This window comes from Mesorhizobium sp. WSM3224 (genome assembly GCF_000427725.1).
Lineage (GTDB): Bacteria > Pseudomonadota > Alphaproteobacteria > Rhizobiales > Rhizobiaceae > Mesorhizobium.
This window is the reverse complement of sequence record NZ_KE386577.1, coordinates 78,770-133,787: the sequence shown is the minus strand read 5'-3', so window position 1 is coordinate 133,787 and position 55,018 is coordinate 78,770. Positions and strand designations below refer to the sequence as shown.

Below are 55,018 nucleotides of genomic sequence, written 5' to 3'. Positions count from 1 at the left end.
TGCGCGGCACAGCTCTTGCAGCGCGTTGGCACGACTGTGCGTTTTCATGGTAAACGGTTGGTAAACATGGGTCCCGTTGTGCTTGTTCTTTACGCTTTTGCGGTCGGTCTCACCGCTTGCGGGCTGGTCGGGTCGGCCATGGAACTGCTGTCCGGCCGACGCTTGGCCTTTGCCGAACCCTATGTTTCGCCGGTCCATATCGTGCGTTCGCTCGCCGCAACGGCTTGCGCCGGGCCGTTCATGCTCACCAACGAGGCCTTGGCCGCCCGGCGCGAGGGCCGCATCGGCACGATGGCGCTATTGTCCTGCGGTTGCACGGCCATTGCCTGGGCGCTGGCCCTAGGCGTCGTGCTCATCGCCATTGCATCCTGGGCGACCGCCAACTTAGGGTCTTTCGAATTCTCTGGTTGAGACGATTCGGAGGCGAAAATGCCGATCTATGCGATCGATGGGAAGGCGCCCGGGTTCGAGGACGCCGATACGAACTGGATTGCACCCGACGCCACGCTGATCGGCAATATCAGGATCGGCCGCCACGCCGGCTTCTGGTTCGGCGTCGTCATCCGCGGCGATGGCGAGCTCATTACGATCGGCGCCGACACCAATGTGCAGGAGCATACAATCATGCACACCGATCCGGGCTTTCCGCTGACCATCGGCGAGGGTTGCACGATCGGCCACAGGGCGCTGCTGCATGGCTGCACGATCGGCGACAACAGCCTGATCGGCATGGGCGCCATCGTGCTGAACGGCGCCAGGATCGGCAACAACTCGCTGGTGGGCGCGGGCGCCCTGGTGACGGAAAACAAGGTTTTTCCGGACAATTCGCTGATCGTCGGCTCGCCCGCCAAGGTGATAAGGACGCTCGACGACCCGGCGATCGAGCGCCTGCGCGTCTCGGCCTCCCACTATGTAGCCAACGCCAAACGCTTCAAGGCCAAGCTGAAGGCAGTGTAGTGGCGGCGAGCCGCTTCGCGCACCGTTAAACGTGGCGGTTGTTCATCGCTTCACGCAGCAGGGAAGCGCCGGCTTCGAAGCCTGCCTGCTCCGCGCCTTCCAGTGCCGTTTCGTAGTCGTCGATACGGGTCCTCAGCGTCGGGTCCGCGCCTGACAGGAGCAGCAGGCGGATCGCTTCAACGTCACGCCGGGCTACCGCATAGTGAAGCGGCGTCCAGTCGTTCACACCGCGCATATCAGGGTTGGCGCCATGCGCGAGCAGGATATGGATGACGTCCAGCCGGTCCGGCCGGTCCGTCGACAATGCGGCAATGATCGAGGGAAACCCGGCGTGATCCTCATAATTCGGGCTCGACCCGGCACCGAGCAAGGCGGTGACGAACGCGGCCGGGCTCCAATAGATGGCATATTCCAGCGGATGGCCGAGGCCGAGCTCGAACGGCATCTTCTCGCCGAACCAGCGCGCCGAGCCGCCGAGCGCTTTGCCAAGGGTCTCGAAATCACCTGCTTTGAAGGCGTCGTCGATCGCCTTGAACAGCTTGGCGCGCTCGCAGCGGTCTTCAGGGATCTCTAACACGATGGCTTACTCGGATCTGCCTCTCCCTTTCTTCTCGGCGGGCTTGACCCGTATCCGCATGGACCCGCCTTTGGGATTTTCGATGTCGAAGGCGGCCGTTTTCCTTACCAGATCGCTCAGTTTGCTGAAGCCGTAGGTACGCGGGTCGAAATCGGAAAAGAGATTTGAGAGCTGCTTGCCGAAAGTGCCCAGGAGCACCCAGCCATCCTCGCTCTCCATCTGGCCGATGACCTTCTTCAGAATGGGCGTAGCGGCCTTCGGCGCCTGAAGCGGCTTCGTCGCCGGAACGGCGTCTTGAGCATTCCCCACGCTATGGAGAAGGTTCTCGGTATAGACGAAACGGCGACATGCCTGCCGGAAGCTCTCCGGGGTCTTTTGCTCCCCAAATCCGAACACGTCGACGCCTTGCTCGCGTATCCGCGCAGCAAGGCGAGTGAAGTCGCTGTCGGAAGAAACCAGGCAGAAACCGTCGAAGCGGCCGCTATGAAGCAAATCCATCGCGTCGATCACCAGTGTGATATCCGAGGCGTTCTTGCCGGTGATGTAGGCGAACTGCTGCTGCGGAATGATCGCGTGCTTCGACAGAACCTCTGCCCAGCCCTTCGACCGGGCGTTCGAGAAATCACCATAGATGCGCCGAACGCTTGCCTCGCCGATTTTCGCGATCTCCTCGAACAGTCCGTCGGCAATCTTCGCGGAGGCGTTGTCGGCGTCGATGAGAACCGCAAGGCGAGGTGATCGGGGTTCGGTCGGCATGCAGAACGTCCCAAGGCTGGCGCGCGATGGAGTTTCGGACCGGACAAAACCGGAAACGAGTTTCACGCTTTCTATGTTGTAGCAGAAGGCGCCCCAAACAGGCCACCGTAACGGTATCGCCAGAAATAGCGGAGCCGGCCCCGGGGACGGGGGCCGGCTCCTAAAACCCGGTCGTTGGGGACGGGGAGGGTGGGGACTCGACCGGGTTTTCTCGTTAAGCGCGCCGCATCATTGCGCCGCGCTTGACCGCTTCGTGCATGTCCTTGCCCAAAACCGCTGTGCGCTGTCGGGCGACATGCTCTTGCGTCCTAGCGGACGCTGGCGACGGCGTCGTCGCGGCCGTCGTTGATGGTGACCCAAACACCCGAATTCTCGGTCGATTGACGCTTGAGATAGGTGTAGACCGTGTCGTTCCAGGCGAGCACCTTCGGCTCGAGATTGTCGAGGATGAATTCGCCGAGGCTGGTGCGCACGGTCAGCACGGCATGGCCGTCGCCATTCGGCTGGCGCACCACCGTCATCAGCAAATTCCCCGCCGGGACGCCCACGGCCATCAGCGCGCGGCGCTTCTCCAGCGCATAGTCTTCGCAATCGCCAACGCCGTTGTCGGGATAGGCCCAGTATTCCTCGACACCGTAGATCTCCATGTCGGTGCGCGGCTTGACGCGGGTGTTGACCGAATTGTTGACGTTGACGATGGTCGCCCAAAGCTTGCGCGTCAGTTCGACCGGCAGGCCCTTCGGCGTCCGCTCGTTGCATTCGACCGGAATGCGCTGGCAGAAATCATAGTGACCGACCGGCTGGGTGGTGCGGCCACCCGTATGCATGAAAGCCGGTCCCGCGCTTGCCGTTCCCCACGCGGAAAGCTGCATCGCCATTGCCAAGAGCAACAGCTTGCCCCTCGTCATTTTCATTATGGTAGTCTCCCCGTTTGAGAAGACTGTGCCACGATGGGATTTATTTGAGGCAAAAACCCGAAGTAGACATTGAGTAAAACGCCAGTAGAATAAACATAAAATTTGAACTATCGCGATCCCGGATTATTCAGATTTTGCCCATCTCGCATCAGATCCTGATGGCGCGCCAATGCATGTTGCCTAGATGTACGCAGCGGTTCTGGGACAACGACATGTATCGAAACAAGACCTAAAGCGCGTCGCCTGAATCCGCTTCTGCGCGACGCGCTTCAGGCGGTCTGCGTCCGGTCCGCCAAAAGAGCGAGGCAACAAAAAAAACCGGCCGTTATCGGCCGGTTCGCTCTGCGCTTGCCGTGCGGTCGCGTCAGGACCGCGGCGCGTTGAATTCTTGATCCAGGGTTTCCGGCCGCTGGATGACGGCGAACTCTATGGCGACGCCGTCCTCGAAATGGCGCACCACCTGGCCGCGCATGGTTCCGAGCATGACCTGGATGCCGATCGCCGGCTTGACGTCGATCTCGACCGCTGCGCCGGAAAGCGACAGGTCGATGATGCGGCACTGATACTGGCGCCCGTCGGTGAGCTGCAGGACGCTCATCGGATTGCGTGGCGCCACACGCTCATGGCGACGATCCTCCGGCAGGTCGAGTTCATGCTTGTTGGCAAGCCAGGTCAGCTGCGCGGCAAGCTTGTCCTTCTTGCGATCGGAGGCGATGACGGTCATGGCGAAGCCGTCCTGCGAAGTGCGCGTCACGACGCCTTCGACACGGCCGATATGGTCGATATAGGCGATTACCTTCTCGCCCGGCATGCCGATGCGGTCAGTGCGCAGCGCAACATTGCCAGGTGACATGTCGATCACCTGGCACGGATGCTCGGTGCGGTCTTCCAGCATGAAGCGTCCGTAAATCTTGACCCGGACACGCTGAAAGTTGCGCCGCTCAGCTCGTGACGGTGCATATTCTACCGCCGCTGACCTCATGACCGCCTGCACCTCGTTGGCATTCCGCGCGACGATGCGAGGAATTTCATCCCAAAACTACAGCGAAGCAGGTTAACAAACGGGAAAAATCGGCCACGAAAGCCTAAGCCCCAAGGCTGGTAGAAGACAGAAAAACCAACGCGGGCGACGCAGAAACCGGACGCGGCGGAGCTTATTCGTGACGCCCGCCGTCGAGGACGACGAGATGGCGGATGCGGCGCACACGGCCGAGTGCCGAAATGGTTTCCGGGGGATCGAATTCGGACGGAACGAGCGAGGGCACCTCGATCGCCGGCCGGTTCTTCAGGAACACCGGCTCCTTCTCGGGATCTATCACCCGGATCGTGTCGATGAGCGCATCGGCGAGCGGGTCGGCGCCCAACCAGAACGGTTTATCGGCGGTGCTGATGACGCCGAGGCAGCGCGGATTCGCGGCGCCCCCGTCCAGTGGCAGCGCCAGAAGCTCGAATTTGTTGGAACGGCCGTTGCGGCTGAAACCCTCGTAAGTCATGAGCAGGACCGATTTCTGATCGAAGACGCCCTGCATGAGCCGCGACACCAGCCGCTGGTCCTTCTCGCGCCAGAGCGAAGGAAAGGAGAAGCCTTTGAGCTCGCGCCCGTAATAGGCGCAGAGCCTTGTGCCGGCCAGCCGGAACACCGCTTCGCCACGGGTGTCGCGCTCGAGGATGAAGGTGTCGGCCAAAAGCGATTTGATGTCCGCCGGCTCCACTTCCGATCGCTTCGGAGCAAGGCGACCATCACGCAGCTGGTTCCAATATTGGAACAGCGCGATCGATCCTTTTTCTTTCATTTCCATTCCGCTCCGCACAATCTGTCTTTTGATGTCCCATCGGCGAACAGACAGGGTGCCCTCCGATGACCTTCATGCGGTGCGGAGCAGGATGCGTGCCAGCATCGTTAACGTTTGTTCACCCTTCGGGGTCGTTAAGGTTAACAAGTGGTTTACATTGCGCGCCACGGAGGCGTGTGGCACACCAAAACCACTCCAAAACGGTCGTTTCAGCAGCGATCGGCAGCACTTTCAGTCAAGGGTTTATGGGGAGCAGGGGGCTCGACCGGCCGTTCAGGGAAATCCTGAACGGCCTTCTTTTTGATTCGCGCCTGTTCTGATTCGCCTTTTTTGCTCGGGAGCTGTGGCGATTGGCTGTTTGTGATTCGAGCGGCCGTGATCTACATGCTCGCCGAACCAGAGTCCCAGACCTGCAAAGGCGCATGAGCGAACCTGTAAGCCCCGCTGAAACCGAACCGAGGCCGGAAGAGGCGCCCGAGCCGCCTCGTCGCGAGCCGGTGTTCAATCTGCCGCCTGCGGTGCTGGCGGTGATCGGCATATGCGTGGCGGTCCATCTGGTGCGCGTCTATCTGCTCACCGATGACCAGGACTTCGCCCTGCTCGTTCGGGCAGCGTTCGTCCCCATTCGCTATTCCGGCCGATACGACCTTGATTTCTATTCCTTTTCCAGCCCTTTCACCTACGCGTTCCTGCATGGCGGCGTGGCTCATCTGTTGATCAACATGGTGTGGCTTGCCGCGTTTGGTTCGCCTTTGGCCAACCGATTTGGCACGCTTCGTTTCGCATTGTTCTTCGCGGTAACAGGCCTCGCCTCGGTCGCACTCTTCTGGGCGCTCCATCCGCTTGGCGAGATGCCGCTGGTCGGCGCGTCGGGCGCGATCTCCGGCATGATGGGAGCGGCGGCGCGCTTTGGTTTTCGGGTCGACCGCTCGACCGGCAAGGCAGCTTTCGCCGGCGAGCCACTGCCGATCGCGGCGGTGTTGCGCTCGCGCGGTGTCATGACATTTCTGGGCGTCTGGATGGTCATAAATCTGGCTACAGGCTTGCTCGGCTTCGCGCCGGGCATCGACGGCCAGATCGCCTGGGAAGCTCATATCGGCGGCTTCGTCGCCGGCTTTTTCGGACTGCGTTTTTTCGATCGTCCATCGCCTGCGGTCTGAGACCCGCTTCCACTTGAAATGCAACCAATCACGGCGCACCATGTTGCCATGCATGTCGCTCAAAAGCGCGAAGCGGTTTTGGGAGAACGACTTGCATCAAAACATAAGCTTAAAGCGCGCTTCGACGCGCTTTAAGCCACCTGGTGCCTTCGCAAGGGCGCCGGGGCGCAAAAGCCGGTCGGGGCGGGGAGCCGGCGTCAACGGCAGTGGAGGACGCCATGACGGTTAAGGCAATTCTTGAAAGCAAGGGCCATGACGTGTTCACGCTCGGGCCCAATGAAAAACTGAGCGAGGCCATTCGCATGCTGGCCGAGCACAGGATCGGCGCGCTCGTCATCACCAACGGCGATCGCAAGATCGTCGGCATTCTCTCGGAGCGCGACATCGTGCGGGTGGTGGCCAAGGAGGGCGCAGCAGCGCTCGACATCGCCGTGCGTTCGGCGATGACGCCGAAGGTGAAGATCTGCAACGAAAACCATACCGTCAACGAGGTCATGGAGATCATGACGAAAGGCCGCTTCCGCCATCTGCCGGTGGAAAAGGGCGGCCAGTTGGACGGCATCGTTTCCATAGGTGACGTGGTCAAGCGCCGCATCGAGGATGTCGAGCGCGAGGCCGAGGAGATCAGGGCCTATATCGCCACCGCCTAGCGGGCGGGAAGGAACTGCAGGCGGGCAGCCGGCGGCATGTAAGCGCAAGCTGCCCGGGGCCTGCGCGCGGCTTTGCGCTTGTTTCGCCGGGCGGTTTGGACTAGCGAGTGACTTTCACTTTTGACGTGAAAATCACGTTTCCAATCCGTAGGCCTCCATGAGCATCATCGACACCCGCACCCCCGACGCAAAACGGCTGATTCCCGGCGCCACCGGCGACTGGGAGATCATCATCGGGCTCGAAGTGCATGCGCAAGTGATCTCGGAAGCCAAGCTGTTCTCCGGCGCCTCGACGTCGTTCGGCGCGGCGCCCAACGGCAATGTCAGCCTCGTCGACGCGGCGATGCCCGGCATGCTGCCGGTCATCAACGAGGAATGCGTCAAGCAGGCAATCCGCACCGGGCTGGGATTGAAGGCCGCGATCAACCACAAGTCGGTCTTCGACCGGAAGAACTATTTCTATCCGGATCTGCCGCAGGGTTATCAGATCTCGCAGTTCAAGCAACCGATCGTCGGCGAGGGCAAGGTTATCGTCTCCGTCGGCCCCGACCGCCAGGGCGAGTTCGAGGACATCGAGGTCGGCATCGAGCGCCTGCATCTGGAACAGGATGCCGGCAAGTCGATGCATGACCAGAACCCGACCATGTCCTATGTCGATCTCAACCGCTCCGGCGTCGCGCTGATGGAGATCGTCTCCAAGCCCGACATCCGCTCGGCCGATGAAGCCAAGGCCTATGTGACGAAGCTGCGCTCGATCATGCGCTATCTCGGCACCTGCGACGGCAACATGGACGAGGGCTCGCTGCGCGCCGACGTCAACGTCTCTGTGCGCCGTCCGGGTGGCGAATTCGGCACGCGCTGCGAGATCAAGAACATGAACTCGATCCGCTTCATCGGCCAGGCCATTGACTATGAGGCGCGTCGGCAGATCGCCATCCTGGAAGACGGCGGCGCCATCAACCAGGAGACGCGCCTGTTCGACGCCGTCAAGGGCGAGACGCGCTCGATGCGCTCAAAGGAAGAAGCGCACGATTACCGCTATTTCCCGGACCCCGACCTTCTGCCGCTGGAGTTCGATCAGGCCTATGTCGATGCGTTGGCGAAGGACCTGCCGGAACTGCCCGACGACAAGAAGGCGCGGCTGGTCGACACGCTCGGTCTTTCAGCCTACGACGCCTCCGTCCTGGTGTCGGAAAAGCCGGTTGCCGACTATTTTGAGAAGGTGGCGGCTGGGCGCGATGGCAAGCTCGCCGCCAATTGGGTCATCAACGATCTGCTGGGTCAGTTGAACAAGGCCGGAAAAGGCATTGAAAATGCTCCGGTTTCGCCTGAGCAGCTGGGCTCTGTGCTCGACCTGATCAAGGAAGGCACCATTTCCGGCAAGATCGCCAAGGATCTGTTCGAGATCGTCTGGAACGAGGGCGGCGATCCGCGCGCGCTCGTCGAGAGCCGCGGCATGAAGCAGGTCACCGACACTGGCGCCATCGAAAAGGCGGTCGATGAGGTGATCGCCTCCAACCCGGACAAGGCCGAGCAGGCGCGCGCCAAGCCGAGCATGGCCGGCTGGTTCGTCGGCCAGGTGATGAAGGCGACCGGCGGCAAGGCCAACCCGCAGGCGGTCAACGACCTCGTCAAGGCCAAGCTCGGCATCGAATAGGGTGATGTTCGTCCGCACCGCCAGCGAGCGTGACCTGGGCGCCATCCGGGCGCTGCTGGTCGAGACCTGGCACGCGACCTATGATGCCATCTACGGCGTCGAGCGGGTCACGGCTATCACCGACGACTGGCATTCGATCGCCTCGCTCAAGGCGCGGCTGGCGCGGCCGAATTCCGAGTTCCTGGTCGCCGACGATGGCAAGCGGCTCGGCGGCATGGCTTTCGCCGCCGCCACGACCGACCCCAAGATCGTCCTCCTGAACCAGCTCTACGTGCATCCGACCTGCCAGCGGCAGGGGATCGGCCAGTCGCTGCTCGATGAGGTCGAGGCCAGCTTTCCGGAGATGCGCACGCTGCGCCTCGAGGTCGAGCAAGCGAATGCCGCGGCGATCGCCTTCTACGAGGCGAACGGGTTCCGGCCGGCAGGTAGGACAGCGGATTGCGGCAGCAATTCGGGATTGCCCGCGCTCATCCTGGAGAAGCGGCTCGGCTAGGGCATTCCTTATTCATCGCGCGGTTTTGATTTGATCAGGCCGATCCGCGCGATCAAGGCTGCTCCTCGCCGGCGTCGCCACCCTCCATAAGGCAGAGGCGGCGCGACGGCGCGGGGATTGCATGCCGAGCTTGCCGGAACTGATGCCGACCGAAGTGTCGGACGAGACTTTTGGCGGCGTGACCTATCACGTCGCCGGTGAACTGGTGCCGGTGCTGTCGGTCGATGTGACCAACATGCCGGTCTATTTCGAACACCACATCCTCTTGTGGAAGAACACGACGATCACCATCGTCCTGAAGTCGCTGAAGGGCGCGCTGAAGCGAATGATTGCCGGCATGCAGATATTCGTCACCGAGGCGTCCGGGCCGGGCGTCATCGCCTTCAGCCGTGACGGGCCGGGCCATATCGTGCCGATCCATCTGCGGCGCGGCGAGGAGATCCAGGTGCGCGAGCACCAGTTCCTGGCCGCGACCGCCAGCGTCGACTACACCTTCGAGCGGGTGCGCGGCCTGGGAACGATGCTGTTTGGCCAGAGCGGTTTCTTCATCGACCGCTTCCGTGGCGAGACCGGCGACGGCATCGTCTGGCTGCACGGCTACGGCAATGTCTTCGAAAAGCTGCTTGCGCCCGGCGAGACCATCGACATCGAGCCCGGCGGCTGGCTGTTCAAGGACGCTTCGGTGAAGATGGATACCAGGATCGACAGGCTTTCCAGCGGCTTCTTCGGCGCCAACATGAATTTCGTCGTCAATCGCTTCACCGGGCCGGGCCGTGTCGGCATCCAGTCGATGTATCTGCATATGCCGTCGGAAGAGTAGGCGTCACGCGATCATGTAAAGCGCAGCGGCGGCGATCTGGCCGGCGCAAATGAAGATGACGCCGTGGCGCGCAGCGACACACGTGCCGGGATATCGCCCGGTCAGCTTGCGGGGATCTCCACATTGTCGATCAGTCTCGTCGTGCCGAGCCAGGCTGCCGCGAGCAGGCGGCCGTCGCGATGCCGCTGCCAGGGTCCGAGCGTGACGCTCGCGCGGGCGGCGACATAGTCGATCTTTTGGAAGCCCGCAGAGACAAGGGCATTGGCGGCGGCATCCATGGCACCGGCTTCATCAGCCTTGGCCGTAAGTGACGCCGCCGTCTGCCGCAGGATCACGTTGAACTTGCGTGCGATGTCGAGCTCGGCCTCGCCGAGATAGGCATTGCGCGACGACATGGCGAGGCCATGGGCGTCGCGCACCGTTGGCGCGCCGATGATCTCGACGGGCAGGTCGAGATCACGGCAGAGCTGTCTGACGACGCAAAGCTGCTGGTAATCCTTCTCGCCGAACACGGCGCAATCGGGCGCCGCCTGCAGGAAGAGCTTGGCCACCACGGTCGCGACGCCGTCGAAGAAATTCGGCCTGAAATCAGTCTCGAGGCCGCGGGAGGGGCCGCCCACCGAGATCTTCGTGGCGAATCCGGCGGGGTACATTTCACCCACGCCCGGCGTGAAGGCGAGATGGGCGCCCGCATCCCGCAACCGGTCGAGGTCCCGCGCCAGCTGGCGCGGGTATTTGTCGAGGTCTTCCGCCGGCGCGAACTGGGTCGGATTGACGAAGATCGAGACGACGCAGCGCTCGGCCCGTTCGAGCGCGATCCTGACCAGCGAGATATGGCCGTCATGCAGCGCGCCCATGGTCGGCACCATGGCGACCCTGAGACCGGCTCGCCGCCAGTCCCGGACCTGCGAGCGAAGGGCGGTGACGCTGTCTACGACGATTGGCTCGTTCATGTCTTGTCCTTGCGGGGTGTGGTCGTAAAGACATGGTCGTGGCTGGGAAAGGCGCGGCTGCGCACCTCTGCGGCATAACGCGCCGCCGCATCCGATATCACACCGCGCAAGTCCGCATATTGCTTGACGAATTTCGGCACGCGGTCGACGGTCATGCCGACCATGTCGTCGATCACCAGGATCTGGCCGTCGCAGTCGGCGCTGGCGCCGATACCGATGGTCGGTATGGAAATATGACGGGTCAGCTTCGCGGCCACGGCCTCCATCGTGCCCTCGATGACGACCGAGAAGGCGCCGGCCTTTTCAACCGCCTCGGCATCGCGGAACAGGGCAGCGATATTGTCCTTTGTCCGGCCCTTGATCTTGTAGCCGCCGTCCTTCTCTACCGACTGCGGCTGCAGCCCGATATGGCCCATGACCGGTATTCCTTCGGCGAAGATCGCCGCGATCTGGGCGGCCATGCCGACGCCGCCCTCGAGCTTCACGGCCTGGCAGCCTGTTTCCTCGACGATGCGCCTTGCCGACGCCACGGCCTGCGCCGGCGAAGCCTCATAGCTGCCGGCCGGCATGTCGACCACGACGCAGGCCTTGGCCGAGCCGCGCATCACGGCCTGGCCATGCGCGATCATCATCTCCAGCGAGGCGCCGAGCGTCGTGGCGTGCCCGTGCAGGACCATGGCGACGCTGTCGCCGACCAGGAGCAGGTCGACATGCGGATCGAGCAGGCGGGCGACAGGATAGGTGTAGGCGGTGAGGCAGACGATCGGCACGCCGCCCTTGCGGCGGCGAATGTCTTCGGCGCTGATCCGGCTGTCGGCGGACGAATCCCGGGTCAATCGTCACCTCCCTCAGGCGCGCCCGAAACGGGCGGCCGAGCTTTAGAAAGACAGGCCGCGCTTGGCAAGCCGCGCTGTGGCTGGGCAGCACGGCTGCATCGATTTAGCGCACGAAGCATTACGCTTGGGGCATGGCAAAACTCTTGCCTTCGCGGTGGCGTGACGCCATAAGCAGGGAAGGGCGCAGCCGCTGCCGCCGCGAGGATTTGGATGAAAACTTTCCTGCTGCAGTTTTTCACCTGGTGGAACAGCCAGACGCTCGGCACCCGCTTCCACACCTGGCGCTTCGGCAAGCGGGTCGGCGAGGACGAGGCCGGCAACGTCTATTACGAGGGCGGCATCGATTCGGAAGGCCGCACCCGCCGCTGGGTCATCTATCGCGACTATTCGGAAGCCTCGAATATCCCGCCGGGTTGGCATGGCTGGATTCACCACCGCGTCGACACAGCTCCATCGAGCGAGAGCTACAAGGCTCGCGAGTGGCAGAAGCAGCATCGGCCGAACCTGACTGGAACGCCCGGCGCCTATCGTCCGCAGGGTTCCATCCTGACCAACCAGCACCGCCCGCAGGTAACCGGCGACTACGACGCCTGGACGCCCGGTTCGTAAACGCGTCTTTCGGTCCTTTGTCGCCACAATTGGCGTTTAGCTGCTTGCTGATATCGCAGCCATGATTAGCCTTGGGCGATTGAGAGAATCACCCGGGCGCAACCACCGGTATCCTTGCATGAGTTATTTCGGCCGAATCTCGACGGGATTGTTCACGGCAGCTTCCGTTTTGGCCGCCTCGGCGGCGGCTTTCGCCGCCGCGCCGGCGCCGGCCGTAGCACCTTCGGCCTCGGAGCGCGTCACCAATCCGGTGGCCGAGTTCGCCGGCATCGACAAGATCACCGGCCGCATCATCACCTTCGACGTCTATATCGACGAGACCGTGCAGTTCGGTGCTTTGCAGGTGACGCCTCGCGTCTGCTATTCGCGGCCCGACACGGAGCAGCCCAAGACCGATTCCTTCGTCGAGGTCGACGAGATCACGCTCGACCGCAAGATCCGCCGCATCTTCACCGGCTGGATGTTCGCCGAAAGCCCCGGCCTCAACGCCGTCGAGCACGCCGTCTATGACGTCTGGCTCAAAGGCTGCAAGCAGAAGTCCGATGTGCCGCCGCCGACCGCGGCCAAGGCCGACACTGGTAAGCCGAAGACCGAGGCCGCCAAGCCCAACGCTCCGGCGCAACCGGCCGACGCCGCGCCCGAGCCGGCTGACGACGAGCCGGCCAGCGCCAACTGATCTCGGAACCTGCCCGCGCCTGGGCCGTTCCAGATCGGCGTCAGGCGAGGAGGATTCCGCGATGACCACCAAGAAGCCGATGACCGCCAGCAAGGAGGAGCTTCTCGACATCGAGAGAGGCTTCTGGGGCGGCGATTCTGCCTACTACCAAGCCAATGCGGACACGGAATGCCTGGTCTCGTTTCCGCAGATGGCCAAGGCGATGACCAATGCCGAATTGGCGGCGACGGCCAGCAAGCCCAACCGCTGGCACGACCTCGACATCAAGCTGAAAGGCATGGTCGAACCCGGCAGCGACATCGTCATGCTGGCCTACGAGGTACGCGCGACGCGCGACAATGGCGAACGCTATGCCGCCCTCGTCAGCACAGGCTATGTCCACCGCGTCAACGGCTGGAAGATGATGTTCCATGCGCAGACGCCGCTGGATACGGCGCAAGACTGATCCTCAAGGATAGAAGACAGCCTCGCCCTTCAGCGCCTCGGCGAGCAGCTTCTCATACTGGCCGCGCGGCACGTCGACGGCGCCGAAGCGCTTCAAATGCTCGGTGGTGAACTGCGTGTCGAGCAGCGCGAAGCCGCGTGCCTTCAGCCGCTCGACGAGATGGTAGAGACAGGTCTTCGAAGCGTCAGTTTCCCTGGCGAACATGCTTTCGCCGAAGAAGACGCGACCGAGCGAGACGCCGTAAAGGCCGCCGACCAGCCGTTCCTCGCGCCATGCTTCGACCGAATGGCAGTGGCCCAGGCGATGGAGCTCGACATAGGCTTCTCGGATCGGCGCGTTGATCCAGGTCGAGCGGCGCTCTTCGCGCTTTTCGGCGCAGCCGTCGATCGTCGCATCGAAATCGAAATCGTAACGGATGTCGAACGGATGTTTGCGGACCGTCTTCTTCAGGCTGCGCGGTGTGTGGAACCTGTCCAGCGGAATGATGCCGCGCGTTTCCGGCCGCACCCAGAACACTTCCGGGTCGTTGGCGCTCTCGGCCATCGGGAAGACGCCCGAGGCGTAAGCCCTGAGCAGCAGGTCGGTCGGGATGCGATAGCCTGGCGCGTAGGGGCGGGTCATCGCATCCCCGTGCTATTCACCTTTGGCCAGATATTCTTCCAGCCAGTGGATGTCATAGTCGCCGTTGGCGATGTCGGGATTGCCGACAAGGTCGCGGAACAGCGGCAGCGTGGTCTTGATGCCGTCGACGACGAATTCGTCGAGCGCGCGGCGCAGCCGCATCATGCATTCGACGCGGTTGCGGCCGTGCACGATCAGCTTGCCGATAAGGCTGTCGTAGTAAGGCGGGATCTTGTAGCCGGAATAGACGCCGGAATCGACGCGGATGCCGAGGCCGCCGGGCGTGTGGAAATGCGTGATCGTGCCGGGCGACGGCGTGAAGGTGCGCGGATCCTCGGCGTTGATGCGGCATTCGATGGCATGGCCGTTGAACTTGATGTCTTCCTGCCTGACCGACAACCCGCCGCCGGAAGCGACGCGGATCTGCTCGTGCACAAGGTCGATGCCGGTGATAGCTTCGGTCACCGGATGCTCGACCTGCAGGCGCGTGTTCATCTCGATGAAGTAGAACTCGCCGTTCTCGTAGAGGAATTCGATCGTGCCTGCGCCGGAATAGCCGAGGTCGGCAATCGCCGTGGCGCAGATGCCGCCGATGCGCGAACGCTCCTCGGCATTGAGGGCTGGTGAATTGGCTTCCTCCCAGACCTTCTGGTGACGGCGCTGCAGCGAGCAGTCGCGCTCGCCGAAATGCACGCCGTGGCCGGCGCCGTCGCCGAATACCTGCACCTCGATATGGCGCGGCTTCTGCAGATACTTCTCGATATAGACGGCGTCGTCGCCGAAGGCCGCGCCGGCTTCCGACTTTGCCGTCTGCAGCGCGACTTCGAGGTCAGCTTCGGTCAGCGCCACCTTCATACCGCGGCCACCGCCGCCGGCGGAGGCCTTGATGATCACCGGATAGCCGATCTCGGCGGCGACGCGCTTGGCTTCCTTCTCCTCGCTGATCGCGCCGTCGGATCCGGGCACGACGGGGATGCCGAGCCGCTTTGCCGTGCGCTTGGCCTCGATCTTGTCGCCCATGATGCGGATATGGTCGCCCGACGGGCCGATGAAGGTGATGTTGTGGGCGGCAAGGATGTCGGCGAACTTGGCGTTTTCCGACAGGAAGCCGTAGCCCGGATGCACGGCGTCGGCGCCGGTGATCTCGCAGGCGGCGACGATTTGATGGATGTTGAGATAGCTTTCGCGCGAAGGTGGCGGGCCGATGCAGACGCTCTCGTCGGCAAGCCGCACATGCATGGCATCCGAATCCGCCGTCGAATGGACCACCACCGTCTGGATGCCGAGTTCCTTGCAGGCGCGTAGCACCCTGAGGGCGATTTCGCCGCGATTGGCGATGAGGATCTTTTGAAACATCCGGCCCGCTCTACTCGATGACCACGAGCGGCATGCCGTATTCGACGGGTTGGGCGTCCTCGATGAGGACAGCCGTCACCGTGCCGGCGCGCGGCGAGGGGATCTGGTTCATCGTCTTCATCGCTTCGATGATAAGCAGCGTCTGGCCTTCCTTGACCTTCTGGCCGATCTCGACGAACGGCTTGGCATCGGGCGAGGGCGCCAGATACGCGGTGCCGACCATCGGCGAGGGTACGGCGTTCTTGGACAAATCGGCGCCCGCAGCCGGGGCGACCGCGCCCGGCTGAGCCGCAGCCAAGGAACCCGCGGCAATCGCGGGCAGCGGCGCGGCGACCGCATGGACGGCCTGCGCCTGTCGCGACACGCGCACCTTGAGATCGCCGAGCTCGACCTCGATCTCAGTCAGGTTGGTGTCGTTCAGTATGCCCGCCAGGTCGCGGATCAGCTGCTGGTCAACACCGTTCTTCTTTATCGACATTTTCGAGCCTTCTGTTTGGGAGCCGGTCACAGTCGCGCCGCCAGTGCCTGCAGCGCAAGCGTGTAGCCGAGCGGCCCGAACCCGCAGATCATGCCGACAGCGACCGGCGCGACCATCGAGACGTGGCGGAAGGGCTCCCGCGCGTGGATGTTGGAAAGATGGACTTCCGCGACGGGGAGCGGTGCTACAGCGCGGATGGCGTCGTGGATTGCGATCGAGGTATGGCTGTAGGCGCCGGGATTGATGACGATCCCTGCCGCCTTGTCGCCGGCCTCCTGGATCCAGTCGACGAGGTCGCCCTCATGGTTGGATTGGCGAAAGTCGATCTCCAGCCCGAGCGCGGCGCCGGCCGCCTTGCAATCCTCGGCAATGGCCGCAAGCGTCTTGCCGCCATAAATCCCCGGCTCGCGCTTGCCGAGCGCATTGAGGTTGGGACCGTTGAGGACAAAAATCGTTTTCAATATGCCGACCTTGTTTTACGCCGACCCCAAGCCGGCGCACTGGGCCTCTATAATGGGCATAGCCGCCCGCGAAAAGAGCGCAAGTGCGTTCTTTCGCTGTCCACAGCGGCCGGCTTTTGCACTCTAATGCATGTCGCCCAAAAGTGCGCAGCGGTTTTGGGAGAACGACATGCATCAAAACAAGGACCTAAAGCGCGTCGCTTGGACCCCGTTTCAACGCGACGCGCTTTAAGACGCTTAGAGCGCGCTCTTTGCCTCTTCGATCTTTTCCGCCAGGACCTGCTGGCCGAGCGCTCCGAAGATCACCTCGTTGCCCACCACATAGGACGGCGTGCCGGTGATCGACAGTTTCGTCGCGAGGTCATAGGTGCGCGACAGCGTTTCGGCGATGCGGGGGTCCTTCATCTTCTCGCGCAGCGTCGCCTCGTCGGCGCCGAGCGAAAGCGCCACCTTGATCGCGGTCGCTTCGGTGGCGCGGCCCTGGCCGCCGAGCAGCGCGGTGTGGAACGCGCCGTATTTCTCCGGGTGCATCAGGTGGAACGCCATGGAGACCACGCTGGCCTTCTGCGAATCCGGGCTGAGGATCGGGAATTCCTTGAGAACGAAACGCAGGTCGGAGTCGGACTTGGTCAGCGCCTGCATGTCCTCGATGGCGCGTTTGCAGAAGCCGCAATTATAGTCGTAGAACTCGACGATCGTCACCTTGCCCTTCTGGTTGCCGACGACGCCGTCGAAGGTGGAATTGAAGATCTCGTCCTTGGCATTCTTGATCACACCGAGCGCGGCGAGCCGCTGCTCTTCTTTTTGCTTGGCCTCGAGCGCGTCTTGCACCTCGAGCAGGACTTCCGGATTCTTCAGGAGATAGTCGCGGATGATGCCCTCGACCTCCTTGCGATCAATCTTGGTGTCGGCGGAGGCCTTGGTGTCGGTTGAGGACGTGACCTGTGCCACTTGCACGGTGTCGGCCTTCGCGATCTGCGGGTTTCCCGCCACGAAGCCGAAGGCCAACATGCCGAGCGCCACCGCCAGGCCGCCAGCACTGCCAAGCAGGATTGCCTTGTTCATGATCGTCGTTCCTTTTGCCTGTTCCGGTCCGCCTTGGTCGCCGCCAACGTCCGGGAGGTTCATTTCAGTTTGTTCGATGGCGTGTAGTTTATGATATCCTGAGCGCGGACCCAGCGGGGTTCGCCGCGCTTCAATTTCTGTTGAGCGCGCATGGCGAATATTTTGGCGTTTTTATAGTCGCCCGCATAGTAGTGGCCCTCGGCGGTGGCGAGATCGGCGGCCGGAATGTCGCCGAGCTCGCCATATGCCTGCGCAAGGAAGCGATAGGCTTCGGAATTTTCCTTGTCCCGCCCGACGCCGCTGTTGAGCTGGGCGACCGCTTTCTTCAGCGAATCGGGTGTGCCCGCCGCCATGAGCGCCTGGCCGAGAGAAACCGACAACAATCCGGAGCGCGCGGGATCGAGGCTGACCGCCTTGGAATAGGCGTCCGCCGCGTCCTTCGGCTTGTTGATCTTCATCAGGATGTCGCCGCGCAATTCATGGAAATAGGGGTTCTTCGGCTGTTCCTTGATCAGCGCCGCCGTCTTCGTCAACGCTGCGCCCGGATTGCCATAGAGATAGGTCTGCTGCGCGTCGCCATAGCGCGAGGCGAGGCTGGTCGGGTTCTTGCGCATCAGCCGCGCAACGGCCGCCTGGCCCTGCATATAGGCGGCGATCTTGATGCGCATCATGTCATGTCGCTGCAGCAGCGTCGGCGGGTCGACGGCGTTGACGAAAGGGCTTTGCTTGACGAGCGCTTCGAGGTTGGCGATGCGCTCCTGCGGCATCGGATGGCTGATGCGGTAGGGGTCGACCTGGGTGCCGGCCAGCGACAGCGCGCTCTGGAAGCGACCGAAGGTCTTCAGCATGCCCATGCCGGACTGGCCGGTGGCGTTCAGATAGGTAATCGCCGAGCGGTCGGCGGTGATCTCTTCGGTGCGCTGATAGGCAAGGATGCTGCGCTGTGCCATCTCGCCGCCGCCGGCGGCGACGCCCATGCCGGCGCCGGCCAGGCCGCGGCTGTTGGTGGTGGCGCCGGCAACCATGGCGCCGGCGCCGAGCAGCGTGGCGATGATGGCCATGGTCTTGGCGCGGTCGAGCTGGTCGCGCAATTTCTGCTGGTGTCCGCCGGCGATGTGGCCGGCCTCGTGCGCGATAACGCCGATGATCTCGTTCGGCGTTTCGGCGGTCACCAGCGCGCCGGTGTTGATGAACAGGCGCCGCCCGGTGACGAAGGCGTTGAAACTTTGATCGTTGACCAGGACGATGTCGATACCGTCATTGGCAAGCCCCGCCGCCTTGAAGATCGGCCGGGCATAGTCACGCACCAGCGCCTCGATCTCGGCGTCGCGCACCACCGGCACGCCTTGCGCGAAGGCGTTGACCGAGCTTGAGACGGCGACAGTTGCGGCAAGCAGAAGCGTCGCGAAGCCGCGCGCGGTTCGGCTGAGGGATTTCGATTTGCCAATCAATGGTCGGGGTCGGCTCAACATAGGTCCACTGGTAGACGAGCGGGCGAAAGATGAAAAGTCGGCGCCGGTAACTTCCTGCGTGCTTGTGATCCCCACATCAATCGGGCATTTGTGCGGCGCTGTCCTTGAACTGGGGCAGTTCAAGGACAAGTCCACGACGGTTTGTGTCCGGGATTTCGCCGAATAAGGGCAGTTGGAAGAGGTCAAATGGTCGTTTCGCTTTCGCGCCGGGGGGAAGTCGAGCCGTTCCACGCCATGGATATCCTGGCCGAGGCCAACCGGCTGAAGGCCACAGGCGTGCCCGTGGTGTCGATGGCTGTCGGCCAGCCATCCGACCCCGCGCCGGTCGGCGTCCGCGCGGCGGCGGCCGCGGCTCTGAGGCATGGCCGCATTGGCTACACCGACGCTTTGGGTCTGGCCGACCTGCGCAAGGCGATCGCGGAACATTATGGCGAGCATTACGGGATCGACGTCGCGCCGTCGCGCGTTGCGGTCACGACCGGCTCGTCGGCCGCCTTCAACCTGGCTTTCCTGGCGATGTTCGATCCGGGCGACCGCGTCGCCATCGCCGCGCCCGGCTATCCTGCCTACCGCAACATCATGGCCGCGCTCGGCATCGAGATCGTCGAGATCGAGCTCGGCTCGGATGCCTACCTGCATGCCGAGCACTTGAAGGCCGCGCATCGCGAGAGGCCGCTGAAAGGCGTGCTGTTCGCCAGCCCTGCAAATCCGACCGGCGCGGTGATTCCGGCGGACGAACTTGCCGCGCTGGTGAGGACGGCTGAGGAACTCGGCATCGCCGTGATCTCGGACGAAATCTACCACCGGCTGGCCTACGCGGCGCCGGATGTCACCGCGCTGGCGCATGGCGCCGGCGTCACCGTGATCAACTCCTTTTCGAAATACTATTGCATGACCGGCTGGCGCGTCGGCTGGATGGTGCTGCCCGAAGAACTGGTGCGGCCGGTCGAGCGTGTCGCCCAGAGCCTCTACATCTCGCCGCCGGAATTGTCGCAGATCGCCGCGATCGAGGCCTTCAAGGCGACGCAAGAGCTGGAGAAGGTGAAGGCGCGCTATGCCTGGAACCGCGATCTTCTGATGAAGCGGTTGCCGAAGCTTGGTTTCGCGCTCGCCGCACCGATGGACGGTGCCTTCTATGCTTTCTGCGACGTCACCCGTCACACCAATGACAGCATGGCTTTCGCGCGCAAAATGCTTGCCGAGGCGCATGTCGCGGCGACGCCCGGCCGCGATTTCGACCCGCTGCAGGGGCACCGCACCATGCGCTTTTCCTATGCCGGCAGCCATGACGACATGGTCGAGGCGCTGGCGCGCATCGAACGCTGGCTGAAATAGCGGCCATGCCGGAACTCGAACAAGCATTGGCCGAAGTGGCCGCCGAAATGGCGGAGCGCACAGATCGCGGCGAGGTGGCGACTTACATCCCGCAGCTCGGCAAGGTCGATCCGAAGAAATTCGGCCTCGCCGCCGTGACCAATGATGGCCGCGTCATCCTTGCCGGCGACGCCGATCAGCCCTTTTCGATCCAGAGCGTCTCGAAAGTCTTCACCCTGACGCTGGCGCTGGGCAAGATCGGCGACGCGCTATGGCACCGCGTCGGCCGCGAGCCGTCCGGCAATCCGTTCAACTCGATCGTCCAGCTCGAGCATGAGAACGGCATCCCGCGCAATCCATTCATCAATGCCGGCGCCATCGTCGTCTCCGATGTCCTGCTCGCCGGCCATCAGCCGCGCGAGGCGATCGGCGAAATCCTGCGCTTCATCCAGTTCCTCGCCGATGACGAGACGATCATCATCGACCGCGACGTGGCGGCATCCGAGCGGGCCACCGGCTACCGCAACTTCGCCCTGGCCAACTATATGAAATCCTTCGGCAATCTTCATCACGAGCCGGAGCTGGCGCTGGGTGTCTATTTCCATCATTGCGCGATTGCCATGAGTTGCCGCCAGCTTGCCGTGGCCGGCCGCTTCCTCGCCAATGGCGGCAGGAATCCTGCGACCGGACATTCCGTCGTGTCGGCTGAACGGGCCCGCCGCATCGGCGCGCTGATGCTGACCTGCGGCCATTATGACGGCTCCGGCGATTTCGCCTTCCGCGTCGGCATTCCCGGCAAAAGCGGCGTCGGCGGCGGCATCCTTGGCATCGTGCCGGGCGTGGCTTCGCTGGCGGTGTGGTCGCCCGGCCTCAATGAGAACGGCAACTCCAAGCTCGGCTCCATCGCCCTGGAGAAGCTCGCTCGGATGATGAACTGGTCGATCTTCGCGCCTTAAAAAGCAATTCCAGGAAAAGTGCACAGCGGTTTTCCGTAAGGAATTGCGCACGCGGAAAGGACATCGGGGAAATGAAAAATCCCGCGCCGGACGCGGCGCGGGACTTTTTAAAAGATCAGTCTAACGATCTGAAAGGTTTAGAAAAAACCCTTGCGCTGCCACCAGCCGGCACGCTTCGGCTTGTCCTCGGTCTTGGCCTCATCGGACACGTTCGAGGACACGACTGGAACAACCGGCGCGTCGATCGGCTGCTGCTTGCGCCGCGTCGGATGGGCATTGGCCGCAGCCTCCGCCTCGGGCTCCGCCGCGGCAACTGCCGGCTCGGCAGCCACGGGCGCGACCTGGGCTTCGGCTACAGGTTCGGACACCGTCTCGGCCACGGTTTCCTCGGCTGCCTTCTTGGCCCTCGAACGGCGGGGCTTCTTCGGCTTTTCGACCGCCTCGGCATCGTCATTGGCCGCAGCGGGAGCGACAGGCTCTTCAGTCGGAGCCGCTATTGCCGGCTCGCTAACCGCGTCCTCGCCTTGCGCCGCTTCACCCTCGATGTCGCTAACAGCTTCGCCGGCAACGGCCTCTGAGGCCTCGTCCTCGCGGCGGTTGCGTTTGCCGCCGCGCTTCCCGCGCCGGCGCTTCTTGCCGGAACCGTCGTCGGCAGCGGCCGCCACGGCGTCGCCGCCGGCGGTCACCTCCTCGACGGCCTCTTCTGTCGCATCGTCATCGGCTTCGCCAGCTTCCGTCGATGCGGCCTCGGCATCGCCATTGTGCTCACGGTCGCGATCCCTGCCGCCGCGCCGCCGCCGGCGCTTGCGGCGCTTGCGATCGCGGCCTTCGCCGTCCTCGGACCGCTGCTGCTGGCCCTGCTGCGGATGGCGCGGCTGTTCGGCCTGGACCGGAACTTCCTCTTCCTCTTCGACGACGATCTCGTCTTCGGGCTCTTCCGGCTCGGCATAGGCCGGCAGGCTGCGCACCTCGACAAAACCCTCCGGCTTCTCGGCAATTGCCCCACGGAAGATCGCGTAATGCTGGGTGCCGAGCGTTTCGTCAGCCTCGATCGTGATCGTCAGACCGAAGCGGGCTTCGAGCTCCACCAGATTGGCGCGCTTGTGGTTGAGCACATAAAGCGCGGTCGCCGACGGTGTGCGCACGACGATATGGCTGCGCGAATCCTTGAGCAGGAATTCCTCGATCGCCCGCACCACCATCAGCGCCACGGAGGAATCGGAGCGCACATGGCCCGTGCCGCCGCAATGCGGGCAGGGCTTCATGGTCGATTCCAGCACGCTGGCGCGGATGCGCTGGCGCGACATTTCCATCAGGCCGAAATGCGAGATTCGGCCGACCTGGATACGGGCGCGGTCGTTCTTGAGGTGATCCTTCAGCCGCTTCTCGACGGAGCGGTTGTTGCGGTTCTCCTCCATGTCGATGAAGTCGATGACGATGAGGCCGGCAAGGTCGCGCAGCCGCAACTGGCGTGCGACTTCCTCGGCCGCTTCCAGATTGGTGTGGAGCGCGGTCTCCTCGATCGAATGCTCCTTGGTGGAGCGGCCGGAGTTGACGTCGATCGAAACCAGCGCCTCGGTCTGGTTGATGATGATGTAGCCGCCGCTCTTCAGCGTCACCTGCGGCTGCAGCATGCGGTCGAGCTGTGCCTCGATGCCGTTGCGCACGAAGATCGGCGTCGTGTCGCGGAACGGCTGAACCACCTTGGCGTGGCTCGGCATCAGCATGCGCATGAAGTCCTTGGCCTCGCGGTAGCCGTCCTCGCCGGAGACCAGGATTTCGTCGATATCCTTGTTGTAGAGGTCGCGCACCGAGCGCTTGATCAGGCTGCCTTCCTCATAGACCAGGGCAGGGGCGGAGGACTGCAGCGTCAGGTTGCGGACGTTTTCCCAAAGCCGCATCAGATATTCGTAGTCGCGCTTGATCTCTGCCTTGGTGCGGCTTTCACCGGCGGTGCGCAGGATGACACCCATGCCCTGTGGCACGTCGAGGTCGGACACGACCTCCTTCAGCCGCTTGCGGTCCTGGGCATTGGTGATCTTGCGCGAGATGCCGCCGCCACGCGCCGTGTTCGGCATCAGCACCGAATAGCGGCCGGCAAGCGAAAGATAGGTGGTAAGCGCCGCGCCCTTGTTGCCGCGCTCTTCCTTGACCACCTGCACCAGAAGGATCTGGCGGCGCTTGATGACTTCCTGGATCTTGTACTGGCGGCGCACCGGCTTGCGGCGGTTGCGGATTTCCTCGAGCGCGTCTTCAGCGCCGACCGATTCGACCTCGTGCTCGTCCGAATGCGAGGCCGAGACATCCTCCAGCATGCCGCGATCATCGTCGCTGGCTGTGGCTTCGCCACTCTGCTCGGGCTGATCGGTGTGCGGGACCGCCTCGGAAACCACGTCGGCCTCGATGTTTGCGGCAATCGAGGTGGGGCCACCTTCGGATGGCTTGCCATCCTCGTCGTCCGCGGCGTTATCTTCGTCAGCCCCTGCGGCGGGTTCTTCAGCCGTTTCCGATGCGACTTCGACGGCTTCGGAAACTGTTTCGGCATTTTCTACCGGGGCATCGGCGGTCTCGCCGCCAGCTTCCTCGTTCCAGGCAGCCTCGGCTGCGGTTTCGTCAGCTGCCGCGGCTTCAGCCGGGCTTTCCCCATTTTCCGAGGACGCGTGCTTGTGCTCGCCGCGGTCGCGGTTCTTGCCGCCGCGCCGACGGCTGCGCCGGCCGCCGCGGTCGCGCGCCTGCTGCTCCTCGCCGTTCTCGGCCTCCTCGTCGTCTTCGTCCTCGGCCTCCTGCGCTTCGGCGCGCAGCAGGGCCTGACGGTCGGCGACCGGGATCTGATAGTAATCGGGGTGAATTTCACTGAAGGCGAGAAAACCGTGACGGTTGCCGCCATATTCGACAAAGGCTGCCTGGAGGGAAGGCTCGACCCGGGTTACGCGGGCGAGGTAGATGTTTCCTTTGAGCTGCTTCTTGTCCTGGGATTCAAAGTCGAATTCTTCAATGCGGTTACCGCGAACGACAACAACGCGTGTTTCCTCCGGGTGGGAGGCGTCTATTAGCATCTTGTTGGGCATTATTTTGTTTCCTGTCGGCAGCCGATGGCCGCAGCTGGCGTGGCAGAGCCCGCCGCTGTGCGCCAATACTTGTGTGCTTGCCGGATAATTGAATGTCCGCCGACCGCCGCTTGAGCGCAATGGCGGTGCCGCCCGCAGCCATTATGGCGCGGTTTGATGCGGACCTTTCCATGATTGCGCTTGAAGCCATCGGCACCCAGCAGAACCTTTTGAACCAAAGCCCGGACTTGAGCCGGACCAGCTTGTTTGCTCACAAAGAGCCGGCGCGGGGCAAACCCGGCCGTTTTCCTCACGCAAGCGATTCCCCCGCCACGAGGGCACGCCTGCGAAAATCGTCGCGACCACCTGAGCCTGGAAGGGTGAAGGAGCCGCCTTTGCATCCGACCTTTGGCAGGAAACTGCTAAGGCGAGCGGTTCCAGGATTGCAGTGATCCAACGTCGCTTTTATGATTTGGCGGGATGGAAGGCAACCCCGATTTCGGATGCCGGCAAAAAGCGCTTCCGCAGGGGAAGGCGCCTTCGTCCCACTCCATGAAAGGCTTGGTTAACCTTCTCTGAATACCAATCGTTAATCGAGTTGGTGGCTGACAGGCACTCTGCGAGAAGACCGGGCGCAATGCGTCAAACCGGGAGCGACTGGAAAGAGATGGGACTGGCAGGCACCGCAGACAAGAGGGGTGGGGCCGCGGCGCATTTCCCGCGCATGGCCTGGGCCGCCTTGCTGCTAGCGGTCCTGTTCTGTTTCACAGCCGCAGCGCGTGCCGACGCCGTGCTTGGCGCGACCGGCTACAAGATGGCCGGCGACGCCACCAAGATGCGCATCGTCGTGAACTTCGACCGCGAGCCGGACGTCAAATGGTTCCTGCTGCGCGGCCCCAATCGCCTGGTCGTCGATCTGCCGCGAACGCGATTCGCCCTCGACACCAAGGATGTGAAGCCGCGTGGCCTTGTGCGGGCTGTCCGCTATGGCGATCAGGGACATGGTTCGCGCCTGATCCTCACCGGCAAGGGTCCCTTCGCGGTCGACAAGCTCGACGTGCTCAAGAACGACGACGGCAGCGGCTACCGCATTGCCATCGATATGTCGGCTGCCTCGGAGCGGGAGTTCGACGACGCTCTGGCCAACCAGGCGCTGACGACAGGTTCTACGGTTTCCACCGAAAAGGGCGAACGGGTCGGTACCGGACCGGTCTCGGCGCCCGGCCATCGCTTCACGGTGGTTGTCGACCCGGGCCATGGCGGTGTCGATGGCGGCGCCGAAAGCTCCGCCGGCACGATCGAGAAGGACGTCACACTGGCTTTTGCCAAGGAACTGCGCGACAAGCTGGCCGCAGTCGGCAAATACGATGTCTATATGACGCGCGACAATGACGTTTACCTGCCGCTCGACGAGCGCGTGCGCATCGCCCGCCAGCACGAGGCCGACCTGCTGATCTCGATCCATGCCGATACGATCGCCGTCAAAGGTCTTCGCGGCGCCACCGTCTACACGCTGTCGGATAAAGCATCCGACCCCGAAGCCCAGGCGCTCGCCGATCGCGAAAACCTGTCCGACCAGTTCGCCGGGATGAAGATCGAGGACGACAACAAGGAAGTCACCGACATTCTGATCGACCTGATCCGCCGTGAAACCCATGGTTTCTCGATGAGCTTCGCCCATACGCTGGTCGGCCAGCTGTCGAGCAGCGTCGGCCTCATCAACAACCCGCAGCGTTCAGCCGGCTTCAGGGTGCTCAAGGCTCCGGACGTGCCGTCCGTTCTGGTCGAACTTGGCTACCTCTCCAACGCCAGGGACGAGGCGCAACTGCTCAACGCCGACTGGCGCGGCAAGGCGGCGCAAAGCATAACCAACGCCGTTGCCCTGTTTGCCGCCGCCAAGGCAGGAACCGCGACAGGCGGCTGACCGGCCGCACCCGTTCACAACCGCCGGACGTCTACAACCACAAGCAGCGTTGCATGACGACAACACCCGGCGTTATTATTCGGCAGCCGAGTCCTCAAATTTCGCGCTGCCGTATTTTGTCCACATGGTCGCGACATGGGTTTTTGATTGCGGATTGGGACCGCCCCGGGAAGCTTGCGCGACTGTCGGCTTCGTTTAGGAAATTCCCGAACCTCGGACTGGAGCGGGCATGATTCGTCTCATCGGCTATTTCTTTGGCATCGGCACGACGCTGGCGCTGCTGGTGGCGGCCGGGCTTGCCATCTACATCAGCCAGCTGACGAAGGACCTGCCCGATTACGAGGTTCTGGCCAAATACGAACCGCCGGTGACGACACGCATTCACGCCTCCGACGGCGCGCTGATGGCCGAATATGCGCGCGAGCGGCGTCTCTATCTGCCGATCCAGGCAATACCCGACCGCGTCAAGGCCGCGTTCATGTCGGCCGAGGACAAGAACTTCTACAACCACCCCGGCATCGATATCACCGGCCTTGGTCGCGCCATCGTCGTCAACCTGCAGAATTTCGGCTCCGGCCGGCGACAGGTCGGCGCTTCGACGATCACGCAGCAGGTGGCGAAGAACTTCCTGCTCAGCTCCGACCAGACCTATGAGCGCAAGATCAAGGAGATGATCCTGGCCTTCCGCATCGAGCAGGCCTATTCGAAGGACCGCATCCTCGAGCTGTATCTCAACGAAATCTTCTTCGGCTTCGGCGCCTATGGCGTCGCGGGTGCCGCGCTCACCTATTTCGACAAGTCGGTCAACGAACTGACGGTCGCCGAAGCGGCCTATCTCGCCTCGCTGCCGAAGGGCCCGAACAATTATCATCCCTTCAAGCACGCGGACCGCGCGCTGGAGCGCCGCAACTGGGTCATCGACCAGATGGTCGAGAATGGTTACGTCACCCGCGAGGAGGGTGACAAGGCCAAGGCCGAACCGCTCGGCGTGACGCCGCGCCGCAATGGCTCCTACCTGTTCGCCGGTGAGTATTTCACCGAGGAAGTCCGCCGCCAGATCATCGCCCGCTATGGCGAGAATGCGCTCTACGAGGGCGGTCTGTCGGTGCGCACCACGCTCGATCCCAAGATCCAGCTTATCGCCCGCAAGTCGTTGCAGAGCGGCCTGCTCAAATACGACATGCTGCGCGGCTATCGCGGACCGGTGACGCATATCGATGTTTCCGGCGACTGGGGCGTGCCGCTCGGCAATGTGAAAGGCCTCGAGGACGTGCCGGAATGGAGTTTGGCCGTCGTGCTCGACAGTTCAGCCGACGGCCTGACCATCGGCCTGCAGCCGACGCGCCAGGCCTCCGGCGATCTCGTCAAGGAGCGCGTCCAGGGAACGGTCAGCAAGGACGACATGGGTTTCGCCATGCGCCACTTCGTCAACGGCAAGTCCGTGAGGGCGAAGTCTCCGGCGGAAGTGCTGGAACCCGGAGATGTGGTCTTCGTGCAGAAGAATGACGGATCCGACAACACCTACATGCTGCGCCAGGTGCCAGAGGTCGAGGGCGGCCTCGTCGCCATGGATCCGCATACCGGCCGCGTGCTCGCGATGGTCGGCGGCTTCTCCTACGCGCAGTCCGAGTTCAACCGCGCGACCCAGGCGATGCGCCAGCCCGGCTCCTCGTTCAAGCCGATCGTCTATTCGGCGGCGCTCGACAATGGCTATACGCCGGCCTCGGTGATAATGGACGGCCCGATCACCATCCAGAGCGGCAACACCACCTGGACGCCGAAGAACTATGACGGCACGGTCGCTGGTCCGGCCACCCTGCGCTCCGGCATCGAGAAGTCGCGCAACCTGATGACCGTGCGGCTCGCCAACGACATGGGCATGAAACTGGTCGTCGAATATGCCGAGCGTTTCGGCGTCTACGATCATCTGGCGCCCTACCTGCCGATGGCGCTCGGCTCTGGTGAAACCACGGTCATGCGCATGGTGTCGGCCTATTCGATCATGGCCAATGGCGGCAAATCGATCAAACCGTCACTGATCGACCGCATCCAGGACCGCTACGGCAAGACGGTGTTCAAGCAGGACGAGCGCGGCTGCGAAGGCTGCAACGCCACCGAGTGGAAGAACCAGCCCGAGCCGGAGCTGGTCGACAATTCCGAGCAGGTGCTCGATCCGATGACAGCCTACCAGATCACCTCGATGATGGAGGGCGTCGTCCAGCGCGGCACCGGCGCCACCATCAACGAGCTCGGTCGTCATATCGCCGGCAAGACCGGCACGACCAACGACGAGAAGGACGCCTGGTTCATCGGCTTCACTCCGAACCTCGTTGTCGGCCTCTATATGGGCTATGACACGCCGCGCGGCCTGGGTCATGGCGCCACAGGCGGCGGCCTCGCGGCCCCGATCTTCAAGGATTTCATGCGCGTTGCGCTCGACGGCAAGCCGAATACCGACTTCCAGGTTCCGGACGGTATGAAGCTGATCGCAATCAACCGCAAGACCGGCATGCGCGCCGCCGAAGGCGATCCGAACACCATCATCGAGGCGTTCAAGCCCGGCACCGGCCCGGCCGACAGCTACTGGGTGATCGGCATGGGCGCGGATGGCTCGAATGGTTCCGGCGGGGCGCTGTCGCCGCAGGCCAACCAGGCCATCCAGGATGGCGGCGGCGGCCTCTACTGACGTTACCAGGTTTCGAAATGGGCCGGCAGGTTAGTGCCGGCCCATTTCGCTTTACAGGCCGCGACGGCGTGCCTATGTATCGCGCCTATCCCGCAAAAGACCGAAAAAACAGGACTGAACGAAAAGCCATGCGCGCGGAAACGCTCAACATTGTCGACGAGATCAGGCAGGCGATAACCCTGCTGAGGAGGCATCTTTGACTGGGATCAGGCCGTAAAGCGGCTTGAATACCTGAATTTACGCGCCGAGGATTCCAGCCTCTGGAACGATCCGACCGAAGCGCAGAAGCTGATGCGGGAGCGTCAGGAGCTGGAAGATGGCATCGCCGCCGTCAAGGGAATGACGCAGGCGCTGGAAGACAATATCGGCCTCATCGAACTCGGCGAGGAAGAGGGCGACGAAGGCGTCATCGCGGAAGCGGAGGCAGCGCTGCGCTCGATGCAAGGCGAGGCGAAGGCCCGCCAGGTCGAGACGCTGCTTTCCGGCGAAGCCGACGCCAACGACACCTATCTCGAAGTCCATGCCGGCGCCGGCGGCACCGAGAGCCAGGACTGGGCCTCGATGCTTTTGCGCATGTACACGCGCTGGGCCGAACGGCGACGCTTCAAGGTCGAGGTGCTGGAAGTCCACGATGGCGAAGAGGCCGGCATCAAGTCCGCCACGTTGCTGATCAAGGGCCACAACGCCTATGGCTGGCTGAAGACCGAATCCGGCGTCCACCGCCTGGTGCGCATTTCGCCCTATGACAGCAATGCGCGCCGCCATACGTCCTTCTCCAGCATCTGGGTCTATCCAGTCGTCGACGACAGGATCGAGATCGACGTCTCTGAATCGGACGTGCGCATCGACACCTATCGCTCGTCCGGTTCGGGCGGCCAGCACGTCAACACGACGGACTCGGCGGTCCGCATCACCCATATCGCCACCGGCATTGCGGTCGCCTGCCAGGCCGAACGCTCGCAGCACAAGAACAAGGCCAAGGCCTGGGAAATGCTGCGCTCACGCCTATACGAGGAAGAGCTGAAGAAGCGTGAAGCGGTGGCCAATGCCACCGAGGCGTCGAAGAGCGACATCGGCTGGGGTCACCAGATCCGTTCCTATGTGCTGCAGCCCTACCAGTTGGTGAAGGATCTGCGCACCGGCGTTGAAAGCACCTCGCCGTCAAGCGTGCTCGACGGCGACCTCGACGAGTTCATGGAAGCCTCGCTCTCGCACCGCATCGAAGGCGGCGCCGGTGAAGCGGTCGCTGACCTCGACTAGGCCCATGTTCAGGTCAGGCCGGTCCGTAAATCGCTGTGACCTGCGCTTCCCGTCCCTCACTGACCCAGTGTCCGCTCGGTTGTCGGAAATCAGCTATTTTCGGACCGGCCTGAATCCGACACATCCTGTGCCTCGCAACCGTGGAGGAAGCCGGTGACTCGCGCCCTTGCAGGAAAATGCTTCTGTGGCGCCGTCCACTATGAGGTGGCCGACGCCTTCGCCTACGCGGCGAACTGCCATTGCTCAAACTGCCGGCGCACCACCGGCTCGGCCTTCAAGCCCTTCGCCGGCATCGAGCGCGACAAGTTCCGTCTCACCGCGGGCGGTGACAAGCTGCTGATCTTCGGTGACGACATAGGTCATGACGCCCATTGCGGGCAATGCGGCTCGCTCATCTATTCATTGGTGCGTGAGGGCGCCTACGTCCATATCGCCATGGGAACGTTGACGGACGATCCAAGCATTCGCCCGACTGCACATATCTTCGTCGGTTCCAAGGCGCCATGGTTCACGATTACAGACGATCTGCCGCAATATCGTGAACATGCCGACGGCTGAAGGCCGGAACCTCTGTCGGCGGAACTTCGTTCTTAGGCACCCTGGTCGCAGGCCTGTCGTTTGGTTCTCAACGAGCAAGTCTGCGCATCTTTTCGTGGCCGAAGCTTAAGCCCGGGCGCGCTACGATGGCGCGCCCACTTCTTGCGCCGGCCAAGGAATCAGCTCAGCATTCGGGCTGTGGGATAGAAGCATTGACGGCCGGACGCGGCATCACTGCGCCTGACGATCCGGCCACTGGGAAGATACGTTCTTGGAACGGGCAAGCGAAAACGCTTGATGCTCGAAAGGAACGCTTCGATGTCTGCTGCCATATCAAGATCGGCCCAAGCCGTTCGACCGGCTGGCCGACTTTTGTTTTCCCTGCTTGCGGTCGAGATGATCGCCGCGCTGATGGCGACAGCCACTGCGCATGAGGCGCAACCCACGGCGGCCATGCCACAAGGCTGGAAATATCCCTTTGCCTGCTGCGCCAACTACGATTGCAAGGAGGTGCCGCAGTCGTCGATCAGCGAGCGGCCCGAAGGCTATGTCATAAAAGGCACGGGCGAGGTGGTGGCCTATGCCGACAAGCGGGTCAAGAACTCGCCCGACGGCGAGTACCATTGGTGCGCGCATCAGGCCGGGCTCGATGCAGGCAAGACGATTTGCCTGTTCGTGCCACCGCCCTCTTACTAGACTTCGCGACGCAGACGCGAAGCGCGAGAGAACTTCGAGCACGCAGGATATCTGCCGAAGCTGCTGACAGACGGTTGTCAGGATCGCTTCCTTATGTTGCCCTGCAGCCAGCGGGAATTCCAGCTTGGCGGCGGGAAACGGAGAGGTGATTCTGATGACGATCAAGGGAAGCTGCCACTGCAAGGCGACGACGTTCGAGGTTTCGGAAGCGCCGCAGACTGTGACGCAATGCACATGCTCCTTCTGCTCCAAGCGCGGGTCGTTATGGGCCTATTATGTGCCGTCGCAATTCAAGCTCACGAGTCCTCCAGGGAACGTCTCCTTCTATCGCTGGGGCTCCAGGACCGTGAAGCACGGTTTCTGCGCTACCTGCGGCTGCGGCACCTTCACTGAAACGCCCGATTGGTCGACCGGGAAGCCGGATTTCGACAACCCGAAGATCAGCGTCAATTCGCGCCTGATCGACGATTTCGACCTGGACAAGGTCGAGGTGGTGGTCATCGACGGCAAGAATTTGTGGTAGGCGGGCGAGAGCCGGCCGCCTTAACTCCGCCGGCCGCATTCCTGTTCCGTTTTTCGCCGCATTTCATGTTACAAAGCAGCGGAAGGGCTGATTTGGCGCGGCTGCAAAGGCCGCGAATTGGAGAGGGACCAATCCGATGAAGAAGACTGTGCTCGTCGCTGTTGCGACGGCTCTGCTGGTGAGCGCCTGCACCACCACCGATCCGTATACCGGCGACCAGAAGATCTCGAATACGGCGGCCGGCGCCGGCCTTGGCGCACTGGCAGGCGCCAGCCTTGGTCTGCTCGCCGGCGGCAATGACCGCCGCAACGCCCTGATCGGCGCTGGCATCGGCGCGCTCGCCGGCGGCGCGATCGGCGCGACGATGGACCAGAACGAGGCCGAGCTTCGCCGTCAGCTGCAGGGTACCGGCGTCAGCGTCACCCGCAGCGGCGACCAGATCATCCTCAACATGCCGTCCGACATCACCTTCAACGTGGACCAGGACGCCGTTAAGCCGGGCTTCTATCCGGTGTTGAACTCGGTCGCGCTGGTGCTGAAGAAGTTCCGCCAGACGACGGTGGACGTCTTCGGCCACACCGATTCGACCGGCGGCGACGAGCACAATTTCGACCTGTCGCAGCGCCGCGCGCTGGCTGTCGCCAACTACCTGTCCGGCCAGGGCGTCGACCAGCGCCGCTTCGCCGTCACCGGCTTCGGCAAGACCCGCCCGATCGCATCCAACGCGACCGCCGCCGGCCGCGAGCAGAACCGGCGCGTCGAAATCCAGTTGTCGCCGCTCACCTGACAAGGCGGCACCAACATGAAACGGCCCCGGTCTGGGGCCGTTTCTGTTTGAACCTCTTCCAGCCAAAAAAAGCGATCAGGCGACTTCCACCGTTTGCCGGGCCAGTTCCCGAATGAAGCCTCGCAGCGAACGCGGCTCGCGACCGAGCACGGCGCGCAACGTCAGACCGTTTCCGCCAAGGCCGTATTTGGCATAGTGGTCATGGACTTTGGCCAAGAGCTGCTTTTGGCGGTCGTTGTAGGGAAGGCCGGCATTTGCCGCCCATTCGCCAAATGTCGGCTCGCCGGCATCTATGGGGCGGCCAAGCTCCTCAGCCATCATCGAAACGATCTCAACGCGGCTATGCATGCCGTCGGCACATAATTCGAGCGAGGCATAGGACAATCGCGCTTCGGTCAACGCGATGGCCGCCACCTCGGCGACATCGCGGTAGTCGACACGCGCCACCTTCGCGGTCTTTGGAAACGGCTCCGAGAAGACGCCATGCTCGACGACCGATGGCCAGGCGGCTGCGATATTCTGCATGAAATTGGCAGGGTGCAGAATGGTGTAATCCATGTTCGTGGAAAAGAGAGCGTCTTCGACAGGCACCTTGCTGGCATGGTTTTTCAGCTTTGCATTGGTGGGCTGGATCACCGACGAGAAAACGAACTTCCGAACGCCTGCCTCCGCCGCCGACTCGACCATGGCGACACCCATGGCCGCTTCATCGGGTGCAAAGGCCGGGCCAATGTGGAAGACGCCGTCTATGCCCTCAAGGGCGGTTTCGAGGCTTTGACGATTGCGCAGATCTCCAATCGCGACCTCGGATGCTCCGACCTGCCGCGCCTTCCCGGCATCCGCGGAGTCGCGGATGAGTGCTCGAACCTTGGCATTGCGGCGAACCAGCTCAGGCACGACAAGCCCGGCAAACCGGCCTGTAGCGCCTACTACCAGGACGGCTGGATTGGATGCTTGCATGACAATTCTCCTTCCATCGATCTGTTCCGGGACCTCCGGTAGGGAAGAGATATTAAGTCATGAATTTCGTTACAATCAGTCGATATTGCGATATGTTCTCTCGCAATTCGGGATAATCCATGAAGGTAATCCATGAACCGGATAGATGATCTTGAGGCCTTTATCGCAATCGTCGAGCAGGGAAGCCTGACGGCTGCCGCGCGCGGTACGAATCGCTCGCTGCAGGCGATAAGCCGGTCCCTGGCGACGCTGGAGGAAGCCATCGGGGTCGAACTGGTGCACAGAACGACGCGCAGTTCGACACCGAGTGAAGCCGGAGCGACGTTTTTCCGCCGCATCAAGCCGGCGGTCGACCAGATCAACGAAGCAAAACTTCAAGCGGCCAACCAGCGGTTGGAGCCATCAGGGATACTGCGCATAAGCGCGCCGGTTCTGTTCGGCCCGGACTTTCTCGTCCCGATCATTGCCGAATACATGCGGATATACCCTCGGGTCGAGGTTGACCTCCAGCTTTCCGACGGGTTCGTCGATCTTGGTGCAGAGGGCGTCGATTTGGCGATACGGATCGGCGATTTGCCGGATTCCAGCTTGCGGGCGAAGCGCCTGGGGGCGTTGCGGCGCGTTGTCTTCGGTGCGCCTCCCTATTTTGCACAGCGCGGCCGACCGGCCCATCCCTTCGACTTGAATGAGCACAATTGCCTCATTCGAAACGCTGACGGGCGCCCGAGTGAATGGATGTTCCGGATTGAAGGACAGCCTCGGACCGTGAAGGTCACGGGCACTTTCCGATCCAATCTCATGACCTCGATCTATGCCGCCGCGATCCAGGGACTGGGTTTGGGCTACTCGCCGCTTTGGCAGATCAGGCATCTGGTGGACAACGGTCGCGTCGAACTGGTCTTGACGGAGTTCGAGCCGTTGCCGGTGCCGATACATGCGCTGTGGCAGGAAGGCAGGTCTTCTTCGGCCAAGGTTCGTGCGTTTCTGGACATGACGGCGGCCGGGCTGGAGCTCAAGAACCTGTAGCGCTTCGATTTCAGACGTAACCAGATTCCGCCCTACTGAAATCGCTGCGTAACCCGGCTCTCCGATATCGAGGCACGACGGCTGAAGTCGCCGCCGATCCACCTCGATCGGTGTTCGCCGTCCGTGACGGCACCGCTCGAGGTCAGCCGAAAGAAGGAGGTATCAATGGCTCACATACACCCTTTCGCAGCCCTCGGCATGGCTATTCCGAAACCGCGGAAAGGATTAGCATCAATGCTGTTCCAAAGGGGACAGGGCGGTATAACCGGCCGCGCAATCAGCATCTTCCGCCCCGGTCTTGCACGGCCAGATAAAACATCTGGGAGGAATGCATGACAAGAACAGCTCGCCTCGGGCGCTGCGGCGTCCTCGTTTTGGCAGGTCTTATCGGCACTTGGCTCGGGACCGCCGCGGCGCAGGCCGAGGGCGCCGGCAAGGCCGACATCGAAGCCTTGAAGAAATCGCTGGCCAAGTATGAAGACTATACGGCCGCCGTGCGCGACCTCTATTTGTCGACCGTCGGCTGCGTCCATTACGCTGGCGAAAAGGTAGCCGGCACCATGTACTATCCGAAGGGCGCCATGGGTATCCATTTCGTCAACGTCCCGAGCATCGGCAGGCCGCTCGACCCCATGAAACCCAACGTCCTGATCTACGAGCCGACCAAAAAAGGTTTGAAACTGGTCGGCGTGGAATGGCTGATGCCGCTGACGCCGGACACCAAGGAGGCTCCGACTCTGTTTGGCCAGAAATTCATGGGGCCGATGGAGGGGCACTATCCACTCATCCCGAGAGAGTTCGTCCACTACGATCTTCACGCCTGGCTATTCAGGGACAATCCGAACGGCATGTTCAGCCCGACGAACCCGAACGTGAAATGCACCAAGGCCGATTTCCCGATGCTGGAGAAGCCGACCAAGATGATGCCCGGACCGATGTAGGGCAGGGCGAGCGAGGAGCGCATAATGAAAGCGGCCCCGTTTAATGCATGTCGCCCAGAAGTGTGCAGCGGTTATGGGACAACGACATGCATAAAAACAAAGACCTAAAGCGCGTCGCCGGAATCCGTTTCAGCGCAACACGCTTTAGGGGCCGCTTTTATTTCTGCCTTTGCCGGTCTGAGATCAGACCTTCGCGACGATCCGCATGAAAGCCGGCATGTCGTCTCCGAAGCCGACGGTCGCGTCGTCTTCTTCCTGACGATGGCGGCCGGGCCGGTCGCGCTGCGGCCGGGCGTCGCCGCGCTGCTCGTGGCGGTTGCTCGGGCCCTTGCGTTCGTTCTCGGAACGGATCGCGTCCTTGCGGGCTCGGCGTTCGGCGATATCGGCCACTTCGGCGACAGGCTGCTCGTCGCTCACGGTCTCGGGCGTTTCGTCGCGCTTCGAATGACGGTCCTTCTTGCTGCGCTCGCCGCGGTCCTTGCGGTCCTCGTCCTTGCGGCCGGCGCGACGCGGGGCGCCGCGGCCACGGCGCGGCGCCTCCTCGCCCTCGCTTTCTGTTACGGTCGACAGGTCGCCGTCATGCCATTCTATCTTGGTGCCGATCAGCCGCTCGATGGCGTCGACATATTTGGTGTCGGAACGGGTGGTGATGGTGAACGACTTGCCGGAGCGTCCGGCGCGGCCGGTGCGGCCAATGCGGTGAACATAGTCCTCGGCATGGATCGGCACGTCGTAGTTGAAGACGTGGCTGACATCGGGAATGTCGAGGCCGCGCGCGGCGACGTCGGAGGCAACGAGATAACGCAGCTTGCCGTCGCGGAAATTGGCCAGCATCTGCATGCGCGCGCGCTGGTCCATGTCGCCATGCAGCGCACCGGCGTCGAAATCATGCTTCAAGAGTGAGCGGAACAGCTCCGACACCTCGACCTTGCGGTTGCAGAAGATTATGGCGTTCTTCAAGTCGGCGTCTTCGGCCTTGATCAGGTTGCGCAGCGTCTCACGCTTGTCCCACGGCTTCGCGCCCGACTTCACCAGCCGCTGGATGATGTTGGTCGCGGCGGACGCAGCCTTGGAAACCTCGACGCGCACCGGCGCATGCAGGAATTTCTCGGTGAGCTTGGTGATCTCCGGCGGCATCGTCGCCGAGAAGAACAGCGTCTGGCGCGTGAACGGGATCATCTCGCAGATGCGCTCGATGTCGGGAATGAAGCCCATGTCGAGCATGCGGTCGGCTTCGTCGATGACGAGGATTTCGACGCCGTTGAGCAGAAGCTTGCCGCGCTCGCGGTGGTCGAGCAGGCGGCCAGGCGTTGCGATCAGCACGTCGGCGCCACGCTCAAGCTTCTTGTCCTGCTCGTCGAAGGAGACGCCGCCGATCAAAAGCGCGATGTTGAGCTTGTGGTTCTTGCCGTATCGGATGAAGTTCTCTTCGACCTGTGCGGCGAGCTCGCGCGTCGGCTCGAGGATCAGCGTGCGCGGCATGCGGGCCCGCGCCCGGCCCTTTTCCAGGCGCGTCAGCATCGGCAGCACGAAGGATGCGGTTTTGCCGGTGCCGGTCTGGGCGATGCCCAGAATATCCTTGCCGAGCAGCGCATGCGGGATGGCGCCGGCCTGGATCGGCGTCGGCTGGGTGTAGCCGGCATCGGTGACTGCGGAAAGGACCTTCGGCGACAGGCCGAGGTCCGAAAAGGTCAACGCTTCTTGAGCGGTCGTGGTGTCTGAGGACAAGTGTTTGATGTCTTTGGCTGGTTCGGGAAATCGCAACGCGTGTTGCGGCAGGCGCCGCGCACCTGCAAGGTTGCGGTTGCAGTTAGGCGCAAGTCCGCGATTTGTCAACAGAAACGGGCGGGAATCCGGCGATTGTGAAGACGTAACCTTAATCGCGATGCTTAAAGCGCGTCGCGTTGAAACGGAATCAGGCTGCGCGCTTTAAATCTTGCTTGATGCATGTCGTGTTCACAAAACCGCCGCGCACTTTGGGCGACATGCGTTGATCGAAATAGTATCTTTGCGCCGGCTCAGTAGCGGAATTGCTCGGCAAGGATGCGTTCGTTCCATGAATGGTTCGGATCGAACAGCAAAGTTGCCGTCGCCGTCGGCGATTCCCGCACGGTGACGGAAGCCACCGCCTTGACCTCGGTATGGTCGGCGGCGGCATTCACCGGGCGCTTTTCGGCTTCCAGGATGTCGAAGCGTATCGTCGCCTTGTTGGAGAGCAGCGCTCCGCGCCAGCGCCGCGGGCGGAAGGGACTGACCGGCGTCAGCGCCAGGAGCGGCGCGTCGAGAGGCAGGATCGGCCCGTGCGCCGACAGATTGTAGGCGGTGGAACCGGCGGGCGTGGCGATCATCACGCCGTCGCAATTCAGCTCCTCCAGCCGCACCTGGCCGTCGACGGTGATCCGGATCTTCGCCGTCTGGTAGGACTGGCGCCAAAGCGCCACCTCGTTGATGGCCGGCGCCAATATGGATTCGCCGTCATGCGTGACCGCCACCATTTCGAGCGGCCGGATCGTCTCGGCGACCGCAGTGGAGATGCGTTCTTCAAGGCCGCCGGCGCGATACTCATTCATAAGGAAGCCGATGGTGCCACGGTTCATGCCGTAGATCTTCTTGCCCGTGCTCATCGTCTCGCGCAGCGTCTGCAGGAGAAAACCGTCGCCGCCAAGCGCGATGATGATCTCGGCCTCCGCGACAGGCGCCTGCCCATAGCGCGCCGACAGGCTATCCAGCGCGGCGCGGGCGTCGTCGGTGTCGGAAGAGACGAAGGCGAAACGGCTGGCGGCTTTGCTCATGGCTCCCGGAGCGCGGCCATCTGCGGGGCCGCGTCGGCGACGGCGTAGCATGCGCCGCCCGTGTCTGTGAAGGGCGGGATTTCGCGCTGCCGGCGGGATCGCTGGTGTCGCAATCGCGCTTCGTGACAGCCGCGACACGAATGTGATGGCCGCTATGGTTAAGACGAGGCTTAAACACTCGTAAAGCCGGATCGATCATGTTAGCCGACAGTGGATGGGTGGCGGGGGCTGGCCAGTCGAGAGACCTGTCTATTGCCGGTAACGCGTCTGATCATAGTCTTCCTGATGATGGGAAGTTTCGCGCTCATGTTCGCCGAGCTGGTGCGTCATTCGGAAGAGACGAGCCAGCGGCCGCAGCCGACGGCTTCCCGTTGCGGCGACGCCACCGGAACCCTTTGTCCGCAAAGGGCGCTGTAGGCTTCGCTTTTCCGCTCGCTCAGCCGCTCTGCAGGTGACAGCCGGGCTTGCGCTTGCCCGCGACATACTCGTCGATGAGTTGCCGGTAGCGCACCTTGCCGAAGCTCGGAAAATGGCCGCCATGCACGACCGAGACGTCGAGTTCGCGCATGGCAAGCAGCGTCCCGACATAATCATCGATATCGGAGTGATAGACGTCGTCGATCAACGGCCCGTCATAGACGATGTCGCCTGACAGCAGGATGCCGGTCTTGCTCTCATAAAGCGCGATGCCGCCGGGGGAATGACCAGGCGTGTGGATGACCTCGAAAAAACGGTCGCCGAGATCGACGACGTCCGCGTGTTCGAGCAGCCGGCCGGCCGGCGCGGGCAGGATGCGGTAGCGCGCCGTGTCCCAGCCTTGCGGCATACCGTCGAACATCTCTTCATTGGCGTAGCGGTCAGCGACCGTCCATTCGTTGCGCGGATCGGCGAGGATGGCCGCCTCGGCCGAATGCACGCAGCGATCGGTGAACTCATGGTGGCAGCCGATATGGTCGAAATGCGTGTGGCTGGCGACGCAGGTAAGCTTGCGCTCGGTCACCAGCGGCACATGGCGTCTCAGGCTGAAATGGCCGAGGCCGGTGTCGAACAACAGATCGCGGTCGCGGCCGCGCACATGCCAGATGTTGCAGCGGAAGAACGGCTTTATCCATGGCTCTTGGATGAGCGTGATATCGTCGCCCATGCGGATGGTTTCGTACCAGTCCGGAGCTTCGATGATCGCAAGCGTGCTCATGCTCAGTCCGCCAGCAGGATGATGTCTTGAGGGTTGCACGAAACCGCGATTGTGTCGCCTGCCCCAACGGTGGCGGAAGCGGGAGCCTTGGCGATGAATTGCAGTTCGGGATCCAGCGTCGAGGCGGCCAGCACGCGTTTGAAGCTGCCCTGGAAGACGACATCGCCGACCTTGGCCGTGCCGAGCGCGACATCGCCCGTCGCTTCGCCCAGGATCAGGTGCTCCGGCCGGATGGCGAGAGCGACATGGGCGCCGGCAGGCGATGCGCCGGGCAGCGAAACCGGCCCAACCGGGGTCGAGGCCGTGACGATCCCGCTCTTCGCCTCCGCCACGGTGCCGGAAAGGATCGTGCTCTCGCCCATGAAGGTGGCGGAAAAGCGCGTCGCCGGCCGCGCATAGACCCGCTCGGGCGGGCCTTCGTCCTCGATATGGCCGTCATTCATCACCACGCAATGGTCGGCCAGCGCCATCGCTTCTTCCTGGTCGTGGGTGACATGGATGAAGGCGGTGCCGACGCGCTTCTGGATCGCCTTCAGCTCGTCCTGCATCTGCCGGCGCAGCTTGAGATCCAGCGCGCCGAGCGGCTCGTCGAGCAGCAGCACCGCCGGTTCGATGACCAGCGCGCGGGCCAGCGCCACGCGCTGACGCTGGCCGCCGGAGAGCTGATGCGGCTTCTTGTCGAAGGCTGGGGCCAGCCCGACGAGAGACAGCGCGTCGCGCGCTTTCGCCGCCCGGGTAGCACCGTCGACGCCCTGCATGCGCAGCCCGAAGCCGACATTGCCGCCGACGCTCATATGCGGAAACAGCGCGTAGTCCTGGAAGACCGTCGTCGTCGGGCGCTTGGCCGGCGGCACGGCGGTGCAATCCACGCCGCGAATAAACACCTTGCCTTCGCTGGGCGTGACGAAGCCGCCGAGGATGGAAAGCAGCGTCGTCTTGCCTGAACCCGAGGGTCCGAGCAGGATCGTGTAGCTGCCGGGCTCGATAGCGAGCGAGACATTCTTCAACACCGCAAGCTGGCCGAAGCGGTGCGAGACGTTGCGGATATCGACCAAAGGCGCGTTCATGCCGGCTTTCTCCGCAACAGCGTCAATTCGAAAAACACCACCAGGACGATGGAGACGGCGAACACCAGCGAGCCGACGGCATTGGTTTTGGGATTGAGGCCGGAGCGCAGGAGGTTCCAGATCTCCACCGGAAGCGTCGTCTCGAAACGGGTGAGCAGGAAGGAGATGACGAACTCGTCCCAGGAGAAGGTCATCGACAGGAAGAAACCGGCGAAGATCGCCGGCGCCATCACCGGCACGGTGATCATGAGCAGCACCTTCCATTCGGCGGCACCGAGGTCGCGCGCGGCGCGCTCGATGTTGATCTGGTGGTCGCCCATCTGGCTGTAGATGATGGCGAAGCATAGTGGCAGGTTGATCACGACATGGCCGATGCCGGCAGCAAGCAGCGACTTCGGCACGCCGGCCCAGTTGAACAGCACCAGCAGGCCCATGCCAATGATGAGATAGCTGACGGTGAGCGGCAGCGTGATCAGCCCGCGCAGCAGCGCCGAGCCCGGCAGCACGAAGCGCGCGAAACCCCAGGCCGAGAGGAAGCCGAGCGTGACGGAAGCGAGCGAGGACAGCACCGCCACCAGCAGCGAGTTGACCAGCGCTGAGGTCAGCCGTGCGTCGGTAAGCACCGCCTGGTACCAGCGCAGCGACGGGCCGGTGAAAGGCGGGATCGGGAAGGATGTCGCCTGCAGCGAAAACAGCACCAGCACGACCACGGGCAGGAAGATGAAGCCATAAATGGCGATTGCGTAGACCCAGGCGGCGAAGCGGATGATGGCGCGCATGGTCAGGCCCGCTCGATCTTCAGCCACCGCGCGCAGGTGAGGTAGGCGATGGTGACGACGGCCATCAGGATGATCGACAGCGCCGAGGCCAGCGGGAAATCGCCGCGGCGGCCGATCTGCATCATCACCAGTTGCGGCATGACCAGCTCGTTGTTGCCGCCGAGGATCTGCGGCGTGATGTAGTCGCCGATGCACAGCACGAAGGTGAGGAAGGCGCCGACCATGATGCCCGGCAAGGTCAGCGGCAGCACGACATGCAGGAAAGTGCGGATAGGCCCGGCGCCGAGGTCGGCCGCCGCCTTGCGGTAGCTGGGGCTGAGCTGCTTGAGGTTGGCGAAGATCGTCAGCGTCAAAAGCATGACGAAGAAGTGCACGAAGCCGGTGACTGTGGCGAAACGCGTATTGGCGAGTTGCAGCGGCTCGCCGATCAGGCCGATGCCGGTCAACGCCCGGTTGACGACGCCGTTTTGCGCCAGCACCAGCAGCCAGGAATAGGAGCGAACGACATAGGACGTCCAGAACGGCAGCACGGCCAGCATCAGCGCCAGCCGCTGCCAGCGTTGCGGCACCATCTCAGCGAGGATCCAGGCAAAGGGGTAGGCGAGCAGGATAGAGACGATGGTGACAGTTCCCGTCACCTCCAGCGAGTTCACCATCGCCCGCCAGTAGGACGGATCGGTGAAGAACTGGCTGTAGTTGGCCAGCGTGAATGCGCCGCCTTCATGCGCCGTCAGGCTGGACAGCCCCATAGCGATGAAGGGCAGGACGAAGAAGAGAAGCGTCCATGCCAGCGCCGGCGTGACCAGCGCCCAGGGCGGGGCACGCGAATTGTTTCTTGTGAACGCCATCGGCCGATTTACTGCGCCTGCAGCATCTCGGTCCACATATCCTGCATCTTCTTGTCGAGATCGGCGTTCGGCGCCGGATAGGCCTGGGCGCGAGCGAGGAAGCCCGGCTGCTCGTCGAAGCGCAGGATATTCTTCTGCTCGTCGGTCAGCGCCGCCTTCTTGTTCGCCGGCATGCCCCAATAGCAGGACGAGGTGGCAAGCCGCGCCTGGCCTTCCGGGCTCATGATGTACTGGATGAATTTCAGCGCCATGTCCTTGTTCCTGGAATCCTTGAACATGGCGAGCGACTGCGACCACAGCACGGCGCCTTCCTTAGGGATCGAGAAGTCGAGCGCCGGGTTTTCCTTGGCAAGGCCGGCCGTCACCCATTCGCCACCGCCGACCAGGATATCGACCTCGCCGGTTGCCAAAGCGGTCTGGCTGGCGGTGACCTCGCCGACCAGCTTGGCGTTGGCCTTCATCTTGAGGATCTCGGCCTTGAGCGCGGGCAGGTCTGCCTCGGTGAGATCGGCGGTCTTCTTGCCGATCGCCAGGGCCGCCATGCCGATCACCGGCAGGTAGTAATCATAGATCGCGACCTTGCCCTTGTATTTGTCGCTGGTCAGCGACGCCAAGGATTGCATGTCGGCCGGATCGACCTTGGTCTTGTTGAAGCCAATCGTGTTGTAGCCGAACTTTTCGGTGATGCCGTAGCGCTTGCCGTCGACGATGGTGGACTTGTCCATCTTCACTTCCGCGAAGAGGTCGGCGAAGGGCAATTTGTCTTCGGGAAGCGGCTCGAACAGGCCCTTTTCGACGCCGCGCGGCACGTCGATGGAATCGATCACCATCACGTCCCAGTCGCCCGGCTGCGACTGGTCGACGATGGCCAGCCCAGCGCCGGTGCCTTCGAACTCCTTGACGTTGACCTTGACGTTGTTGGCCTCCTCGAAGGGTTGCAGCAGCGCCGGATCGGAGTGATCGCACCAGATCAGCGCGTTGAGATCGGCGGCCTGAGCGCCGCCCGCCGCGATGAGCAGCGCCGCGGCCGCGCAGGCGGCCGAAAGATGAGACTTCAGGGTGGAAAGCGGAGTCCGGGCATTGACGGTCATCGAGTGTTCTCCCTGCCTTGCTGGCTTGTTGGGAGAAAAGTTGAACCAATTCTAAAATTGAGTCAATTATGATTTTGTGGCAGAGAGGCCGATATGAGCGGATTGCGCGAACGGCAGAAGGCGGACCGGCACCGTCGCATCATCGATGCGGCGACCGGGCTTTTCCGCGAAGCCGGCTATGAGGGCGCCAAGATCGAAGCGATCGCCGCGCAGGCCGAGGTCTCGATCGGCACCATCTACAACTACTACCAGAACAAGGGCGATATCCTCGGCGCCATCGTTTCCCTGGAAGTCAACGAGGTCCTGAACGCTGGGCGAGGGGTGGTCGCCAACCCACCGGCCAATGTCGGCGACGCGCTCGACACGCTGATCGGCATCTACATCGAGCACTCACTGAATTATCTCAGCAAGGAGATGTGGCGGCAGGCGATGGCGATCTCGACGCAATTGCCCGACAGCCCCTTCGGCCAGGCCTATACCGGGCTCGACCGGGAACTGACCAAGCAGATCAGCGCGCTGATCACACGGCTGCAGGAGATCGGCCTGGTGCGCTCTGACATCGATGGGGCGGCGGTGGGGGAGCTGATCTTCAACAACATGAACATGATGTTCATCGAGTTCGTGAAACGCGACGAGGCGAAGATCCCGGACCTGCGCGCGGCGATACGAAGGCAGAACAGGATTCTGGTGGCAGCGATCGGGGTGTGAGGACGGACGCGGTCACGCCAAGATCGAACCGGCCTGGTGGGCAGCCGGAGCGCCGGATTTCTCCAAGCTAAAGCCCTTTCAGTGCGATCAGCGTCGATGCAATCGTGATCGCCGCCACGATCAACACCCAAATCATTGCACTGCGCGTGAACCAAAGGGCGTGCCGCCGCCGCGCACGCCGTAAATTCTTCCGCCAACGGTCGGCTTGGTCGGCGCCAATGTTGAGTTGCATCATGCCAACTTCAGTGCTTCAGCGGATCGCGGTTGAAGGTGATTGTGGGTGGCTTCCACCCTCCAGGCATTTCCAAGGATGCCTCGCGGAAGCTCCGCTCGACATCGGCGGTATATGCGCCGTCATTTTCAAAGCGGTCCCAAAGGATGAAGCCAACAAACAGCGTGATTACGACAAGAGGCCATCGCATCGGAACCTCCCTCAAAGCCCCGCCGATACTATCTGCTCGCGACTCTTGAAATACAAGAGGTTTCTAATATACGCTGGCTAGACGACTGAAAACCTTTACCCAAGCGCAAAGGTTCGCCTATTGGACGGCTGGATATTGCAGCATCAGCGTATGATTTTCTGGTGCCCCCGGCAGGGATCGAACCCGCGACCTTCGGTTTACAAAACCGCTGCTCTACCAGCTGAGCTACAAGGGCACGGCGCTCCGGTAGCACATTTCGTGCGCCAGTAAAGACAAAACTCCGTTTTGGATTGCTAATGGATTGCCTGGCTTAGCCGGCATGCTGAAAAGCGGCGAGGCGCTTCCTACATGTTCGTTAGGTGCAACCGCATCGAACGGGTGCCGCATGATCAGATTCGTCATCATCCTGCCGCTCATCGTCGTGACCTGGCTTCTGCTGATGAAGGCCATCAGCGATCTGAAGAAGGCCAACATCGACTGGACCGGCGTCGCCGCCTTTGTCGGCTTCATCGCGCTTGCCTTCTGGCTGCGGCATGTCACGGGAATGGGGTGAGGGAGTGAGTGGGGAATAGTCAGTAGTGAGTAGGGTCGCCAACCGGCGTGAACTACCTGCTACTCACTACTCACTCGAAAACTCTCGAACCTTTTGCCGCTTCGCCACCACTGATCTCCCGAGGCGAATGGTCGCCTCGATCAAGGATCCAGGAGATCATCATGTTGAAGCGTACCCTTACCTCAGGCATCGTCGCCGTCTTCGTTGCCACCGGCGCGCTCGCCGCTACGGTCGAAACATCCTCGGCTCATGGCCATCATCACCACCACAATCATCATCACAATCATCACGGCACGCCTTGGTGGTGGTGGCACCACAACCACCATCATCATCACCACGGCAAGGTGATCATCTTCCTTTGACGAGAAGACCAATCGTCTTCGAAGGGCGGCCCAACGGCCGCCCTTTTGCTTTTCAGGGATGGTTCGGTCGCCAGCCCAAAAAGCGCGACCACGAACGGCCGGCAAAAAAATCTCGAAAAACCTTCGAACCTTTTTCCGGGCCGCGGCGACCCATGATCAAGAGGCGGATGGTTCGCCTCTCCACTGAAACCAAGGAGAGATCGTCATGTTCAAGCGCACCATCGTTTCCGGCCTCATCGCCACCACCGTCGCTGCCGGCTCGCTCGTCGGCACCGTCCAGCCTTCGGCCGCCCACGGCCATCATCACCGCCGCGAGCTCGGCATCGGCATCGCCGCCGGCGTCGGTGGCTTCGTGCTCGGCAGCCTGCTTGCCCAGCAGCAGCCCCGCACCGTCTATGTCGAGGAAGACGGCTACGACTCGATCCACGTCCGCCGCTGCTATGCTCGCTACGCCAGCTACGATGAACGTTCCGACACCTATATGAGCTATGACGGCCCGCGCTATTGCAGGCTTTAAGGAGGAGCCGAACCAACGACAGGAAAGTGGGGCTGTACGCAGCCCCTTTTCTTGCGTTTCAGCGTCGGCGCTCTTCCGCCGTCGCCAACTATAAGTTCAAGGCTTGGAGCCGGGCATCGCCAGTCCCGCCATGCGGCAGGCGGCGCCAACCGAGGCGTCGTCATCTATCGCCACGAGTTCGAAACTGTTGCCGCTGTCAGGGTAGATCTTGCCGATGAAAGGCTCGTTGCCACCGGAACCGCTGGCCGCGCTTTTGTCGTCCACAAAGCCGCACACCACAATCTCGTGGCGGCCGTCCAACGTGCGCTCTCCGGCAAGCATCGTTCCGAACTTGGCAGCGATAGGGTTCCTCAGGTGCTGGCGGACGCCGGCGGTGATGATCTCCTCCAAGGCCAGCGAGATCGGAATAGGATCGACGCGTTGGCTGCCGCTGCGTTCGAGCGGCGGCGGTGCCGTCGCCACGCATCCGCAAAGCGAAACGGCAGACAGGAGCTGAACAGTTTTCCGCATCCGTGCCCTTTCGCATGCATTCCAGCGCGGCCGCAAGGCGACCAAGTCCACGTGAAGGTGTACAGCTAATTTGCCAGCGTTTAGTCTGGCTTTGACGTCAATGCGGGGGAGGGTGGCTTGGACGAGCAGGATCCTAAAGAAGACCTGATCGAGCCGGTTTTTCGCAACGGCACGGTCACCACCGTCGGCATCCTGCTGGCCTTCTCGCTGGGCTTCATCACGCATTGGGCGGCGAACCCCATCCCTTGGCAGACCTACCATTTGCTTGCCGTGGTGCCGATCCTGGTCGGCATCGCCCTGCAGATGCGGGCGCTTGCCATACTGCTCGACCCGAAATCGTTGCAGCGTTCGATCCATGCGCGCGCCAACCGGATCTTCATTACCGGCCTGGTCTTCACGGCCTGTGGCGTCGGTGGCGCGATCCTGCTCGATTTCTTCGACATCGCGGCCAAGAGCGCGCTGCCCGGCGCATCGTAGCGCTCAAGCCTTCGCGCCGCCGATCATCTTCGTCACTTCGGCCGCCGCGTCGCGCACCAGCGGACCGATCTCGGCCAGTCGCTCGGGCGTGACCCGCACCGTCGGGCCGGACACCGAAACGCCGCCGATCGGCTCGCCATACTCGTCGAAGATGGCGGCGGCCACGCATCGCATGCCGGGGTGGCGTTCCTCGTCGTCGACCGACCAGCCGCGATGCTTGATGGTGGCTAGATCGTGGGCCAACGCCGAAATGTCCGACAGCGTCTTGTCCGTGTAGCGTTGCAGGCCTGCCTTGCGCAGGATGATCGCAACCCGTTCCGGCTCGAGATGCGCCAGCACCGCCTTGCCGATGCCCGAGGCATGGAAGGGGCTGCGCGTGCCCGGCCGGAAGAAGGCGCGGATTGCCTGATGCGTCTCGACCTGGCTGACGAAAACGACGCAATCGTCCTCGGCGACGCCGAGATTGGCGGTCTCGCCGGTCCTTTCCATGAGCTCCTGCATGACGATGCGGGCGCGGTCGACCAGCTTGCGCCGGCGCAGGAAGGCCGCGCCCATGCGGTAGGTCTCGACGCCGACGGACCAGAGCTGGTCGGTCGTATCGAACTCGACCATGCCGTGGTTCTCCAGCGTCGTCAGCATGCGATAGGCGGTGGAGGCGGCAATGCCGCTTTGCGCCGCGATCTCGCTGAGCGACAGGCCGCTGGCTTCCGCTACGATCGCCAGGATGCGCAGCGCCCGGTCAAGCGACTGCACCGAGGCCGCTTCGGACGGACCGTTGAAGGCGCGCGGCCGGCCGCGCTGGCGTTTTTCCGTCGTTTCCATAAACGGCATCCTCGCCGATTTGGCGTCGGATGCAATGAAAAAGTTTTTCATCGGTTTTCTGGTGAGGTTTCCTGGAAAACAAAAAATGCAGAGAAATCAGTGAACAAGGCGCATTTTCTCGAAATGAAAAAATATTCTGAAAAAATTGAAAAATCAAAAGCGCGCTGGCATTCTCAAGCCAACCAACGAAATGGAGGCTTGCTATGGCCAGGATGCGCGCTGTCGACGCGGCGGTTCTCGTTCTCGAAAAGGAAGGCATCACCAACGCCTTCGGCGTGCCGGGCGCGGCGATCAACCCGCTCTATTCCGCGCTGAAGGCGCGCGGCACCATCCGCCACGTGCTTGCACGCCATGTCGAGGGCGCCTCGCACATGGCCGAAGGTTTTACGCGGGCCAAGGCAGGGAACATCGGATTGTGCATCGGCACTTCCGGTCCGGCCGGCACCGACATGATCACCGGCCTCTATTCGGCCTCGGCGGATTCCATTCCGATCCTCTGCATCACCGGCCAGGCGCCGCGCGCGCGCCTCAACAAGGAGGATTTCCAGGCCGTCGACATCGCTTCGATAGCGGCCCCCGTCGCCAAATGGGCGGTCACCGTCATGGAGCCCTATCTGGTGCCGATGGCGCTGCAGAAGGCGTTCCACCTGATGCGCTCCTCGCGGCCCGGGCCGGTGCTGATCGACCTGCCGGTCGACGTGCAGCTCGCCGAGATCGAATTCGACATCGACGCCTATGAGCCGCTGGCTCCCTTCAAACCGGCGATGACACGCGCCCAGGCCGAGAAGGCGCTGGCGATGCTCAACCAGGCGGAAAAGCCGCTGATCGTCGCCGGCGGCGGCATCATCAACGCCGATGCGTCCGATTTGTTGATCGAATTCGCCGAGATCACCGGCGTGCCGGTCATCCCGACCCTAATGGGCTGGGGCGCGATCCCCGACGACCATCGGCTGATGGCCGGCATGTGCGGCCTGCAGACCTCGCACCGCTACGGCAACGCGACGATGCTTGAAGCCGACTTCGTCTTCGGCATCGGCAACCGCTGGGCCAACCGCCATACCGGCTCGGTCGACGTCTACACCAAGGGCAAGAAGTTCATCCATGTCGACATTGAGCCCACCCAGATAGGCCGTGTCTTCGCGCCGGATCTCGGCGTCGTCTCGGATGCGGGCGCCGCGCTCAAGATCCTGCTCGACGTCGCCACCGAATGGCGCACGGCCGGCAAGCTGCGCGACTGGTCGGGCTGGGCCAGGGAATGCCAGCAGCGCAAGAAGACGATGAAGCGCAAGACGCATTTCGAGCAGGTGCCGCTCAAGCCGCAGCGCGTCTATGAGGAGATGAACAAGGCTTTCGGCCGCGACACCACCTATGTCACCACGATCGGTCTGTCGCAGATTGCCGGCGCGCAGTTCCTGCATGTCTATAAGCCGCGCAACTGGATCAATTGCGGCCAGGCCGGCCCGCTCGGCTGGACGCTGCCGGCGGCGCTCGGCGTGCGTGCCGCCGATCCGGACAGGGATATCGTCGCGCTCTCCGGCGATTACGATTTCCAGTTCATGATCGAGGAGCTGGCGGTCGGCGCGCAGCACAAGCTGCCCTATATCCACGTCGTCGTGAACAACGCCTATCTCGGCCTGATCCGCCAGGCGCAACGCGGCTTCTCGATGGATTACGAGGTGAGCCTTGCCTTCGAGAACGTCAACCGTGCAGGCGATCCGGAGGCGGGCTACGGCGTCGACCATGTCGCGGTCGCCGAGGCGATGGGCTGCAAGGCGGTCCGGGTGCGCAAGCCCGACGAGTTCGCCGGCGCCTTCAAGGAGGCGCAGCGGCTGATGAAGGAGCATCAGGTTCCGGTCGTGCTTGAATTCATCCTCGAGCGGGTCACCAACATTTCCATGGGCACGGAAATCGACAAGATCACCGAATTCGAGGACCTTGCCGAAAGCCATGAAGATGCGCCGACCGCGATCGTCATGTTGGATTAAGATCCGGCGCAGAGAAGGAGAAAAAGAATGCCGCGCTTTTCAGCCAATCTCTCGATGCTCTTCGGCGAGCACGAGTTCCTCGACCGCTTCGATGCCGCCGCCCGCGCCGGCTTCAAGGGCGTCGAATATATCGGCCCCTATGATCATGCGCCGGACGTCGTCGCGGCGCGCCTGAAGAAGAACGGCCTGACCCAGGTTCTCTTCAACCTGCCGGCCGGCGATTGGGGCAAGGGCGAGCGCGGCATCGCCGTGCTGCCCGACCGCGTGCCGGAATTCCGCCAGGGAGTAGCCAAGGCGATCTCGTATGCCCATGCGCTGGGCTGCGAGCAGGTCAACTGCCTTGCCGGCATCGCGCCGCAGGGCGCCGATCGCACCGTGTTGGAAAACGTCTTTGCCGAAAACCTCGCCTTTGCGGCCGAAAAGCTGGAGCAGGCCGGCATCAGGCTGTTGATCGAGCCGATCAACACCCGCGACATCCCCGGCTTCTTCCTGAACTATTCCGATCAGGCGCTGGCGCTGATCGACCGCATCGGCTCGAAGAACCTGTTCCTGCAATACGACATCTATCACATGCAGATCATGGAGGGGGATCTCGCCCGTACCATCGAGGCAAACCTCAGCCGCATCGCGCATATCCAGCTTGCGGACAATCCCGGCCGTCACGAGCCGGGGACGGGCGAGATCAACTATCCTTTCCTCTACGACCATATCGACCGCCTCGGCTATTCCGGCTGGATCGGCGCCGAATACAAGCCGCAAGCCGGCACCGAAGCGGGGCTCGGCTGGTTCCAGAAGCTCGCCGGGCAGGGCAGCGCGGCGGCTTAGCTGTTGCATATTGAGGTCGCGATCCTTCGCGCCCCCCTCTGGCCTGCCGGCCATCTCCCCCACAGGTGGGGGGATCGGCAGCTTCGACGCTGGCTCGCAACTTTGGCAGCCTCAACAATTTGCGGAGGCAGTGGCGACATCCAATCTCCCCCTTGTGGGGGAGATGTCCGGCAGGACAGAGGGGGGCGTGACAGAACGCGGCCCAACAAAAAGACGGAGAGAACAACTATGGAAACCATCGGCTTTATCGGCCTCGGCATCATGGGCGCGCCGATGGCGGGGCATCTGCTCGACGCAGGCTATCCGGTCATCGCCAGCGACCATCGCTCGAAGCCAGCGACCGATCTCGTCGCCAAGGGGTTGAAGACCGTTACCGGCCACAATGCAGTGGCCAAGGCCGCGGACATCATCATCACCATGGTCCCGGATACACCGCAGGTGGCCGACGTGCTGTTCGGCGAGAACGGCGTCGCGACCGGCCTGTCGAAGGGCAAGCTCGTCGTCGACATGAGCTCGATCTCGCCGATTGCCACCAAGGAATTCGCGAAGAAGATCAACGAGCTCGGCTGCGATTATCTCGACGCGCCAGTGTCGGGCGGCGAGGTCGGCGCCAAGGCGGCTTCACTCACCATTATGGTCGGCGGCGAGGAAAAGGCGTTCGAACGCGCCAGGGTGGTGTTCGAGAAGATGGGCAAGAACATCACGCTGGTCGGGCCGAACGGCGTCGGCCAGACCACCAAGGTCGCCAACCAGATCGTGGTGGCACTCACCATCGAGGCCGTCGGCGAGGCCCTCGTCTTTGCCTCCAAGGCCGGCGCCGATCCGGCCAAGGTCAGGCAGGCGCTGATGGGCGGTCTCGCCGCCTCGCGCATCCTCGAAGTGCATGGCGAGCGCATGATCAAGCGAACCTTCACGCCGGGCTTCCGCATCGAATTGCACCAGAAGGACCTCAACCTCGCGCTTGAAGGCGCCAAGGCGCTAGGTGTCTCGCTACCCAACACCTCAACGACGCAGCAGCTGTTCAATTCCTGCGCCGCCAATGGCGGCGCCAAGGAAGATCACTCGGCACTGGTGAGAGCGCTGGAGCGCATGGCGGGGCATGAGATTAGTCAGTAGTGAGTGGTCAGTAGTGAGCAGTCACTTTTTTTACTACTCGCTAACTAGAAACTTCCTCGCCGCGTAAAGGCTGATCGCCGCCGCATTCGACACGTTGAGCGAGTGGATGGCGCCGGGCATGTCGAGACGGGCGAGCGCGGCCACCGTCTCGCGGGTCTTCAGCCGCAGGCCCTTGCCTTCCGCGCCCAACACCAGCGCGATTTTCGCGCCGTCGAAGGTCTTTTCGAGCTCGGCCGGTCCTTCGGAATCGAGCCCGATGGTCTGGAAACCAGCCTCGTGCAACTGTCCCAGCGCATCGGCGAGGTTCTTCACCTCGATCTGGTCGATGTGTTCCAGCGCGCCGGAGGCCGATTTGGCCAACACACCGGATTCCTGCGGGCTGTGGCGGGCGGTGGTGATAAGCGCGCCGGCGCCGAAAGCGACCGCGGAACGCAGGATCGCGCCGACATTGTGCGGGTCCGTCACCTGGTCGAGCACCAGCACCAGCTTGGTATCGCCAAGCGCGTCGAGACGCTTCGGCCTGAGCGGCTCGGCTTCGATCAGCACGCCTTGATGTACGGCGTCCGACCCGGTGATCCGGTCGATGTCTTTCGGTTCGACCAGTTCGGCCTTGAAGGGCAGGGCGGCCAGGTCCCCGATCGCCAGCCGCTCGGCGGCATTGCGGGTCACCAGCATTCTTCTGATCTTGCGCCGTGGATTGTCGAGTGCGGCCCGCACCGTGTGCAGGCCGTAGAGCCGCACCAGTCCATCGGCGGGCGCGTCGCCCGGCGGCACCGGCTGGCGCGGCCGGAACGCAGGCGCGCCGGCCTTCTGGTCGCGATGGGCGCGCCTCAGTTTGGCGTAGTGGGTGTCCTTGCGCGTGCCGGGCTTGTTGCTTTGATCGTCGCTCATTGGGCCTCTATAGCGGCCCCGTTCGGCTAAGGATATGGCCTGCGGCAATGAATGCCGAACATCATCGAAAAACCCTGGCCACGGCGGTTGACACCCATCGGCCTTGCCGCCATAAGGCGCTTCGCTGATTTCGGAGAAGATCCTGCTCGGGCTCCGGATCGGCGCGAATGCCTCGTTGCATGGCTCCGGCGGCAGACTGGAGAGGTGCCCGAGTGGTTAAAGGGGACGGACTGTAAATCCGTTGGCTTAGCCTACGTTGGTTCGAATCCAACCCTCTCCACCACTGCCGGCCCGGAAGCCCTGAAACGAAAAGTCTCGGACCGAAAGTGCATGGCGCTTTTCGGGTGAATCCGGTACTTCAGTGTAGGCGCGGGTATAGCTCAGTGGTAGAGCAGCAGCCTTCCAAGCTGAATATGCGGGTTCGATTCCCGCTACCCGCTCCAGATTTCCATCCGCATGAATTCAACAACGAAAAAGCCGCGCGCCCTTCGCGCGCAGCTAATCCGCGAGGTCTGATGCCGCCGCCTAGCTGTTGAAAGCCGAGGCGACCTGATGGTTCTGCGGGACCTGGCCGTTCGGAGTCAGCTTGTCGACGATGCCGGGCAGCGCCGCGGAGAGCTGTTGCAGGAGTTCCTGCTCGTTGAGGCCGGTGCGCTGCGCAATCTCGCGGATGACCTGCGGACCGATCGCGGCGCCGAGATCATTAGCGTTGATCGGCTGGTTCTGGCCGGTGCCGACCCAGGAGTCGGCGACGTTGCCATGGCCGGCATTCTTCAGCTTGTCGAGCAGCCCGCCGAGGCCGCCGAGCAGGCCGCCATCGGCGGACGTGTCGGTTCCCGCAGGGGTCGGCGCCGGCGCTTGCGGCGCGGCCGGTTCTTCGCTTCTGCCGCTCAGCATCTTGCCGACCAGCAGCGCGCCGAGCGCGATCATCAGGGGTTTGGTGATATTGCCGCCCGGAACGGCATTGTCGAAAAGGCCCATCGTGGGTCTCCTTGTCCAGCCAGTCCGCCCGGCCCCAGAATGGCGCAAACGGACGGAATTTCAAGCTGCCTTGAGCTTTTGACAATCATATGAACATGATGGCGCGGGCGGGGATTTGGAGGGAATTATGGGCATCATCAGCTGGATCATTCTCGGCATCGTCGCCGGGTTCATCGGCAGCAAGATCGTCAACAAGACCGGTCAGGGCATGATCATGGATATCGTGCTCGGTATTGTCGGCGCCATCGTCGGCGGCGTGATCTTCAGTGCCTTCGGCGCATCGGGCGTCACCGGCCTCAACATCTGGAGCTTGATCGTGGCCGTCATCGGCTCGGTCGTCGTGCTCTGGGCCTATCACCAGATTTCCGGCAAGCGCACGCTGTAGAGCCGAGGAAGCTGTAGTCGTCCGGCTGTGGAAGGCCGGCCCGTCGGGGTCGGCCTGCGCAGGGTTTATGCCGTCAGGCGACCATGGCCAGCCGGCGCCTTCTTTCGTCGAGCGAGACGATCGCGAGACCGCTGGCCATCACCAGCAATATGCCGCAGACGGCGAGCGCGTTCGGAAACTGCCCGAACACCAAGAGCCCCGAAATGACCGCCCAGACGGTGAAGCAGTAATAGAAAGGCGCGGCCGCGCTTGTCGGCCCGACCCTGTAGGCCATGAAGATGAAGAAATGGCCGAAGATCAGGAAAAGGCCGGCGCCGGCAATCAGGATGAGATGACGTCCCTCGGGCATCACCCATTGCTCCGAGACAAGGTGCGCCGCGCCAGCGCCGACCAGCACCACGAGGACGGCGGAGATGGCGACGATCATGCCGGGCACCTCGGCGCCCACCTTGCGGCCGGCAAGGTCGCGCACCGCCGCAAAGGCCGCATTGCCGAGCGCCAGCAGGGCATAGACCGAAATGCCCTGCATGGTCGGCTGCGCCACCATAAGCGCCCCGATAAAGCCGAGACCGATCAGCGCCATGCGCGTGGCGCCGATCTTTTCGCCGAACAGCATCGAGGAACCTACCAGCACGATGAGCGGCGTGACCTGGCCGAGCGCCGTCGAATCCGCGATCTGCATGTTGGCCAGAGCGACGACGTAGCAGAGGATCGCCAGAAGTTCGAAAAGGTTCCGGCGCAGCACCTTGCGCTCGAAAAGCAGCGGGACCTGCCTGGCATAGCCTAGCATCAGAAGCAGCGGCACGCCCCACAGCGTTGCGGCCGCACCGCGCAGCAACAGCACTTCATAGGGCGGCAGCCCGCTGGTCGCGAGCTTCATCATCGTGTCGTTGACGAGGTAGGATCCCGTCGAGACGATCATGAACAGCGGGCCGCGGATGTGTGCCGGAATGAACTGCATCCGGCGACAAAATCAGAGCGGCGTCGCGGCGGCAATGGGCCAGCCCGGAGCCTTTGATTTCATGCACGGCGTCCCTATATCCGCGCCATATCCCCTGAAAATCGACCGTTGGTTCGGGTCGGGCGGGAATCCGCTCAGCCACAAGGTACTTGTGTTTTTCAACCGTTGTCGCTAATCGCCCCGCATTCGACTGAACTGAAGGTCAAGGCCGTCCAAGGAAAGAGACTATGGCAAAAGGTAAATTCGAGCGCACCAAGCCGCATGTGAACATTGGCACGATCGGTCACGTCGATCATGGCAAGACGTCGCTGACGGCGGCGAT

At 62.7% G+C, this 55,018-nt stretch carries 60 protein-coding genes and 3 tRNA genes; 34 read left to right on the top strand and 29 right to left on the bottom strand.

The features are described from left to right. Positions 1-66: 66 nt before the first annotated feature. Both YU3_RS0134720 and YU3_RS0134715 read left to right on the top strand, forming a co-directional pair. The gene (locus tag YU3_RS0134720; protein WP_027170441.1) at positions 67-411 is read left to right on the top strand and encodes a hypothetical protein; all 345 of its coding nucleotides are present in this window, start codon (positions 67-69) and stop codon (positions 409-411) included. A gap of 18 nt (positions 412-429) precedes the next feature. Next, positions 430-957 (top strand): gamma carbonic anhydrase family protein, encoded by a 528-nt coding sequence (locus tag YU3_RS0134715; RefSeq protein WP_027170440.1) that lies wholly within the window; start codon positions 430-432, stop codon positions 955-957. Between the two features lie 25 nt (positions 958-982). Here the strand turns inward: YU3_RS0134715 and YU3_RS0134710 are convergent, their stop codons facing one another. The 5 genes from YU3_RS0134710 to YU3_RS0134690 all read right to left on the bottom strand — a co-directional run bounded on the left by YU3_RS0134710 (position 983) and on the right by YU3_RS0134690 (position 5,000). After that, entirely contained in the window at positions 983-1,534 is a 552-nt protein-coding gene (locus YU3_RS0134710; protein ID WP_027170439.1) for an ankyrin repeat domain-containing protein, read from the bottom strand. A gap of 6 nt (positions 1,535-1,540) precedes the next feature. Beyond that, on the bottom strand, positions 1,541-2,290 hold the full coding sequence (locus YU3_RS38345; protein ID WP_156913711.1) for an NYN domain-containing protein: 750 nt from the start codon (positions 2,288-2,290) through the stop codon (positions 1,541-1,543). A gap of 308 nt (positions 2,291-2,598) precedes the next feature. Further along, on the bottom strand, positions 2,599-3,204 hold the full coding sequence (locus tag YU3_RS0134700; RefSeq protein ID WP_027170438.1) for a transglutaminase-like cysteine peptidase: 606 nt from the start codon (positions 3,202-3,204) through the stop codon (positions 2,599-2,601). A 367-nt stretch (positions 3,205-3,571) separates the two neighbouring features. Continuing rightward, a complete protein-coding gene (locus YU3_RS0134695; RefSeq protein ID WP_027170437.1) occupies positions 3,572-4,189 on the bottom strand; it encodes a PilZ domain-containing protein in 618 nt (205 codons plus the stop codon). A gap of 172 nt (positions 4,190-4,361) precedes the next feature. Further along, complete coding sequence (locus YU3_RS0134690) at positions 4,362-5,000, bottom strand: PAS domain-containing protein (RefSeq protein WP_027170436.1); 639 nt, start codon at positions 4,998-5,000, stop codon at positions 4,362-4,364. A 422-nt stretch (positions 5,001-5,422) separates the two neighbouring features. Here YU3_RS0134690 and YU3_RS0134685 point away from each other — a divergent pair, with 422 nt between their 5' ends. The 5 genes from YU3_RS0134685 to YU3_RS0134665 all read left to right on the top strand — a co-directional run bounded on the left by YU3_RS0134685 (position 5,423) and on the right by YU3_RS0134665 (position 9,780). Beyond that, the gene (locus YU3_RS0134685; protein WP_027170435.1) at positions 5,423-6,160 is read left to right on the top strand and encodes a rhomboid family intramembrane serine protease; all 738 of its coding nucleotides are present in this window, start codon (positions 5,423-5,425) and stop codon (positions 6,158-6,160) included. A 218-nt stretch (positions 6,161-6,378) separates the two neighbouring features. Beyond that, positions 6,379-6,810, top strand: a complete 432-nt coding sequence (locus YU3_RS0134680) for a CBS domain-containing protein (protein ID WP_027170434.1) — start codon at positions 6,379-6,381, stop codon at positions 6,808-6,810. Between the two features lie 157 nt (positions 6,811-6,967). Continuing rightward, complete coding sequence (gene gatB / locus YU3_RS0134675) at positions 6,968-8,467, top strand: Asp-tRNA(Asn)/Glu-tRNA(Gln) amidotransferase subunit GatB (protein WP_027170433.1); 1,500 nt, start codon at positions 6,968-6,970, stop codon at positions 8,465-8,467. Between the two features lie 4 nt (positions 8,468-8,471). Further along, the gene (locus YU3_RS0134670; RefSeq protein WP_027170432.1) at positions 8,472-8,960 is read left to right on the top strand and encodes a GNAT family N-acetyltransferase; all 489 of its coding nucleotides are present in this window, start codon (positions 8,472-8,474) and stop codon (positions 8,958-8,960) included. 121 nt (positions 8,961-9,081) lie between these two features. Then, positions 9,082-9,780: an AIM24 family protein gene (locus YU3_RS0134665; protein WP_027170431.1), complete on the top strand. Its 699-nt coding sequence runs from the start codon at positions 9,082-9,084 to the stop codon at positions 9,778-9,780. Positions 9,781-9,881: 101 nt separating this feature from the next. Here the strand turns inward: YU3_RS0134665 and panC are convergent, their stop codons facing one another. After that, positions 9,882-10,733, bottom strand: a complete 852-nt coding sequence (gene panC, locus YU3_RS0134660; RefSeq protein WP_027170430.1) for a pantoate--beta-alanine ligase — start codon at positions 10,731-10,733, stop codon at positions 9,882-9,884. Next, positions 10,730-11,569 carry a 3-methyl-2-oxobutanoate hydroxymethyltransferase gene (gene panB, locus YU3_RS0134655; protein WP_027170429.1) on the bottom strand — a complete coding sequence of 280 codons (840 nt, stop codon included), beginning with the start codon at positions 11,567-11,569 and terminating at the stop codon, positions 10,730-10,732. The genes panC and panB overlap by 4 nt, the downstream gene beginning before the upstream one ends. Before the next feature lie 210 nt (positions 11,570-11,779). Between panB and YU3_RS0134650 the strand changes: the two genes are divergently transcribed. From YU3_RS0134650 to YU3_RS0134640, 3 genes are all read left to right on the top strand, one after another. Then, entirely contained in the window at positions 11,780-12,178 is a 399-nt protein-coding gene (locus tag YU3_RS0134650) for an NADH:ubiquinone oxidoreductase subunit NDUFA12 (RefSeq protein WP_027170428.1), read from the top strand. Between the two features lie 118 nt (positions 12,179-12,296). Next, complete coding sequence (locus YU3_RS0134645) at positions 12,297-12,854, top strand: DUF2155 domain-containing protein (protein WP_027170427.1); 558 nt, start codon at positions 12,297-12,299, stop codon at positions 12,852-12,854. 61 nt (positions 12,855-12,915) lie between these two features. After that, positions 12,916-13,299, top strand: coding sequence for a hypothetical protein (locus YU3_RS0134640; RefSeq protein WP_027170426.1), 384 nt, complete (start codon positions 12,916-12,918; stop codon positions 13,297-13,299). Between the two features lie 3 nt (positions 13,300-13,302). On the opposite strand, the gene aat is transcribed toward YU3_RS0134640, so the two are convergent. The 6 genes from aat to YU3_RS0134610 all read right to left on the bottom strand — a co-directional run bounded on the left by aat (position 13,303) and on the right by YU3_RS0134610 (position 18,752). Next, on the bottom strand, positions 13,303-13,920 hold the full coding sequence (gene aat, locus YU3_RS0134635) for a leucyl/phenylalanyl-tRNA--protein transferase (protein ID WP_027170425.1): 618 nt from the start codon (positions 13,918-13,920) through the stop codon (positions 13,303-13,305). Positions 13,921-13,932: 12 nt separating this feature from the next. After that, positions 13,933-15,276, bottom strand: a complete 1,344-nt coding sequence (accC, locus tag YU3_RS0134630; RefSeq protein WP_027170424.1) for an acetyl-CoA carboxylase biotin carboxylase subunit — start codon at positions 15,274-15,276, stop codon at positions 13,933-13,935. 10 nt (positions 15,277-15,286) lie between these two features. Beyond that, complete coding sequence (gene accB, locus YU3_RS0134625; protein WP_027170423.1) at positions 15,287-15,754, bottom strand: acetyl-CoA carboxylase biotin carboxyl carrier protein; 468 nt, start codon at positions 15,752-15,754, stop codon at positions 15,287-15,289. 26 nt (positions 15,755-15,780) lie between these two features. Then, positions 15,781-16,215 carry a type II 3-dehydroquinate dehydratase gene (aroQ, locus tag YU3_RS0134620; protein WP_027170422.1) on the bottom strand — a complete coding sequence of 145 codons (435 nt, stop codon included), beginning with the start codon at positions 16,213-16,215 and terminating at the stop codon, positions 15,781-15,783. 237 nt (positions 16,216-16,452) lie between these two features. Then, positions 16,453-17,280, bottom strand: coding sequence for a DsbA family protein (locus tag YU3_RS0134615; RefSeq protein ID WP_027170421.1), 828 nt, complete (start codon positions 17,278-17,280; stop codon positions 16,453-16,455). Between the two features lie 59 nt (positions 17,281-17,339). Then, the gene (locus tag YU3_RS0134610; RefSeq protein WP_027170420.1) at positions 17,340-18,752 is read right to left on the bottom strand and encodes a M48 family metalloprotease; all 1,413 of its coding nucleotides are present in this window, start codon (positions 18,750-18,752) and stop codon (positions 17,340-17,342) included. Between the two features lie 186 nt (positions 18,753-18,938). Here YU3_RS0134610 and YU3_RS0134605 point away from each other — a divergent pair, with 186 nt between their 5' ends. After that, positions 18,939-20,087, top strand: coding sequence for an aminotransferase class I/II-fold pyridoxal phosphate-dependent enzyme (locus YU3_RS0134605; RefSeq protein WP_027170419.1), 1,149 nt, complete (start codon positions 18,939-18,941; stop codon positions 20,085-20,087). 5 nt (positions 20,088-20,092) lie between these two features. Continuing rightward, a complete protein-coding gene (locus YU3_RS0134600; RefSeq protein WP_036260390.1) occupies positions 20,093-21,022 on the top strand; it encodes a glutaminase in 930 nt (309 codons plus the stop codon). 137 nt (positions 21,023-21,159) lie between these two features. Here the strand turns inward: YU3_RS0134600 and YU3_RS0134595 are convergent, their stop codons facing one another. Beyond that, the gene (locus tag YU3_RS0134595) at positions 21,160-24,090 is read right to left on the bottom strand and encodes a ribonuclease E/G (RefSeq protein ID WP_027170417.1); all 2,931 of its coding nucleotides are present in this window, start codon (positions 24,088-24,090) and stop codon (positions 21,160-21,162) included. A 92-nt stretch (positions 24,091-24,182) separates the two neighbouring features. On the opposite strand from YU3_RS0134595, the gene YU3_RS41125 reads away from it, so the two are divergent. From YU3_RS41125 to YU3_RS0134560, 8 genes are all read left to right on the top strand, one after another. Next, positions 24,183-24,521, top strand: a complete 339-nt coding sequence (locus YU3_RS41125) for a hypothetical protein (protein ID WP_156913710.1) — start codon at positions 24,183-24,185, stop codon at positions 24,519-24,521. Positions 24,522-24,793: 272 nt separating this feature from the next. Beyond that, positions 24,794-25,993 carry an N-acetylmuramoyl-L-alanine amidase gene (locus YU3_RS0134590; protein ID WP_051334220.1) on the top strand — a complete coding sequence of 400 codons (1,200 nt, stop codon included), beginning with the start codon at positions 24,794-24,796 and terminating at the stop codon, positions 25,991-25,993. Between the two features lie 229 nt (positions 25,994-26,222). Continuing rightward, positions 26,223-28,679 carry a penicillin-binding protein 1A gene (locus tag YU3_RS0134585; RefSeq protein ID WP_027170415.1) on the top strand — a complete coding sequence of 819 codons (2,457 nt, stop codon included), beginning with the start codon at positions 26,223-26,225 and terminating at the stop codon, positions 28,677-28,679. 128 nt (positions 28,680-28,807) lie between these two features. After that, positions 28,808-29,939 (top strand): peptide chain release factor 2 gene (prfB, locus tag YU3_RS0134580; protein ID WP_156913709.1). Its coding sequence is split into 2 segments (ribosomal slippage): positions 28,808-28,873 and positions 28,875-29,939, totalling 1,131 coding nucleotides; the frame shifts between segments, so codons are not numbered across the junction. Positions 29,940-30,092: 153 nt separating this feature from the next. Further along, a complete protein-coding gene (locus YU3_RS0134575) occupies positions 30,093-30,497 on the top strand; it encodes a GFA family protein (protein ID WP_027170413.1) in 405 nt (134 codons plus the stop codon). Positions 30,498-30,794: 297 nt separating this feature from the next. Further along, positions 30,795-31,172: a hypothetical protein gene (locus YU3_RS0134570; protein WP_027170412.1), complete on the top strand. Its 378-nt coding sequence runs from the start codon at positions 30,795-30,797 to the stop codon at positions 31,170-31,172. Between the two features lie 154 nt (positions 31,173-31,326). Then, entirely contained in the window at positions 31,327-31,695 is a 369-nt protein-coding gene (locus tag YU3_RS0134565) for a GFA family protein (RefSeq protein ID WP_027170411.1), read from the top strand. Between the two features lie 136 nt (positions 31,696-31,831). Continuing rightward, positions 31,832-32,482: an OmpA family protein gene (locus tag YU3_RS0134560; protein WP_027170410.1), complete on the top strand. Its 651-nt coding sequence runs from the start codon at positions 31,832-31,834 to the stop codon at positions 32,480-32,482. A 75-nt stretch (positions 32,483-32,557) separates the two neighbouring features. On the opposite strand, the gene YU3_RS0134555 is transcribed toward YU3_RS0134560, so the two are convergent. After that, a complete protein-coding gene (locus YU3_RS0134555; protein WP_027170409.1) occupies positions 32,558-33,442 on the bottom strand; it encodes an NmrA/HSCARG family protein in 885 nt (294 codons plus the stop codon). Between the two features lie 132 nt (positions 33,443-33,574). Between YU3_RS0134555 and YU3_RS0134550 the strand changes: the two genes are divergently transcribed. Continuing rightward, entirely contained in the window at positions 33,575-34,468 is an 894-nt protein-coding gene (locus YU3_RS0134550; protein WP_027170408.1) for a LysR family transcriptional regulator, read from the top strand. Between the two features lie 332 nt (positions 34,469-34,800). Continuing rightward, a complete protein-coding gene (locus YU3_RS0134545) occupies positions 34,801-35,409 on the top strand; it encodes a hypothetical protein (RefSeq protein WP_027170407.1) in 609 nt (202 codons plus the stop codon). A gap of 183 nt (positions 35,410-35,592) precedes the next feature. On the opposite strand, the gene YU3_RS0134540 is transcribed toward YU3_RS0134545, so the two are convergent. From YU3_RS0134540 to YU3_RS0134510, 7 genes are all read right to left on the bottom strand, one after another. Further along, positions 35,593-37,137 (bottom strand): DEAD/DEAH box helicase, encoded by a 1,545-nt coding sequence (locus tag YU3_RS0134540; protein WP_027170406.1) that lies wholly within the window; start codon positions 37,135-37,137, stop codon positions 35,593-35,595. Positions 37,138-37,427: 290 nt separating this feature from the next. Next, the gene (locus YU3_RS0134535) at positions 37,428-38,201 is read right to left on the bottom strand and encodes an NAD kinase (protein WP_027170405.1); all 774 of its coding nucleotides are present in this window, start codon (positions 38,199-38,201) and stop codon (positions 37,428-37,430) included. A 436-nt stretch (positions 38,202-38,637) separates the two neighbouring features. Then, a complete protein-coding gene (locus YU3_RS0134530) occupies positions 38,638-39,396 on the bottom strand; it encodes an MBL fold metallo-hydrolase (RefSeq protein ID WP_027170404.1) in 759 nt (252 codons plus the stop codon). Between the two features lie 2 nt (positions 39,397-39,398). Then, complete coding sequence (locus YU3_RS0134525; protein ID WP_027170403.1) at positions 39,399-40,463, bottom strand: ABC transporter ATP-binding protein; 1,065 nt, start codon at positions 40,461-40,463, stop codon at positions 39,399-39,401. Continuing rightward, entirely contained in the window at positions 40,460-41,242 is a 783-nt protein-coding gene (locus YU3_RS0134520; protein ID WP_027170402.1) for an ABC transporter permease, read from the bottom strand. Before YU3_RS0134520 ends, YU3_RS0134525 begins: the two co-directional genes overlap by 4 nt. Positions 41,243-41,244: 2 nt before the next feature. Next, a complete protein-coding gene (locus YU3_RS0134515) occupies positions 41,245-42,090 on the bottom strand; it encodes an ABC transporter permease (protein WP_027170401.1) in 846 nt (281 codons plus the stop codon). A gap of 8 nt (positions 42,091-42,098) precedes the next feature. After that, entirely contained in the window at positions 42,099-43,181 is a 1,083-nt protein-coding gene (locus tag YU3_RS0134510) for a spermidine/putrescine ABC transporter substrate-binding protein (protein WP_027170400.1), read from the bottom strand. Between the two features lie 93 nt (positions 43,182-43,274). Here YU3_RS0134510 and YU3_RS0134505 point away from each other — a divergent pair, with 93 nt between their 5' ends. Continuing rightward, on the top strand, positions 43,275-43,889 hold the full coding sequence (locus tag YU3_RS0134505; protein WP_027170399.1) for a TetR/AcrR family transcriptional regulator: 615 nt from the start codon (positions 43,275-43,277) through the stop codon (positions 43,887-43,889). Positions 43,890-43,956: 67 nt separating this feature from the next. On the opposite strand, the gene YU3_RS41495 is transcribed toward YU3_RS0134505, so the two are convergent. Both YU3_RS41495 and YU3_RS0134490 read right to left on the bottom strand, forming a co-directional pair. Then, complete coding sequence (locus YU3_RS41495; RefSeq protein ID WP_198021772.1) at positions 43,957-44,124, bottom strand: hypothetical protein; 168 nt, start codon at positions 44,122-44,124, stop codon at positions 43,957-43,959. A 346-nt stretch (positions 44,125-44,470) separates the two neighbouring features. After that, positions 44,471-44,546 (bottom strand) — tRNA-Thr (locus YU3_RS0134490). A gap of 150 nt (positions 44,547-44,696) precedes the next feature. Between YU3_RS0134490 and YU3_RS41120 the strand changes: the two genes are divergently transcribed. The 3 genes from YU3_RS41120 (at position 44,697) to YU3_RS0134475 (ending at position 45,743) form a co-directional block, all read left to right on the top strand. Continuing rightward, positions 44,697-44,864, top strand: coding sequence for a hypothetical protein (locus tag YU3_RS41120; protein WP_156913707.1), 168 nt, complete (start codon positions 44,697-44,699; stop codon positions 44,862-44,864). Between the two features lie 161 nt (positions 44,865-45,025). After that, on the top strand, positions 45,026-45,226 hold the full coding sequence (locus YU3_RS40260) for a hypothetical protein (protein WP_084508516.1): 201 nt from the start codon (positions 45,026-45,028) through the stop codon (positions 45,224-45,226). A gap of 205 nt (positions 45,227-45,431) precedes the next feature. Continuing rightward, positions 45,432-45,743: a BA14K family protein gene (locus YU3_RS0134475; RefSeq protein WP_027170396.1), complete on the top strand. Its 312-nt coding sequence runs from the start codon at positions 45,432-45,434 to the stop codon at positions 45,741-45,743. Between the two features lie 96 nt (positions 45,744-45,839). On the opposite strand, the gene YU3_RS0134470 is transcribed toward YU3_RS0134475, so the two are convergent. After that, complete coding sequence (locus YU3_RS0134470; protein WP_156913706.1) at positions 45,840-46,205, bottom strand: hypothetical protein; 366 nt, start codon at positions 46,203-46,205, stop codon at positions 45,840-45,842. Between the two features lie 165 nt (positions 46,206-46,370). Here YU3_RS0134470 and YU3_RS0134465 point away from each other — a divergent pair, with 165 nt between their 5' ends. After that, positions 46,371-46,730: a hypothetical protein gene (locus YU3_RS0134465; protein WP_027170394.1), complete on the top strand. Its 360-nt coding sequence runs from the start codon at positions 46,371-46,373 to the stop codon at positions 46,728-46,730. A gap of 3 nt (positions 46,731-46,733) precedes the next feature. On the opposite strand, the gene bhcR is transcribed toward YU3_RS0134465, so the two are convergent. Further along, on the bottom strand, positions 46,734-47,552 hold the full coding sequence (gene bhcR, locus YU3_RS0134460) for an HTH-type transcriptional regulator BhcR (protein WP_027170393.1): 819 nt from the start codon (positions 47,550-47,552) through the stop codon (positions 46,734-46,736). Between the two features lie 203 nt (positions 47,553-47,755). Here bhcR and gcl point away from each other — a divergent pair, with 203 nt between their 5' ends. The 3 genes from gcl to YU3_RS0134445 all read left to right on the top strand — a co-directional run bounded on the left by gcl (position 47,756) and on the right by YU3_RS0134445 (position 51,478). Beyond that, a complete protein-coding gene (gene gcl, locus YU3_RS0134455; protein ID WP_027170392.1) occupies positions 47,756-49,537 on the top strand; it encodes a glyoxylate carboligase in 1,782 nt (593 codons plus the stop codon). Between the two features lie 27 nt (positions 49,538-49,564). Continuing rightward, positions 49,565-50,362 (top strand): hydroxypyruvate isomerase, encoded by a 798-nt coding sequence (hyi, locus tag YU3_RS0134450; protein WP_027170391.1) that lies wholly within the window; start codon positions 49,565-49,567, stop codon positions 50,360-50,362. 228 nt (positions 50,363-50,590) lie between these two features. Continuing rightward, positions 50,591-51,478, top strand: coding sequence for a 2-hydroxy-3-oxopropionate reductase (locus tag YU3_RS0134445; RefSeq protein ID WP_027170390.1), 888 nt, complete (start codon positions 50,591-50,593; stop codon positions 51,476-51,478). Between the two features lie 33 nt (positions 51,479-51,511). Here YU3_RS0134445 and YU3_RS0134440 read toward each other — a convergent pair whose 3' ends face one another. Further along, positions 51,512-52,369 (bottom strand): RNA methyltransferase, encoded by an 858-nt coding sequence (locus YU3_RS0134440; RefSeq protein WP_027170389.1) that lies wholly within the window; start codon positions 52,367-52,369, stop codon positions 51,512-51,514. Positions 52,370-52,567: 198 nt separating this feature from the next. Here YU3_RS0134440 and YU3_RS0134435 point away from each other — a divergent pair. Together YU3_RS0134435 and YU3_RS0134430 are read left to right on the top strand one after the other, a co-directional pair. Then, a tRNA-Tyr gene (locus YU3_RS0134435) sits at positions 52,568-52,652 on the top strand. Positions 52,653-52,738: 86 nt separating this feature from the next. Next, positions 52,739-52,812: transfer RNA gene (locus YU3_RS0134430), tRNA-Gly, on the top strand. Positions 52,813-52,894: 82 nt separating this feature from the next. Here the strand turns inward: YU3_RS0134430 and YU3_RS0134425 are convergent. Next, positions 52,895-53,350 carry a YidB family protein gene (locus YU3_RS0134425; RefSeq protein WP_027170388.1) on the bottom strand — a complete coding sequence of 152 codons (456 nt, stop codon included), beginning with the start codon at positions 53,348-53,350 and terminating at the stop codon, positions 52,895-52,897. Between the two features lie 127 nt (positions 53,351-53,477). On the opposite strand from YU3_RS0134425, the gene YU3_RS0134420 reads away from it, so the two are divergent. After that, complete coding sequence (locus YU3_RS0134420; protein ID WP_027170387.1) at positions 53,478-53,735, top strand: GlsB/YeaQ/YmgE family stress response membrane protein; 258 nt, start codon at positions 53,478-53,480, stop codon at positions 53,733-53,735. A gap of 73 nt (positions 53,736-53,808) precedes the next feature. Here the strand turns inward: YU3_RS0134420 and YU3_RS0134415 are convergent, their stop codons facing one another. Continuing rightward, positions 53,809-54,696 carry a DMT family transporter gene (locus tag YU3_RS0134415; RefSeq protein ID WP_027170386.1) on the bottom strand — a complete coding sequence of 296 codons (888 nt, stop codon included), beginning with the start codon at positions 54,694-54,696 and terminating at the stop codon, positions 53,809-53,811. 227 nt (positions 54,697-54,923) lie between these two features. Here YU3_RS0134415 and YU3_RS41490 point away from each other — a divergent pair. Further along, the coding region (locus YU3_RS41490) for a GTP-binding protein (protein ID WP_032936484.1) at positions 54,924-55,018 on the top strand (95 nt) is incomplete at its 3' end.

Coding starts and splice junctions, on each gene's coding strand:
- YU3_RS0134720 (WP_027170441.1), top strand. CDS start 67: ATGGGTCCCGTTGTGCTTGTTCTTTACGCTTTTGCGGTCGGTCTCACC.
- YU3_RS0134715 (WP_027170440.1), top strand. CDS start 430: ATGCCGATCTATGCGATCGATGGGAAGGCGCCCGGGTTCGAGGACGCC.
- YU3_RS38345 (WP_156913711.1), bottom strand. CDS start 2,290: ATGCCGACCGAACCCCGATCACCTCGCCTTGCGGTTCTCATCGACGCC.
- YU3_RS0134700 (WP_027170438.1), bottom strand. CDS start 3,204: ATGAAAATGACGAGGGGCAAGCTGTTGCTCTTGGCAATGGCGATGCAG.
- YU3_RS0134695 (WP_027170437.1), bottom strand. CDS start 4,189: ATGAGGTCAGCGGCGGTAGAATATGCACCGTCACGAGCTGAGCGGCGC.
- YU3_RS0134690 (WP_027170436.1), bottom strand. CDS start 5,000: ATGAAAGAAAAAGGATCGATCGCGCTGTTCCAATATTGGAACCAGCTG.
- YU3_RS0134685 (WP_027170435.1), top strand. CDS start 5,423: ATGAGCGAACCTGTAAGCCCCGCTGAAACCGAACCGAGGCCGGAAGAG.
- YU3_RS0134680 (WP_027170434.1), top strand. CDS start 6,379: ATGACGGTTAAGGCAATTCTTGAAAGCAAGGGCCATGACGTGTTCACG.
- gatB (WP_027170433.1), top strand. CDS start 6,968: ATGAGCATCATCGACACCCGCACCCCCGACGCAAAACGGCTGATTCCC.
- YU3_RS0134670 (WP_027170432.1), top strand. CDS start 8,472: ATGTTCGTCCGCACCGCCAGCGAGCGTGACCTGGGCGCCATCCGGGCG.
- YU3_RS0134665 (WP_027170431.1), top strand. CDS start 9,082: ATGCCGAGCTTGCCGGAACTGATGCCGACCGAAGTGTCGGACGAGACT.
- panC (WP_027170430.1), bottom strand. CDS start 10,733: ATGAACGAGCCAATCGTCGTAGACAGCGTCACCGCCCTTCGCTCGCAG.
- YU3_RS0134650 (WP_027170428.1), top strand. CDS start 11,780: ATGAAAACTTTCCTGCTGCAGTTTTTCACCTGGTGGAACAGCCAGACG.
- YU3_RS0134645 (WP_027170427.1), top strand. CDS start 12,297: ATGAGTTATTTCGGCCGAATCTCGACGGGATTGTTCACGGCAGCTTCC.
- YU3_RS0134640 (WP_027170426.1), top strand. CDS start 12,916: ATGACCACCAAGAAGCCGATGACCGCCAGCAAGGAGGAGCTTCTCGAC.
- aat (WP_027170425.1), bottom strand. CDS start 13,920: ATGACCCGCCCCTACGCGCCAGGCTATCGCATCCCGACCGACCTGCTG.
- accC (WP_027170424.1), bottom strand. CDS start 15,276: ATGTTTCAAAAGATCCTCATCGCCAATCGCGGCGAAATCGCCCTCAGG.
- accB (WP_027170423.1), bottom strand. CDS start 15,754: ATGTCGATAAAGAAGAACGGTGTTGACCAGCAGCTGATCCGCGACCTG.
- YU3_RS0134615 (WP_027170421.1), bottom strand. CDS start 17,280: ATGAACAAGGCAATCCTGCTTGGCAGTGCTGGCGGCCTGGCGGTGGCG.
- YU3_RS0134610 (WP_027170420.1), bottom strand. CDS start 18,752: ATGTTGAGCCGACCCCGACCATTGATTGGCAAATCGAAATCCCTCAGC.
- YU3_RS0134605 (WP_027170419.1), top strand. CDS start 18,939: ATGGTCGTTTCGCTTTCGCGCCGGGGGGAAGTCGAGCCGTTCCACGCC.
- YU3_RS0134600 (WP_036260390.1), top strand. CDS start 20,093: ATGCCGGAACTCGAACAAGCATTGGCCGAAGTGGCCGCCGAAATGGCG.
- YU3_RS0134595 (WP_027170417.1), bottom strand. CDS start 24,090: ATGCCCAACAAGATGCTAATAGACGCCTCCCACCCGGAGGAAACACGC.
- YU3_RS41125 (WP_156913710.1), top strand. CDS start 24,183: ATGTCCGCCGACCGCCGCTTGAGCGCAATGGCGGTGCCGCCCGCAGCC.
- YU3_RS0134590 (WP_051334220.1), top strand. CDS start 24,794: ATGGCCTGGGCCGCCTTGCTGCTAGCGGTCCTGTTCTGTTTCACAGCC.
- YU3_RS0134585 (WP_027170415.1), top strand. CDS start 26,223: ATGATTCGTCTCATCGGCTATTTCTTTGGCATCGGCACGACGCTGGCG.
- YU3_RS0134570 (WP_027170412.1), top strand. CDS start 30,795: ATGTCTGCTGCCATATCAAGATCGGCCCAAGCCGTTCGACCGGCTGGC.
- YU3_RS0134565 (WP_027170411.1), top strand. CDS start 31,327: ATGACGATCAAGGGAAGCTGCCACTGCAAGGCGACGACGTTCGAGGTT.
- YU3_RS0134560 (WP_027170410.1), top strand. CDS start 31,832: ATGAAGAAGACTGTGCTCGTCGCTGTTGCGACGGCTCTGCTGGTGAGC.
- YU3_RS0134555 (WP_027170409.1), bottom strand. CDS start 33,442: ATGCAAGCATCCAATCCAGCCGTCCTGGTAGTAGGCGCTACAGGCCGG.
- YU3_RS0134550 (WP_027170408.1), top strand. CDS start 33,575: ATGAACCGGATAGATGATCTTGAGGCCTTTATCGCAATCGTCGAGCAG.
- YU3_RS0134545 (WP_027170407.1), top strand. CDS start 34,801: ATGACAAGAACAGCTCGCCTCGGGCGCTGCGGCGTCCTCGTTTTGGCA.
- YU3_RS0134535 (WP_027170405.1), bottom strand. CDS start 38,201: ATGAGCAAAGCCGCCAGCCGTTTCGCCTTCGTCTCTTCCGACACCGAC.
- YU3_RS0134530 (WP_027170404.1), bottom strand. CDS start 39,396: ATGAGCACGCTTGCGATCATCGAAGCTCCGGACTGGTACGAAACCATC.
- YU3_RS0134525 (WP_027170403.1), bottom strand. CDS start 40,463: ATGAACGCGCCTTTGGTCGATATCCGCAACGTCTCGCACCGCTTCGGC.
- YU3_RS0134520 (WP_027170402.1), bottom strand. CDS start 41,242: ATGCGCGCCATCATCCGCTTCGCCGCCTGGGTCTACGCAATCGCCATT.
- YU3_RS0134515 (WP_027170401.1), bottom strand. CDS start 42,090: ATGGCGTTCACAAGAAACAATTCGCGTGCCCCGCCCTGGGCGCTGGTC.
- YU3_RS0134510 (WP_027170400.1), bottom strand. CDS start 43,181: ATGACCGTCAATGCCCGGACTCCGCTTTCCACCCTGAAGTCTCATCTT.
- YU3_RS0134505 (WP_027170399.1), top strand. CDS start 43,275: ATGAGCGGATTGCGCGAACGGCAGAAGGCGGACCGGCACCGTCGCATC.
- YU3_RS41495 (WP_198021772.1), bottom strand. CDS start 44,124: ATGATGCAACTCAACATTGGCGCCGACCAAGCCGACCGTTGGCGGAAG.
- YU3_RS41120 (WP_156913707.1), top strand. CDS start 44,697: ATGATCAGATTCGTCATCATCCTGCCGCTCATCGTCGTGACCTGGCTT.
- YU3_RS40260 (WP_084508516.1), top strand. CDS start 45,026: ATGTTGAAGCGTACCCTTACCTCAGGCATCGTCGCCGTCTTCGTTGCC.
- YU3_RS0134475 (WP_027170396.1), top strand. CDS start 45,432: ATGTTCAAGCGCACCATCGTTTCCGGCCTCATCGCCACCACCGTCGCT.
- bhcR (WP_027170393.1), bottom strand. CDS start 47,552: ATGGAAACGACGGAAAAACGCCAGCGCGGCCGGCCGCGCGCCTTCAAC.
- gcl (WP_027170392.1), top strand. CDS start 47,756: ATGGCCAGGATGCGCGCTGTCGACGCGGCGGTTCTCGTTCTCGAAAAG.
- hyi (WP_027170391.1), top strand. CDS start 49,565: ATGCCGCGCTTTTCAGCCAATCTCTCGATGCTCTTCGGCGAGCACGAG.
- YU3_RS0134445 (WP_027170390.1), top strand. CDS start 50,591: ATGGAAACCATCGGCTTTATCGGCCTCGGCATCATGGGCGCGCCGATG.
- YU3_RS0134440 (WP_027170389.1), bottom strand. CDS start 52,369: ATGAGCGACGATCAAAGCAACAAGCCCGGCACGCGCAAGGACACCCAC.
- YU3_RS0134425 (WP_027170388.1), bottom strand. CDS start 53,350: ATGGGCCTTTTCGACAATGCCGTTCCGGGCGGCAATATCACCAAACCC.
- YU3_RS0134420 (WP_027170387.1), top strand. CDS start 53,478: ATGGGCATCATCAGCTGGATCATTCTCGGCATCGTCGCCGGGTTCATC.
- YU3_RS0134415 (WP_027170386.1), bottom strand. CDS start 54,696: ATGCAGTTCATTCCGGCACACATCCGCGGCCCGCTGTTCATGATCGTC.